Consider the following 56,347-nt stretch of genomic DNA (forward strand, 5'->3'; position numbering starts at 1 on the left):
AAGCGTTTTGTGAGTCACGACCGCGGGGTGGAACGGCCTGCACCTACTCTGCCAGCCAATCCCAGACCAGCCAGCACAATCCTCACAGCGTTTTGAGGGCTCATAACGCGCACAACTGCGACTCAGTTGGGTTTAAGGGATGTTGCGTCCACGGGCTGCGATCCATACTCCGTACCATTCGGCGCGGGTCATGGTGGCAGCAACGGAGGCGGCGTCGGCGCACGCAGTAATCCGTCCCGGATTGGTGGTGCCAACTACCGGCGAAATCCTGGCCGGGTGCTTCATCAACCAGCCCAGGAGGACGGATTCGGGAGTCGTGCCTTTCCGGTGCGCCAACTCTTGGAGCATCTCCGCAGTGGCCGACTCAGCCGGAGACAACTCCCCTGACCGAGCACCTGTGTAGCGCCCCTGGGCAAGGGCGCCGTAGGCCTGCAGCTCGATTCCCTGAGCCATGCAGTACTCAACCGTCCCGTGGGGAAAGCTGAGTTCCCGCCCGTCGGCATGGTTGACAAGCACGGTGCTTTCCAGCCAATCCCGGCGCAGCAAGCTGAGTTCCAGTTGATTGGCGACGACCGGCGTCTCCAGACGGTCCTGAAGGTAGGCGATCTGTTCCCCGGACATGTTGGACACGCCCAGCTGCCGCACCTTGCCGTCCGCCATGAGCTGCCCGACGGCGTCACCCACCTCGCGTGGGTCCATCAACGGATCGGGGCGGTGCAGGAGAAGGACGTCCACGTAGTCCGTCTGGAGCCGCTTCAGGCTCCCGTTTACCCGCTCCAGGATGGCTTCGCGGCTGAGGTCGTAGTGGGTTTCCAGCCCGCGCTCCCCCAGCCTGATCCCGCATTTGGTCTGGAGCCGGATCTGTTCACGCAGGCCTTGCGAGCGGGCGAGGATTTCTCCAAAGACGGCTTCGGACTTTCCGTTGCGGTAAATATCGGCATGATCAAAAAGTTCGATGCCGATGGCCCGGGACGTTTCGATCACGGTGGCGGCCTGGTCAATCTCCGCGGCACCGTACGACGTTCCGTCCCATGGGCCGCCGAGTCCCATACAGCCGTATATGAGGCGTCCCCGCCCGTTCGCTTCAGTCATCGCAGTAGTTTCCCACGGCCGCTACGCGCCGCGGACAACCCATGCGGTGGTGTCGGACGGCAGCTTGCCGCCTTCCAAGGGTCCGCTGCTGACGACGACGGCCCCCTCCGGAAGCTCTACGGGATCGGTTCCAAAGTTGGTCACGGTCTCCCAACCGCCGGAACGGCTGAAGCGCAGGACGTCCGGGGTGCCCGTTTCCACCCATTCCAGTTCCTCGGTGGTCTGCAACTCCCGGCGCAGGCGCAGCGCCTTCCGGTAGAGCTCGAGTGTGGAACCATCCACGCCTTCCTGCGTTGACACCGCGTAGTCCGCGAACCACTCCGGCTGTGGCAGGTGGGCTGAGCCTTCACCGAATCCGAAGGAAGGACCTTCGGGAGTCCACGGCAAGGGAACACGGCAGCCATCGCGGCCGATCTCCACGCCCCTGTTGCGGAAGAAGGAGGGATCCTGGCGTTCGGAATCGGGGATCTCTCCGACCTCGCGCAGGCCGAGTTCCTCGCCTTGGTACAGGTAGGCCGAGCCGGGCAAGGCGAGCAACAGGAGCGAGGCCGCACGGGCACGGCGCAAGCCGAGTTCGATGTCGAGTTCCCCGGCGGGAGCACCGGCCAGGAGCCATGCCTTGCCGTCCTGCCCCTTGGGCTTGGTTGCGGTGACATCCTGGGCCGCATTGGTTCCCTGGGCCACTGCGCCGCCCTTGGGCAGTCCGTAGCGGGTGGCGTGCCGGACGACATCGTGGTTGGAGAAGACCCACGTCGAGGACGCCCCCGACTCCGCGGCAGCGACCAGGTTGTCCGTGATGATCTTCTTGAAGGACGCGGCGTCAAAGTCGGACTGCAGGAGGTCGAAGTTGAAGGCCTGGCCGAGTCCCTCGGGGCTGGCGTAGCGTGCGCGGCGGGACTCGTGGACCCATGCCTCGGCCACGGCCGTACGAGGCGGGTTGTACTCGTTGAACAGCTTCCGCCATTCTGCGTAGACCTCGTGGACTTCGTCCCGATCCCAGAAGGGGTGCGAACCGTCAATGAAGCCGTCGGTCCCGTGCGCCCTGGCCAGCAGGTCGGCCTTCATGGGCATCGGTTCGGAAAGATCCTTGGCCATGCCGTGAGCGACGTCGATGCGGAAACCATCCACGCCGCGGTCGGACCAAAAACGCAGGGTCTTCAGGAAATCTTCCCGGATTTCCGGGTTCTCCCAGTTAAAGTCGGGCTGCTCCTTGGCGAAAATGTGCATGTACCACTGGCCGGGCGTTCCGTCCGGTTCCGTGATGCGTTCCCAGATAGGGCCGCCGAAAACCGAGTCCCAATCCGACGGCGGCAGCTCGCCGTTCTCGCCCCGACCATCCCGGAAGATATAGCGGCCCCGGGCAGCGGAACCCTTGGGCGAGGCAAGAGCTTCCTTGAACCATTCGTGGCGGTCCGAGGAGTGGTTGGGGACGATGTCGACTACGAGCTTGATGCCTGCAGCGTGGAGCGCCGCGGCCATCTCGTCGAAGTCCTCGAGCGTGCCAAGCTTCGGGTCCACATTGCGGTAGTCGTCGACGTCGTAGCCGCCGTCTGCGAGCGCGGACGGGTAGAACGGGCTGAGCCAGACGGCGTCGATCCCGAGGTCCTTCAGGTAAGGAACCTTCGCCGTAATGCCTTTGAGGTCACCAATGCCATCGCCGTTGGAGTCGGCGAAGCTGCGGGGATAGATCTGGTAGACGGCCGCTTGGCGCCACCAATTCGGATCGGCCATGCGTTCGGACAGTGACAGGTTTGCCGTGGTGGCGGACGTGCTCACGAAACTCCTTTGATTTAGAATCTAAATTTACTTCCCGAACCAGTATGTGATGCCGGACTCAAGAAGGTCAACAAGGCAACAGCGGCTTATGCCGGGTCCGGGCGGTGAGGGGAAGCTCAGCCCTTGACGGCGCCTTGGGTCACGCCGGCCATGACCCATCGCTGCGTAAACAGGTACGCCACAATGGCCGGTGCCATGGCCATCAAGTAAGACGCGAAGGACACGTGGTAGTTGTTGCTGAACTGGGTCTGGAACAGGTTCTGCCGGACCGGAAGTGTCTGCAACGCGGGGTCGGAGATGATCAGGGAAGGCATCATGAAGTCATTCCAGGCATAGAGGAACGCAAAGATCCCCACAGTTGCGCTCATGGGCGCCAGGAGCGGGAAGATCAACCTCCAGAAGGTTTGCCATGTGCTTGCACCATCGATCCTGGCGCTCTCCTCCAGCTCCATGGGAATCGAACGGAGGAAGGCGGTGAAGAGCAGCACGCTGAAGCTCAGCTGGAACATGGTGGCGAGCAGGATGACGCCCAGCGGGTTGTCCAGGCCCAGGCGCCCCGTGAGTTGGATCTGCGGCAGGGCGACGACGGGGAACGGAATGAACATTGCTGCGAGCAGATAGAAGAACGAATACCGGAACAGCCTGCGATCCCAGTTCCGCACAATCGCGTAGGAAGCGAATGCCGCCAGGACGATCGTGGCAACAACAGTCCCTGCCGTGACGAGCAACGACATTGCAGCGCCTACAGGGAAGTTGGTCAGCGTCCAGGCCTGGACGAAACCTTCAAGGCTGAAAGGAGCCGGAAAGGAGAAGGCGTTGCCGTCCACGGCCTGCCCCTGGGTCTTGAATGCCATGGAGATCGTGACATACAGCGGAAGCAGCACTGTTACCGTGCACAGGACCAGGATGGTGGTTCCCGACCAGTTGACCCGCTCGGCTTTTACCGTGGATTGCCGGCGACTGCTTCCAGCCGAGGCGGTTTGAGCGTGGACGTCCTCGAGGTCGAGGGTGGCTTGTTTGTTCATCAGAGTGCATTCCGTCCGCGAGTCAGCGAAAGCTGTACGAGAGAGATGAGGATGGCCACCACGAAGAAGATCGTCGCGTTGGCCATCTGGTAGGCGTAGTCGCCTCCGTTGAAGCCCGCGATAACGGTCATCGCGATACTCCTGGTTGAGGTCCCGGGGCCGCCGTTCGTCAGGCCGACGATGATGTCGTAGGCGTTGAGGAATCCTTTGAACCCGAGAATGACGTTGATCACCACATAGCCGGCCACGAGCGGGAGCGTGATCTTCAGCAGTTGCTGGAGTTTGGTCGCACCGTCGATCTCCGCCGCCTCATAGACGTCACCAGGGACAGCCACAAGTCCGGCGATGTAGATCAGGAGCGACCCCGGTACAGCCTGCCACGCAGTGACCATGACGATCGCGATCCAGGCAAGGTCGGGATTGGCCAGCAGGCTGCTCTCCAGCGCCGGAATTCCCAGTGCCGTTCCCAGCGCAGGCAGCGAGTTGGAAAACAGGAAGTTGAACACGTAGGCGATGATGATTCCCGAGACCACCATGGGAATAACGAAGATGGTCCGCAGAGCCGATTTCATCCGGATCCGCGACGTAAGACCCACGGCGAGGAGGAAGGCGATGATGTTGACGGCGATCACCGTGACCAGGGAGAACCCGAACGTGAAGAGGTAACTCTGCAAAATTGCCGGGTCACTAAAAATTGCAATGTAGTTGGTCAGGCCGACGAACTCCCAGTCACCGATGCCGATGGAGTCAGTGAAGCTGAAGAAGATGCCGATGATGCCCGGCACGGTAATCGCCAAGGTGAACAGGACAAGGCTAGGCAAGAGGAAGAGGTAGAAGATCGGTTCCACCCGACGGCTGCTGCGCGGCCGCTGGACAGTTTTTCCGGAGGTGGGTGGCGTGGTGATGATGGACATATCTGGCTCCCTGCTTCTGTGCTACTGGCGGAACGCCAGGCGCGCCCAGTCTGCGTCAAGTGTGCGGAGGGTGGATGCAGGGTCTGCGCCAAACACGAGGGCCTGCGTGTAGTTCATGATGGGGATTGTTTTCGGTACCAGCACGGACGGGCCTTGGTAGACCTGTGCGTTGTCGTAGTACTCCACCATGCCTTCGATCCTGGGATCGGGGACGCCCGCGGCATCCTTGGTGGGCGTAAAGCCCAACTGCGACTTGTTGTAGGCATCGATGACTTCAGGCCGATAGAGGTACTCCAAGAAGCCACGCGCCGCCTCCTTGTGCTTGGATGCTTCCGGTATCCAAGCAGCAAGGTCGACATTGACCCGGACGCGAAGGTCCTTGGGGTCCTCGGTCATGGGCAGCGGAAATGTTCCGAGCGCCAGGTCCGGGGCGGTCTTGGCAACCTCGCTGAATGCCCACGGCCCTTGGAGGTACATCGCAGCCTTGCCTTGGGAGAACGCGAGGTTCCCATCACCGTAGGCCCGGCTGGAAGCGTCCTTGTTGACGTAGTTCCTGGCCAGTTCCAGCATCTGCGTGACGGGCTGATCGAAGTCCTTCTGGAATGAGACCGAAGAATCCGGCCCTACTTCCGTTCCCTCACCGTCAAGTTTTTCGAAGAAGTCCAGGGTGTCCAGTTGTCCGCCTACCGAGTAGTCAAACCAGCCCTGGGCAATGGTCCAATCGTCCTTGAACGTGGCATAGAACGGGGTAATCCCGGCTGCCTTGAGCTTCTCGCACACCGCGATCAGCTCGCTCCAGGTCGTGGGCACTGTGATGTTGTGCGCGGCGAAGATCTCCTTGTTGTAGATCACCGAAGACGCCATGATCGAGTACGGCAGCGCGCTGGTCCGGTCCTGATACGTACCATATTGGTCCATGAGCGGCTGGAGGTCGTCGCGGATCTTGGAGGCAGCCTGGGTGTCGGACAAGTCGCTCAGGGCACCGCGTTGCACAAAGCGGGACGTTTCCATGTTGTAGTTCGCCAGCGCGATGTCCGGCGGATTGCCACGGACAAAGCTCGCGGACACGACGTCGACGCCGGAAGTGTCCAGCACCACCTCGGTATCGTCCTGCGAGGCGTTGTAGTCGGCAACCAGCTTCGTCATGAAGCCAATGGCCTCCCGCTTGCTGAACGTGAAGCGGATTGTCTCTTTGCCCGAATCCCCGGCACAGCCCGAGAGTAGGCCGGCAAGCAAGGCCAGCCCCAGGCCCATGGCTGCCATGCGTTTCTTGCGCGTCAGTTTCCTAGACACCGTAGTCCTTTCATCTTGCGGACCCCAGCGCCGCATTGCCTTCGCGAGGTGGCGCGCGCGACCTCACCGGAAGTTTAGATAGGAGGTAAATTTATTACCTATCGCTAGTATTATGTGAGCAGCGCCACAGGGTCAAGCTCATCTCGGGAATGCGTCGCGAGTTAAATTTATGTACTAAATTTAGAGAGGCCGCTCTATCAATTCCGATGCACGGCCCAAGAGTTGGGAGCACCACATGCTGAGCGGGACCGCGCCGTCAACACAGCTGGTACGCAGGGTCAACGCCGGCGCCATGCTAAAGGCGATGCGCGGTGCCGGCGTTGTGACAGGCACCGAACTGATGGCCTCCACCGGGCTCTCTCGTGCCACCGTGATCTCCATCTGCGACGAACTGGTCCGACTCGGATGGCTCCGCGAACTCGAGAACCAACGCGGCACCGGCGACTACGTCAAGGGCAGGCCTGCTCGACGCTTTGTCTTCGACGACAGCGCCGCCAGCGTGTTGGGAATCGATATCGGAGCCAACAAGATCACCACGATTGTTGCCGACATGGCTGGAACGTCCTTGGCCCAGGTAACGATGCCTTTCCGGACGTACAACGTCTCTGCCGCCGAACGTGCAGATGTCCTGGACCGGATCGCCGCTGACGCCGTGGAAAAGGCCGGCGTATCGCCGGACTCCGTCCTCGCAGTGTCCGTTGGAGTGGCCGCCCCCGTAAGCCGGGGCGGGGAGGTTCTCACGGTCCAGGAGTTCTGGAAGTCCTTCGATGTCCTTCGCATCGTGTCTGAGCGCCACGGTTGGCACGTGCTCCTGGAAAACGACGCCAACCTCGCTGCCCTGGCAGAACGGTGGCAGGGCAAAGCCCAGGGAGTCGACAATCTCGTAGTCATGCTCGCCGGTGACCGCCTGGGTTCCGGCATCCTCGAATCCGGGCGACTCCTGCACGGCCAGCTTGGAGGCTTCGGCGAACTGGGCTACCTGGAAAACGTCGACGGCGTGGGCGACACCTACGGCATCGCCCACTACGCTGCACTATGGGGCAGGGAAGCACTTGAAAGCGGCGCTGACACCAATCTCCGCAAGCTCTGCGGGGGCGACCCTGAAGCCCTGACTGCGGAGATGGTCTTCAAGGCAGCCGCGGACGGGGACCACTCCGCCCTCAAAGCCCTGGACCTCATGGCGCTCCGCATGGCCAGGGTGATCGGGTCGATCAGCACGTTGGTCAACCCCGAGCTGGTGGTTATCGCCGGAGGCGTGGCCTCCTCTGCCGAAGCCTTGCTCCCGGGCATTGAGCAGCATTTGCCGGACTTCACCTTCACTCCGCCGCGGCTGGCAACCTCCGCGCTTGGAGATGGCATCGTGTCACTCGGTGCGATCCGGCACGCCCTGGACTACGTCGAGGAGCACGCCCTGGACCTCTCCCCCGCTTCCTTGCCCTAACAAGCTTTCCTGCCGGAACCAGCTTCCTGCCTGCCAGGCGCCGCGTCCTAAGCGAGCCCGCCCCTACTCGGGCATTGACATGGTGCGAAGATCCAGCTGCCGTAGCACTCGGTCTGCAACTTCGGGATCCATGCCCGGTTCATTGCGGGCTTCCACGACCTCCTGGCGTGCGGCGTCCAAGGCGATCGTCTGCACGGCAATGGCCAGTTCGCGTCCGCGCTTGCGCTTTTCCTCCACGGACTCGTTCCGCAGCGAACCATCCAGCAGCTCGGCGTGGAGGCGGTGCATCTTCTCCTTGACCAGGGCCACCTTGTCCGCGGGGAGTTCCTTCATGAGTTCGTGCTCCTTGAGCGCCGCCATGGCTGCCGTTTGGGCCCGTTTGGCAAGTTCCCGCGCAGCGTGCTGTTCGTGGGAACCGTCCTCCGTGGCGTTGAGGACCCGCATCAACCATGGCAGGGTCAGTCCGGGCAAGACCAGAGTCGCAAGAAGGACCGCGCAGGCAATCACCAGGATCTCGTGGCGTGCCGGGAAGTCGCTGCCATCGGGCAGTGTCAGAGGGAGTGCCAGCGCAAGGGCAAGTGTAGCCAGGCCCCGCATGCCGCACCACGTCAGGATGAGCACTTCCTTCGGCGATGTTGGTTGCAGGAGGTTCCTGCGCCTGTGGGCTGACAGCGCCAGCAAAGCCAGCCACAGGAAGCGAACGACGAACACCAGGATGCACATCACCACGGCCATTCCGATCATGCCGAAAATAGCCATTCCTTCGTCGCGGATCACGTGGCGGATTTCCAGGCCCACCAGGCCGAAAGCCAGGCCGGTCGCCAAGAGCTCGACGACATCCCAGAAGGCGGTGCGGGTAACGCGCTCGGCGGCGTCTTGGGGCCGTGCGTGGCGCTGCAGTTCCAAGGCAGTCACGACGACGGCCACCACACCTGAGGCGTGCAGCTCTTCAGCGAGGATGTAGGCAGCAAACGGGACCACGAGGGTGACGGCACTTCGTGCCACCATGGAGGTCACCAGTTTGGTGATGACCTTGGTCAGCCAGCCCATCGCGATGCCGATGACAACGGCCAGCGCAGCACCGATCACGAACTGGACGATGACGCCGGGGCCAACCTCGCTGCCGGAGAGTGTTGCGGCTACCGCAGCCTGAAAGATGACGATGGCAGCCGCATCGTTGAAAAGTCCTTCGCTCTGAAGGACGGTGATGAGCCGGCGGGGCATGTGGACGCGTCCGGCGACGGACTCGACCGCAACGGGATCCGGAGGCGCAACCATGGCCCCGAGCGCAATGGCTGCAGGGATGCCGATGCCGGGGATCATGAGCCAGGCTGCACCGGCAACGACGGCGGTGGACACCACCACCAACGCCACGGCCATCAGGAGCAGTGTGCGCCAGCGAACCCGGAAGACGGCCCACGAGCTCTTCTGCGCAGTGGCGAAGAGCAGCGGCGGAAGGAAGATCGGCAGGATCAGTTCAGGCGAAATCTCGAACTCAGGGAAGCCCGGGATGAAGGTCAGCGCCACGGCCAGGAGCAACATGATCACCGGGTAGGGAAGGCGGAGCCGGTCCCCCAAGCCCACGGCCGCCACCGTGGCAAGCAGCAATCCGACAATGAGCGCCAGCTGATCCATAGTCCCGCTTCCCCAAATGTTGTTATCAAGCGCCGCGGGCCTTGCCGCGGAAGCTCCTACCAACATATCCCGGGGCGGGCTGTCACTCGGTTGTCAGTGCGTCAACGACGTCTACAGTCCCGTCCGTGAAAGTGATGGTCCGGTGGATGGTCTCGGGGAGTTCCAGGACGGCAGCCGTGACCAGCGCAACGTTTGCCCGCGATGTCCTGGTACCGTTGCCCGGATTGCCAGGATCCGTTTGGATGTGGCCGGTAGGCGGCTCTTCCGTGAGCGTCCCCGGTCCAAGCACAGTCCAGTCCAGAGTGGTGTTCCGCAGGTACTCGTCCGCTGCGGCTTTTGCCTCCGCGTAGGGAAAGAACGGGTGGTCCGCGGGCACTCCGTGGTCTTTCGCGGCGCCGATGTAGGACACCATGACGTACCGCTTCACGCCCGCTTCTTCCGCGGCGTCCATGGAGCGGATGGCGGCATCACGGTCCACAGCGTAGGTCCTGGCCGGATTACCCCCACCGGCACCTGCGGACCAGACCACTGCGTCGTGGCCCTTCAGCGCCTGGGCGAGTTCCGCCGTCGTCGAGTTTTCCACGTCCAGCACCTCCGCAGCGGCCCCGGTCCCCGTGACATCTGCCACATGGTCGGGATTTCGGACGAAGGACGTGACATCGTGACCTTCGCCACTGAGAATCCGGGACAGATGCAGGGCCACTTTCCCGTGGCCGCCTATGATTGCGATTCGGCTCATGCACCCATTCTGTCCCACGTGGGATGCAGTGCAGGCAGAATGACAAAAGACCCCGCAGATTGGAACCTGCGGGGTCTTGCTCTGTAGCGGTGGGGAGGCTCGATCTCCCGACCTCACGATTATGAGTCGTGCGCTCTAACCAACTGAGCTACACCGCCACGAATGAGAAAAACCTGTGTCAAGCCGGTCAAACCGCCTTGACACAGGCCCTCATCCAGAGCCCCCCACCGGAATCGATCCGGTGACCTCGTTCTTACCAAGAACGCGCTCTACCACTGAGCTAGGGGGGCAACGAGTAAATACTCTACCGGAGGTTTTCAGAAGCTACAAATCGGCGCCGCGACGGGAGAAAACGGCGTCGACACAATTTGCGAAGACGGGGAATCGTTGATCCAAGAACGTCGATTTCAGGGCAGTCGCAGCACCTGTCCGGGATGGATCAGATCAGGATTCGGAACCGTGTCCGTGTTGGCCGCGATCAAGGCAGCGAGATCCACACGGAACTGCTCAGCGATGCTTTTCATGGTGTCGCCGGCTTCCACCACCACCTGCTCCACGCGCGGCGCTACGGGACCCGGTTGGCCCGACCCGGCAGCAGCCTCTGATGCGGCATCCTGGCTTGCCTGCCGGACCTCCGGATCGTCAGGGTTCAGCCCCAGCCGTGCGGCCTCCTGCGCGGCCGCAGCGTTCGCAGCTTCCTGCTGCGCGGCTGCCTGCGCAGCAGCTGATCGGGCCGCCGCCGTATCCGTGGAAGAAACCCCGACGGCGGCAGCGTCGTCGGCTGCCTGGCGGGCGGCACTCTGGTCTGCTGTGGCCTCGTCGTCCTGTCCCATGGCTCGATGGTACGGCGGTGCGGTTAAACAACAAAGGGGTCGGCTCGAAAGCCGACCCCTCTGTAGGGATGTCTACTTAGTGGTTGTTACCACTTGCCCTTGCGGTTGAAGTCACGGTGGCCGCCTTCGCCGCCACCGCGGGGCTTGCGTGCACCGTCGCCGTGGCCGCCGAAGCGCGAGCCGCTGGACTGGCCGCGGTCGCGGTCACCATAACTGCCGGAAGTGCGCTCTGCCCGGTCGCTGTACGAGCGTCCGCCGCGATCCGCGGAAGAGCGTTCGCCGTCATTGCGACGGAACTCCTTCTTGAAGCCACCGTTGCCCTTGAAGTTTCCACCGCCACGGTTGTCGCGGTCTCCATAGCCGCCCCGGCCACCTTCGCGGTTGGGCTTGCGGCCGCTGTCCAGTTCGAGGTGGATCAGCTCGCCGCCGATGCGGGTGCGGGACAGTGCGCGCAACTGCTCGGGGCTCAGGTCCGCAGGGAGCTCCACAAGGGAGTGGTCCGAACGGATGTCAATGCCACCAATCTGCGCCGAGGAGATGCCGCCCTCGTTCGCAATGGCACCCACGATCGATCCGGGCATGACGCGCTGGCGCCGACCGACTGCGATGCGGTAGGTGGCGTTGCCCTCGGTGAGCGCACGTGACGGACCACGGGAGCCGAAGCCGTCCTTGGAGCGTTCGCGCTTCTGGAACTCGGGAGCTGCAGGCAGGTCCTTGACCAGGAGCGGTTGCCCACCCTGGGCCATCACGGCGAGGGCAGCAGCGATCTCCGCAGCCGGAACCTTGTGCTCTTCCTCGTAGGAAGCAATGAGGTCGCGGAACAGCGAGACATCCTCGGACTCGAGAGTCTCAGTAATGCGCTCGGCGAACTTGCCCAAGCGCAGCGAGTTGACGGTTTCAGCCGTGGGCAGGTGCATCTGCTCGACGGACTGGCGGGTGGCCTTCTCGATGGCGCGCAGCAGGTACTTCTCGCGCGGGGTCATGAACAGGATGGCGTCACCGCTGCGGCCCGCGCGGCCCGTACGGCCAATGCGGTGCACGTAGGACTCGGTGTCATGCGGAATGTCGTAGTTCACCACGTGGCTGATGCGTTCCACGTCAAGGCCACGGGCGGCGACGTCGGTGGCCACGAGGATGTCGATGCGGCCCTCGCGCAGGGCATCGACCGTCCGCTCGCGCTGCTGCTGCGGAATGTCACCGTTGATGGCTGCAGCCTGGAAGCCACGGGCTTTCAGTTTGTCTGCAAGGTCCTCGGTGGCCATCTTGGTGCGCACGAAGGCGATGACGCCGTCGAACTCTTCAACCTCGAGGATGCGGGTCATGGCGTCGAGCTTGTGCGGGCCCATGACCTGGAGGTACCGCTGGCGGATGTTTGAACCCGTGGAGGTCTTGGACTTCACGGAGATTTCGGCCGGGTTGTTCAAGTACTGCTTGGACATGCGGCGGATCTGGCCGGGCATGGTAGCCGAGAACAGTGCCACCTGGCGGGTTTCAGGGGTCTCTTGGAAAATCTGCTCCACGTCATCGGCGAAGCCCATGCGCAGCATCTCGTCGGCTTCGTCGAGCACCAGGTACTGGAGCTCGGAGAGGTCCAGGGAACCCTTGGCGATGTGGTCGATCACACGGCCGGGCGTTCCGACGACAACCTGCGCACCACGGCGAAGGCCGGCGAGCTGCGGGCCGTAAGCCGAGCCGCCGTACACGGGAAGGACGGTGAAGTCGTCCATGTGCTTGGCGTAGGACGTGAAGGCCTCAGCAACCTGGAGGGCAAGCTCACGCGTCGGAGCAAGGACCAGTGCCTGGGTCTTCCGGGACGGGCCATTGAGGTCGTGCAGCTCGGCGAGGCGGGACAACGCGGGAACAGCAAAGGCCGCCGTCTTACCGGTACCGGTCTGGGCGAGGCCCACGACGTCGCGGCCTTCAAGGAGCAGCGGGATGGTGGCTGCCTGGATGGGAGACGGCTTCTCGTAGCCAACGTCCTGAAGGGCAGCGAGCACCCGGCCATCAAGGCCAAGATCTGTGAAGCGAACGCCTTCTTCTTCACCTGCGTTGTCGGCAGCAGCGGCTGCGGTTTCTTCTGCGGGGGTCTCGACGGCGGCAGGTGCGGTTGCCGGGGCTTCGGCACCTTCGGTTACGGTCTCTGCTGCTTCGGCAGACTCAGCGTCCGGGGCGTCGAAGTTCTTGGCGTCGAGGTTCTCGTTAAGAGTTTCGGGCATTGGGGGGAATTCCTCATCCATAGGGCGTCGGCGCGGCCCGGTTGGGCTTGGCCGCAGTACAGGCGAGAGAAAGGCTGGGTTGCCCTGCTATCGCAGAAGTCCGGCGCTGTCGCAATCCCATGGCAGGACTTCGCGCTGCATCTCTTGGCTGCTATCCCAGCAGTCTGTACAGCGTTTTCTTTAGCCGGCGCTCCCTATGAAAATCCCCGCACACAGTTTGCGGGGCCCAACACTTACCAGTCCTGCCTCAAAAATTGGGCAGGATAAAGGGAATTCCGGAGTGGGGGATGTATCCAGTGTAGGGCACGGAGCAGCCGCATCGCGACTTTTACCCTGACGGCGGCGGTGAGAGCTTGCGCACACCTGTTTGCTGAGGTTCGTTTCAGAGGCCGTTGCGGCGCAGCACCTTCTCGAACTTATCGTGATACTCGTCCTGAAGCCGGATCTCACCATCGGCCTCTGCGTCCAGCAGCGTCTGAACGATATCCGGCGTGGGTTCGCTGAACCACTGGCCCACCGTGATGCCGTGCTTGGGTACGAACAGCCGGTGGATGTGGTCCCCCGCTGAAACAGTACCCGTCTTGATCACCCGCAAATACGTGCCTACCCGACCCTCTGCCGTGAAGCGTTTGACCCACTGCGGCTCCCCCAGCACACGCTGGAACGTGGCGCACGGAACGCGGGGAGAAGTCACTTCGACTTCCAGGTCCATCCCGATCTTCCATCGCTCACCGATGACAGCCCCCGTGGCGTCGATGCCTGCAACGCGCAGGTTTTCGCCAAAGATCCCCGGAGGCAGGTCCCGCTGCAGTTCGGCGGACCAAAAGTCGGCGTCCTCCTGCGAATACACATAGAGGGCCTGGTCCTCTCCCCCATGGTCCTTCCGGCTGGCCTGAACGTCCCCATGGACGCCAAGCTTGTGGATCTTCACGGGTCCTTCCACGGGCCTCTTGTCGATGGCCGTGACTCCCACGCTTCCTTCCGGGTCCGGCAGCAGCTGATGGACCCGGCAGACAGCAACAAGGGATGCGGTTTTCATGGATACCAGTCTACGGACGGAAGCCCGCGGCCCTAGGGATCGAAACGGTAGCCCATTCCCGCCTCCGTGTGCAGGTGCCGTGGCGCCGCCGGATCCCTTTCCAGCTTCCGCCGCAACTGGGCAATGTACACCCGCAGATACTGCGTCTCCTTGGCGTAAGCCTGCCCCCACACTTGGGTCAGGAGCTGTTGCTGGCTCACGAGCTTTCCTTTGTTCCGCACGAGCAACTCCAGGATGTTCCACTCGGTGGGGGTAAGCCGCACCTCCGCGCCGTCCTTCACGATCTTCTTCCCCGCCAGGTCCACCACAAAGTCCGACGTCGCCAACGTTGGGGCCTCCGGTTCGTTGACCAACCGGCGTGCGGCGACCCGCAGCCGCGCAAGCAGCTCATCCAAACCGAAAGGCTTGGTCACGTAGTCGTCCGCACCGGCGTCGAGCGCTTCCACTTTGTCCTCCGAGGCATGGCGGGCGGACAACACGACAACCGGCATGCTGCTCCAGCCGCGGATGCGGCGGATGATCTCCACGCCGTCCATGTCCGGCAGCCCGAGATCCAGGACCACGATGTCGACGTTGCGTTGGGCCACTGCGGCGAGGGCGTCAGCGCCGTTTCCTACTGTCAAAGCCTGGTACCCGTGTGCCTGCAGGGTGATCTGCATGGCCCGCGCAATCCGGACTTCGTCCTCGACAATGAGCACCCGCGTCATGCCCCGCCTCCCCGATGTCCCGTCCACAACGGCAACGTGACCACCATGGTCAATCCGCCCCCGGGAGTAGGTTCCGCCACGAGCGTCCCGCCCATGGCCTCCGTGAAGCCCTTCGCCACCGCGAGCCCCAAGCCGATACCTGAACCGCTCGCGGATGCAGGCGAATCGCCAAGCCGCTGGAACGGCTGGAACATCTCCAGCACCTCGGCATGGCCAACACCGCGGCCAAAGTCCACTACGCGGAGCTCGCTGGCAGGCTGATCCCGCACCGTGATGCCGGCGCCCGCGTGCGAAGTCAGGACGACATCGGAATCGGGGGCATACTTCACAGCATTTTCCACGATGTTCGCCACCACGCGTTCCAGCATCCCCGCATCGGCCTGAACGGGAGGGAGGTTGGGCTGCAGTTCGTTGCGGACGCGATCCCGGGGAATGCCACGGAGGGCATCCGGAAGCACATCGGACCACGACATCCCCGTCAGGAGCGGGTTGACGGCGTCAGCCGTAATTCGAGACATGTCCAGGAGGTTGTCAACCAAGTGGTCCAGGCGGTCGGCGTAGTTCTCGATCGTCTCCAGCAACTCCCGCTCCACGTCCGGTGGAAACTGGACATCCTCCTGCCGCAGGCTGCTGACGGCCAGCTTGATCCCGGCCAACGGCGTTCGCAGGTCATGCGAGACCGCCCGCAGGATCGATGTGCGCATCTTGTTGCCCTCCGCCAGCCGGAGGTTGTCGCGCCGGCTCTTGGCCAACTGCTGCCGCTCCCGCACCGCCACCACGAACGCACCGAACGCAGCCAGCAACCGCTGGTGTTGCGCCGACAACGCACCGCCGCGCAGCAACAGCGTGTAGTGGGGATCGACGACGGCGGCATGGTCGGCCGCGGCATGGGTCACCGGCGGGTTCGGGCCGGCGCTCGCAAGGACCCGCCAGTTGGTTGATACCCCCGGCCGGGCCGGCTCCGCGGATCCCAGCAACGTCGCCGCGTCCATCCCCAGGGTGACGCGAACCTTGTCCAGGAAAGATTCCAGGCTGCCGTCAGTGCTGAGGATCCGCAAAGCCAATTCACTCAAGGCTGTTGCCTCCGCGCCGGACCGCGCCGCTTCCTGTGCCCGGCGACTGGCCAGACCCACTGCGAGCGCCACGCCGCAGGCCACCGCCAGGAAGACCACCAGCGTGAAGAGCGTCGTGGGATCGGCGATGGAGAGGGAACCAACAGGCTCGGCAGAGAAGTAGTTCAGCAGGAGGCTTCCCAGCACGGCAGCAACCACAGCGGGCCACAAGCCGCCGATCGCTGCGATGGCAACTGCTACCGCCAACTGAAGGAGCATGGTCATCGCGAAATTACGGAAGCCCACCACTGTCACCAGGAGTTCGACGCCGGGCGGCAGCAACAGGGCCAGCACCAGGCCCGTGACCACTCGCCCACGGCCAATTCCGCGCACCACGGGAAGCCGCAACTGTACCTCGCCGACGTCGCTCGGGTTCGCTTCCGGACGTGCCATGGCTACATCCTTGCACGTCCACAAGGTGGGCAGTTCTACCCACCTTGCTGCGTCACCAGTGCCTGCACCGCGGTCTAGGACTAGGCTTGCTTTCAGCATTCTGATCCGGCTCGGCGCCGGATACTCCAACGGTCTATCCAGGGGGATACACATGGACCCGAAAGATGGCCCTGAGGGCACCGGCAACAATGCCGGCGGCCGGGGCAACAACGGCGACTCGAACGCGGGCACCAACCCGCCCAAGCCTCCGCCATGGCAAGTTCCCAAGCCTGAGCTCCATCCCGGCCTGACGCCGCCGGCAGACGGCGGCAACCAGCCCGGGCCTCAGCGTCAGGGAAAGAACGCAGGCGGACCACAGCCACAGCCCGGCGCTCCGGGACAGCCACTCCCCGTGCTGGATCCTTTTGCCAAGGAACGCGAGCGCGAAGCAGCCCACGCGGAGGCGCGCAAGAAGCGCTCCAGGCGCCGCACCGTCGTCGTGGGCCTTGGCGTTACTGCCCTGCTGGCCGGGACCATCACTGCGGTGGTGGCCAGCAACGAGGCAGAGGCCGACTACGCGCAGGTCTGCTTCAACGAGGAAACCGGCGAGCGCGTTGACGATTCGCAGTGCAACAACAGCAGTTCGGCCGGCCGCAGCTCAGCGGTCTATGCCTGGTACTTCTACTCCCGCGGGGCAAGTGTGCCCGCAGTCGGGCAGAACCGCAGCGCCTACCCGAGCTACACCAAGACCGTACCCACGGGCGCCAAGACCGCTACGGGTTACAGCACCAAGGGCGGCACCGTGAGCCGCGGCGGGTTCGGCAGCAGCTCGAAAAGCGGCGGAAGCTCGGGAGGCTAGGCGTGCGTCGATTGACCTCCGCGCCCAGGCCGGATTGGAAAAAGAAGATCGAAGAACAGGGCCTGGTATTTTCCACCACCACCATGCCCGACGGCCGGAAAATCGAATACTGGAACGAATCGGCGTACTACGAATTCACCATGGACGAGGTGGAAACCCTCGAGAAAACCGCCGAGGACATGCACGTCATGTGTTTGGAGGCCGCCAAATACCTTGCCACCGGCGCCATGGGCGATATCGGCATCGGGCACCAGGCGTTGGAACTCGCCGGCGAGTCGCTGCAGGCCGGTGACATGGACATCTACGGCCGCTTCGATTTCATCTATGACGGCAAGGGCGGGCCGGCCAAGATGCTCGAATACAACGCCGATACCCCCACCGGACTGATCGAGGCGTCCGTTGCCCAGTGGTTCTGGCTCCAGGATGTCTTCCCCGAAAAGGACCAGTGGAACGGCATCCACGAGGCACTGATCCGGCAGTGGAAGAAGCTGCAGTTCCGGACCGGGATGAGCACGTTGCACGTGGCCCATTCGGAAGCGGAGGAATCCGGCGAGGACTGGATGACCGCGGCCTACATGCGCGACGTCGCAAGCCAGGGCGGGTGGACCACCATCGGCATCAACATGTCCGATATTGGCTGGGACCCCAACCTGAACCGCTTTGTGGACCTGGACAACTTCATGATCAGCACCATGTTCAAGCTGTATCCATGGGAACTCATGATGAAGGAACCATTCGGCCACAGGCTCCTCACGCGGGCGCATAACCCGCGCTGGGTTGAACCTGCCTGGAAGATGCTGCTCTCCAACAAGGCGCTCCTGGCCGCGCTCTGGCACCTGTACCCGGGCCACGAGAACCTCTTACCGGCCTATCTCGGCGACCCCGGCCCGCTCAAGGAGTGGGTGGCCAAACCACTCCACGGCCGCGAAGGCGACAACATCCGCATCCACGCTCCCGGCATTGAAATCGAGCAGCCGGGCGGCTACGGCAGGGAAGGCTGGTGCTTCCAGCAGTACCACTCCCTCCCCGATTTCGACGGAAACCATCCCGTACTGGGCCTGTGGGTGGTCGATGGCGAGTCCGTAGGCTGCGGCATCCGTGAATCGGACGGTCCCATCACGGACTACTTCTGCCGCTTCGTGCCCAACACCATCGACGCCCCCGCACCCGAACTCCCCACTTCGACCTCACCTTATGGAGTCGCACTATGAGCACTGAAATTTCGACGCCGGGTGGTTCCCCGGGCGGCGACCGTACCGCCGTCGTACCTTCCAAAGGCCTCCACGCCGGAATCCTGGACCTTGGCGACTCCGTCATGCTGGGCCTCGCGTCCACGGCTCCGGTCTATTCGCTCGCCGCGACGCTGGGACTCATTGTTGCCGTCAACGGCAACTACACTCCCCTGATCCTTGTCCTCGGGTTCATCCCGGTCCTGTTCATCGCCTACGCGTTCCGCGAACTCAACAGCGCCCTGCCCGACTGCGGAACCACGTTCATGTGGGCGCGGAAGGCCTTCGGCCCGTGGGCGGGCTGGCTGGGTGGCTGGGGTGTGGCCCTCGCGGGAATCGTGGTGCTCGCCAACCTGGCGCAAGTGGCCGGCAAGTATCTTTGGCTGCTGATCGGTGACGGGTCGCTGGCGGAGAACACGTGGCTTGTCACGGCAACGGGTGTTTTGTTCATCGTATTCATGACGTACGTGAACCACCGCGGCATCCGGTTGGGCGAGCACGTCCAGCGAACACTGACCTACATCCAGTACATCTCCCTGGGGATCTTCGCCGTAGCGATTATCGTCCGGATTGCCGGCGGTGCCCCGGAAGGCCAGGCATTCGACTTTGAGTGGTTCAATCCGGTGGGCGCTTTCGCGGATCCGAGTGCCGTGGTCCATGGCGTCCTGCTCGCGTTGTTCATCTACTGGGGCTGGGACACCTGCCTGGCGCTTAATGAGGAGACCGAGAACCCCGCCAAGACGCCGGGCCGTGGAGCAGTCATCTCCGCGTTTGTCCTGGTGGCCATCTACGTCTCTGTGGCCTTGCTCGTCATGATGTACGCAACGATCGGAACAGAGGGCATTGGTTTGGGCAACGAGGCCAACCAGGACGACGTTTTCCTGGCAATGAAAGACGTTGTGCTGGGCCCGTGGGGCTGGCTGATTGTGGTGGCCGTTCTGGCATCCGTTCTTTCCTCGACGCAGACCACCATCCTGCCGACGGCCCGAGGAACGCTGTCCATGGGGGTCCATGGAGCCTTGCCTCCGCGATTCGGCAAGGTCCATGAGCGGTACATGACCCCGGGTTTCTCAACGCAGGTCATGGGCGCGGTCGCGGTGGTGTACTACGTGGCCATGAGCTTCCTGAGCGAGAACCTTCTCGCGGATTCCATCAGTGCCATCAGCCTGTTCATCGCGTTCTACTACGCCCTCACCGGCTTCTCCTGCGCCTGGTTCTTCCGCTCCACACTGCGCCAGTCCGCGCGAAACCTGTGGTTCCGTGGAATCCTGCCGCTGCTGGGAGCCGTCTCCCTGACTGTGGCGTTCTTCATCTCGGCAGTGGAGATGTGGGATCCGGCGTACGGGGACACGCAGATCTTCGGAATCGGCGGGGCGTTCGTGAGTGGCGTCCTTCTTCTGGCCTTGGGCGTGGTGCTGGCCATCGTGTGCCGCTTCGCACCCTCAACCCGGGGGTACTTCACCGGGGAACGCGTTGACGCGGGAGTCGTGCGCGGCGAGTAATCAGTGTGCGGGGAGTAACTAGGAAGGAGCCTGGAGTTTTCGCAGCGCCACAAGCCAGCTGACCAGAATGCCAACGGCGCAGAACACGCCCGCACTGGACGCCATGATCCACAGACCGGGCGTCTGGACGTCCAGGTTCGCAGCGCCAAGCGCCGTGCCGATGGTCTTGGGCGAGTAGAAGAACACGAGCGTTGAGACAGCCAGCACTGCACCCATCACTACCCTGTGGGCTTTGTACCGGCGGGGCGTTTCCTTGATGGACCAGGCGAAGGCCGGCAGGACCACGGCCATCCAGACCCAGTGATGGGACCACGAGACCGGACTGATCAGCAGCATGGTGAGTGCCGTCGTCGACATTGCGACGACCCTGGCGCCCTGGGCGCTGGCGGCGCGGATCAGGAAGGCAGCGAGGACCACAACGGCCAGGCTGAGGGCGAGCCATGGAACGGTCACCGAGTCGTGCGGGACACCGAAGTGCAGCAGCGCGCCTTTGATGGAGAGGTTGTCGACGTAGCCCGCGCCGCCGATCCGGGACGTATCCGGCAGGATTTGCAACCAGAACCGCAGGGACTCGGCCGGTCGCAACAACCAACCCAACAGCATTGTCCCGGCGAACCCGAGGGACATGTTGGCGAGTCCGCGCCAGTCCTTGCGCATGAGGAAATACAGGCCAAAGACGAGGGGCGTCAGCTTGATGCCGGCGGCTATTCCCACCAGGAAACCGCTGCCGCGGAACCCTCGACGCTTGGCTGCGCCACCCAGCAGATCGATGGCCATCAGGCCCATCAGGAGGATGTTGATCTGGCCGAATGCGAGGGTTTCCCGCCAGGGACCCAGGAGGAGGACCGCCAGGAACAGCGCGGCGGCGATCCAGCGGCTCTGGCCGGAGGCAAGGGCGCTTCCCAAATGGGATTTCGCGGTCCAGTACCTCACGATGGTGGCCGCAACCCAGGCGCCGATGGCCACTCCCGCCACGTTGAACAGCATGAGCGCGGCAGGCTGGGGTAAACGCGCCAAGAGGGAGAAGACCAAGGCCGCAAAGGGCGGATAGGTGAAGGGGAGTTGCGGCCCACCGGCAAAAGCGACAGTGGGGCCGTACAGATCCGACGGCAAGGATCCGGCACTGTTCAGGATGGCCCCGCCGAACCAATAAACGCTGAAGTCGAGGCCTTGCTTCCCCCAGTTGGCCAGCATGACCCAAACGGGCAACACCACCACAACCAGCGGTAGCCAACGACGTATGGTTGCCGTTCCGGAAGCGGTTTTCTGCGGTGCCCCGGCAGCAGCCTTGGCCTGTAATTCGACGTCAGGCAGTGCCATCCGTATCCCCCAATATTCGCTGTTTCGCAGTTGAGGGAAACCAGTGACCCCCCGAATACATACTACTTAAACGACTCCCGGGGAGGTCCGGCCTCCTCATCCGGCCCGTCCGCCTAGGATGCTGGCATGACCGATTCAGATGTCCTGGCGCTCGACTCCCTGCTGACTTCCGACGAACTGGACCTTCGCGAAAAGGTGCGGGACTACACGGCGCAACGGATCAGGCCGAACATCGCCCGCTGGTACGAAGACGCCGTGTTTCCCCGGGAAATTGTCCCGGAACTGGGCGAGCTTGGCGTTCTGGGCATGCACCTGGAGGGCTATGGCTGTCCGGGCCGGTCAGCGGTGGAGTATGGCCTCGCTGCCATGGAATTGGAAGCCGGCGATTCAGGAATCCGCACCTTCGTTTCCGTCCAGGGTTCCCTCGCCATGACGGCCATCCACAAGTGGGGCTCGGAGGAACAGAAGGAGCGGTGGTTGCCGCGCATGGCTGCCGGTGAGCTGATCGGCTGCTTCGCGCTGACCGAACCTACGGCCGGTTCGGACCCGTCATCGATGACCACCACGGCACGGCAGTCGGACGACGGGTGGATACTCGACGGCGCGAAGCGCTGGATCGGTTTGGCCTCGATCGCCGACGTCATGGTGGTCTGGGCCAGGACCGATGAGGGCATCCAAGGCTTCTTGGTTCCCGCTGAAACTCCGGGCGTCACGGCCACCCCCATCGAGCCGAAGCTCTCCATGCGTGCATCCATCCAATGTGATGTGACGTTCGACGACGTCAGGCTGGGTCCCGAGGCCCTCCTCCCGGGTGCCATAGGACTTCGCGGGCCGTTCTCCTGCCTCAACGAGGCCCGTTACGGCATCGCGTGGGGAGCCATGGGAGCGGCACGGGACTCCTACGAGGCCGCCCTTGGGTATGCGGGCACACGGCTTCAATTCGGCCGGCCCTTGGCGGGCTACCAATTGACCCAGGAAAAGCTCGTCAACATGCTGGTGGAGATCCAGAAAGGCACCATGCTTGCCCTGCACCTGGGCAGGCTGAAGGATGCGGGGCACTTGCAGCCCCAGCAGATCTCTTTGGGCAAGCTGAACAACGTCCGAGAGGCCATCAAGATCGCCCGCGAAGCGCGCACCATCCTTGGAGGCAACGGCGTCACCATGGACTACTCGCCGCTGCGGCACGCCAATAACCTGGAGTCCGTGCGGACGTACGAAGGAACCGATGAGGTCCACACCCTGATTCTGGGCAACCACATCACGGGCATTGCAGCTTTCCGCGGCTGATCTCCCCAACTAGGTCGCATTCGTGCGCGTTATGAGCCCTCAAAACGCGCTTAACTGCGACCTAGTTGGGTCTGCGCGCTCCCTAGCAGTAATGGCGCGCAGAACAGGCCCCATTCCTCCATCAGGCCACGGGCACGGGCTCCTTCCTGGCGGCGTCCTTCCGGATGGTGGCACTGATCACGGCGGCCACGGTGCACATGGCAGCCGCACCTAGCCAGGCGTAGTTGTAGTGGCCGGTGGCGTCGCGAATGAGTCCGGCCAGAAGCGCGGCGACGGCGGCTCCAAGCTGGTGTGCGGCAAACACCCAGCCGAACACCACGGAGCCGTCAGCCCCGAACACCGAACGGCAGATGGCGGCCGTCGGGGGTACTGTGGCCACCCAATCGAGCCCGTAAACGACGACGAAAATGATCATGCTCGGTTCCACGGACGAACCCAACAACAGCGGCAGGACCAGCAGCCCGATCCCACGGAACTGGTAGTACACGGCGAGCAGGACTTTGGGGTTGAAGCGGTCCGTCAGCCACCCCGAAGCAATGGTGCCCACGATGTCGAAAATCCCGACGACGGCCAGCAAGCCTGCCGCTGTGGTTTCCGGCATGCCATGATCGTGCGCCGACGGAATGAAGTGTGTTCCAATCAGGCCGTTGGTGGTAGCGCCACAGATCGCGAAACCAGCAGCCAGTGCCCAGAACGTGCGGACTTTGCTTGCCCTCTTCAGGACTTGGAGGGCACGCACGGCCGCGTTGGGAGAATCTGCCTTCAGTGCCCCTGCACCGGTGGGTGACGACACAACCGGGGCCTCCGCCGTCGTGGTTTTTGCAGCGGCGGAAGCGTCAGGTTCTGCCGCACCGTACGGCAAGACCCCGACGTCGGCGGGCGAGTTGCGTAGCCAGCGCAGTACCAGCGGAACCACGGCCAGCGCCCCAGCGGCGATCAGCAGGGATGCACCGCGCCAGCCCGGGTTCTCCGCGAGCGCAGCAATAAAGGGCAGGAACACCAACTGTCCTGCAGCGCTTCCAGCGGTGAGCACGCCGATCACCAAGCCCCGGCTCTTTGCGAACCAGGTGTTGGCGATGGTTGCGGCGAAGACGAGGGCCGTGGATCCCGTGCCCAAGCCAATGAGCAGTCCCCATGTGAACAGGATCTGCCAGGATTGGTTCACGAACACAGTCAGCGCCGAGCCCAAGCCGATGAGGCAGAGCGCAAACGCCGTCACAGTTCGGATGCCGAAGCGCTCCATCAGGGCTGCCGCGAACGGCGCAGTCAGTCCGAACAACACCAGGTTGATGCTGACAGCCAGTGACAACACCGTGGTGGACCAGCCGAATTCTTCCTGCAGCGGGACCATGAGTACGCCCGGGGCGGCCCGGAAGCCGGCTGCGCCAACCAGGGCGAGAAAGGCGACCGCCGCCACGATCCACGCCGGGTGGAGCCGGCGCTTTGGCTGCTTGCCTGTGGGGACCTCGGTGACGTCGGGAGCGGTCATGCGGGCATCTCCGTTTCAGAAGCGTGGAAGGTTTCGGTGGGCGCAACGGCGAGAGGGAGTGGCTGGTCGCTGCGCTTGAAGCTGTGCCAACTCGTGTTGGACGCGGTCAGGCGGGTACCGCAGTGGGTGCAGGTATCTGCCGAGGACGTGGCCTGTCCGCAGTCAGTGTGGATGACGCGCATATGGGACACCTCGTTGGGTGCGTCCAAGTGCTTCTCTGCCCAGATGATGATCGCGTTGAGGACGGGCAGGGCATCCTCGCCTTTGGGTGTGAGCACGTACTCCTGGCGGGTGCGAGTGCCGTCCTTGTATGGACGTTGTGCCAGTAGTCCTGCTTCAAGCAACCAGCCGAGCCGTTTACTGAGCACGTTGTCGGCGACTTCGAGGCGTTGCTTTATGGCGTCGAAACGGCCGTTGCCGAAAAAGATCTCACGCAGCACCAAACTCCCCCATGGGTCGCCAAGGACGTCCAGGCCCCGGGCAAGGCTGCAGGTGCGGGCGGACCAGTCAGATCGCAATGGCATGAAGTCAACGTACATGACTTTTCTAAAGAAAGCTAAGGGCGTGTTCAGAATTGTGTGATCCCGGTGACATGCCCCCTGGGTTTGCCGTAGTTTCATCACTGGTTCACCGGCGCTCCCTAGGCTGGCGGCGTCACCTCTGACCACGAAAGGCACCCCATATGTCTCCGAAAACCCCTGACATGGTTAATCGTTCAACCTTGCCTCTTGATCTAGCCAAAGGAGTTTCCCGTCGCGGCTTCCTTGGCACGGCTGCTGCTGCCACGGCGCTTGCGGCAACAGGTTCGCTGCTGCCTCCGTCCGTACAGGCAGCCATGGCAAGGCCCGTGCCGCCGGGAAGCCTGCAGTCCATCAAGCACGTCATCATCCTCATGCAGGAAAACCGGTCCTTCGACCACTACTTCGGCGCGCTCCGCGGTGTTCGCGGCTACGCTGACAAGTCCGTGACGCGGCTCCCCGGCGGCTCGTCCATGTTCGAACAGCCCCGTGCGACGGGCGAAACCGTCCTGCCGTTTTCCCTCCGCAAGGCAGCCGAACTCGCAGGCCGTCCGGGGTCGGATATCCAATACCTGGGCGATCTGGACCACTCGTTCGCCGGGACCACACGGGCCTGGAACAACGGTTGGTGCGACAAGTGGATTCCGGCCAAGAGTGCCTCCACCATGACCTTCTATGAGCGTGCGGACATTCCACTGCAGTACGAACTCGCGGACACCTTCACCATTTGCGACGCCTACCACTGCTCCGTCAACGGCTCCACCAACCCCAACCGCAACTACCTCTGGTCCGGCACCACGGGCAACGAGCCGGGCGGCACAAAGCGGGCCGTCACCAACGCCGCTTACGGCTATGACCACGGGGGCTACGACTGGACCACCTACCCGGAGCGCCTTGAACAGTCAGGGGTTTCCTGGAAGATCTACCAGGATTGGGACAACTTCACCGACAACGCCGTGGAGTACTTCCAAACCTTCAAAGCGATCGGCCGCAAGATGTTGGCCTCCGTGGAGGGCAACCTCCGGACCACCGAGGAGTTCTACGACAAATTGGCCGGCAAGACCCCTGCAGAACAGGACCGGCTCCTGGCCCAACTGGAGCAGGGCCGAGCGTCCCTCAACGAGTCGGAGAAGGCCCTCTTTGACAAAGCCATGTGGCGTGGACGCCCGAACACGCTCCTTGAGCGCCTCAGTGCGGACATCAGCGACGGCACTCTTCCCCAGGTCAGCTGGTTGGTTCCCTCAGCCGCCGACTCAGAACACCCCGGCGCCTCCACCCCGGTGGGCAGCGCGAACTTCGTCTACCGTCTCCTGGACACCGTGGCCAGCAATCCGGACACCTGGGACAGCACCGCGATCTTCCTGAACTTCGACGAGAACGACGGTTACTTCGATCACGTTCCCCCACCCGTCCAGCCGAGGCCTGCGTCCGGGGAATCGACCGACTGGACTACAGCACAACCCATTGGCCTGGGCCCCCGCGTCCCCATGACTGTCGTCTCGCCGTGGACCATCGGCGGATACGTCAGCTCCGAGGTTTTCGACCACACGTCCGTGCTCCGTTTCCTTGAGCGCTGGACAGGCATCGAGGAACCGAACATTTCCCCGTGGCGCCGTGAAGTCTGCGGTGACCTCACCGGAGTCTTCAACTTCCAGTCGCCGGGCACTCCTCCGTCCCTGGACCATCCGGGTCCCGTTCCGGCAAAGATCAGCCGTTGGCGTCCCAACCCTCCGGCCGTCCAGGTTGCTCCGATCCAGGAACCGGGAAGCCGCCCCGCGCGCCCGCTTCCCTACCGGCCCAAAGTGTCGGCGACGGTGCTGTCCGGAAAGATCACGCTGGCATTGGCCAACAGTGGCGACCGTTCCACGCACTTCACCATCTACGGCTACGCCGGCGAAGTCACGGAGCCACGCCACGTGGACGTGCTCGGCCAACAGAATGTGGAACTGCCGGTTCCTTCGGCCGTCTTCGACGTCGTCGTCACCGGCCCCAACCGGTACCAGTACGAGCTGAAAGGTTCGACGGCGGGTGCTGCTGCCGGCGTCGACGTTTCCGTTAAGGGTCGGCGCGGCAAAAAGGACGTGGAATTCGAAGTCCGCAACAACGGCACAGAAGCAGTGACGTTGCAGCTCCGGTCCCTGCAGTACGCGGACAACAAGGCATCCGTGAAGCTCAAGCCCGGCCACTCAAAGAAGATCGGTTGGGAGTCCCTGGAAGGCTGGTACGACGTCGAAGTGACTTCACCCGAGGACCCAACGTTCCGGCGACGCCTGACTGGCCGTGAAGAGGACGGGCAGGAGGGTATCTCGGGTTAGCCGGACAGCTAAGCCAGGGAATCGCGCGTGGCCTCGGGAGTGAATTCAGCGCTCCTGAGGCCCGCCCGCGATGGACGGTACGCCAGGGCCCAATAGACCAGAAGAGCCATGGCGCACACCACGCCCAGACTGGAGATCATCAGTTGCCCCTGCGTCTGCGGGTCCTTCCCCCACTCGGCGGCACCGGCCCACACGGCAAGGTTCTTGGGCGTCATGTAGAACGCGATGGTGGAACACACCACGATCACCCAGCCGGCCGTACGCATCTTCCCCGTGCGCGTGGGAACCCGGTGCATCGCAAAGGCCATGCTGGGCAGTGCTACGGCCACCCACACCCAGTGGTGGGACCAGGAAACGGGGCTGATCAGGAGCATCAGGATTGCGGTGGCAGAGACGGCGATGAAGTTCTCTTCAACATCCACGGCCCACTTGATGATGAGTGCCACCAACCCTGCCAATGCGAGCGAAAGGACCAACCACACCACATTGGTGAGCGAAGAATCGGGCATGCCGAAGTGGAGAAGCAACCCTTTCACGGAAAGGTTGTCCACGTACCCCGGTCCGCCGATGCGGCCCGTGTCCGGGAGGATTTTCGTCCAAAAGGCCAGCGACGCCTGCGGCAGGACAGCCCATGCCACAGCAATCGAACCAAAGAAACCTGCAGCCATCCACGCCAAGGCTTTGAAGTCGCGACGCACCAGGAAGTACAGGCCGAAAGCCAAAGGGGTGAGCTTTACCCCGGCCGCCAAACCAATGAGGAGTCCGGCAGGCCACCGGATCAGCCCCGCCCGCGCTTTCGTGTACAGCAGGAAGTCGACCAGGATCACGCCCATCAGGATGATGTTGATCTGGCCGAACACGAACGTGTCCCGCCAAGGTCCAAGAAGCAGTATGGCTCCTGCCCCCACCAAGGCCGTAGTCCTGAACCGATAGTCAGCAAACGCCGCACGCCAGGTCTTCAAGCCAAAGTAGTGGCGCGCCAACCAAGCGGCCACCACAGCCGCGCCCACAAGTGCGGCAAAGATAAAGACCAGGCTCCCCGCGAAGAACCCCATGGCCGCCAAGCCGGTGAAAAGCAGGGCTGCAAAAGGCGGGTACGTGAAAGGGAGGCCTTCCCGGACGGCGTACAAGTCGCCGCCTTCCAGGACCTTGCCCCCGCCGTAGTAGTACACCTCAAAGTCGTTCAACGCTGGTTCGTAATCCGTGTACAGGAACCAGACTGCGACGGCGAGGGTCAACAAGCCGGCCACAGTCAGGATCCAGCCGCGTTTGGCAGAGGGGGCCACTTGGTGTGAAGGAGAAACCACCGTGCTAACCGTTGCTGATCCTGGCAAAAGCCTGTTCAAGGTCCGCGATCAAGTCTTCTGATTCTTCGATCCCGCAGGACAGGCGCAGAAGGTTCACGGGGACAGCCAGCTCCGTACCCTTGACGGAAGCGTGCGTCATCTCGGAGGGGTAGTTCATCAGCGACTCGATGCCGCCCAAGGACTCCGCGAGCGTGAAGATGGAGGTGGCCTCGGCAACTGTGCGGGCTGCCGCCTCGCCACCTTTGAACTGCACGGACACCATACCGCCGAACTTCTTCATCTGCTTCGCCGCCAGTTGGTGGCCGGGGTGGTCCGGAAGGCCCGGATACAGTACCGCTTCCACCTCCGGACGCTGCAGCAGCCACTCAGCCACTGCCTGGCCGTTCTCGCTGTGGCGGTCCATGCGAACGCCCAAGGTTTTGAGCCCGCGGGTAGTCAAAAACGCATCCATGGGACCGGACACCGCGCCAACGGCGAACTGGATGAAGCCGATCTTTTCCGCAAGTTCAGCATCCTTCACCACGATCGCCCCGCCGACGACGTCGGAATGGCCGCCGATGTATTTGGTGGTGGAGTGAACCACGACGTCGGCCCCCAGGTCCAGCGGTGTCTGCAAGTAGGGAGAAGCGAAGGTGTTGTCCACCACCAGGAGGGCCCCGGCGTCGTGGGCTACAGCGGCGAGCGCCGCGATGTCGGTGATCTTCATCAGCGGGTTGGACGGCGTCTCCACCCACACGATCCGTGTCTTGTTCGCGGCAACGGCGCGTGCCACGGCGTCGAGGTTGGACATATCCACGGGGGTGTTGCCGATGCCCCAATCACCGAGGACACGGTCGATGAGGCGGTAGGTGCCACCGTAGGCGTCGTTGCCCAGGACGATGTGGTCCCCCGGCCGGGCGGCTGCGCGGATCAACGAGTCCTCGGCTGCCAGGCCGGAGCCGAAGGAGAACGCCGCGCTGCCACCTTCAAGGGCGGCAAGTTGTTCCTGCAGGGCGTCGCGTGTGGGGTTGCCGCCGCGGCCATACTCGTAGCCGGACCGCAAACCCCCGATGCCGTCCTGGGCGTAGGTGGAGCTGAAGTGCAGGGGCGGCACCACAGCGCCGGTCACGGGCTCGAAGGCCTGGCCCGCATGGACGGCCCGCGTGTTGAACCCGGCGTTGGTGTTGGCAGACATGGAAGCTCCTTTTTTCAATGCAGTGGTCCGGCGCTTAGTTGCTCAGGTAGGCAAGAAGGTCATGGCGGGTCAGGATGCCAACGGGCGCGCCAACGAACGTCACCATGACGGTGTCGACGTCGGACAGCAGTTCCCGCGCTGCCGAGATGGTCTCCAGTGAGCCAATGACCGGCAATCGCTCCCCCATATGTTCGGCGATCTTGTCCGTGAGCTTCGCTTCGCCGCGGAACAGTTTGCTGGTGAGGCTGCGTTCGTCCACGGCGCCAAGGACTTCGCCCATCACGACGGGTGGCTCCTGGGAGAGGACAGGGATATGGGAAACGCCGAACTCGTTCATGATGTTGATGACGTCGCGAACGGTCTCGTTGGGGTGGATATGGACCAGGTCCGGCAGCTCACCCGTCTTCGATTTGAGCACCTCGCCCACCGACGATTCTTCGCCTCCGGACAGGAACCCGTAGGAGCGCATCCATTGGTCGCTGAAGATCTTGGCCAGGTAGCCGCGGCCGGAGTCCGGAAGGATCACCACCACAACGGCTGATTCATCCAGGTCCTTGGCGGCCGTCAACGCCGCCACCACGGCCATTCCTGACGAACCACCCACCAAGAGGCCTTCCTCCCGGGCAAGGCGGCGGGTCATGGCGAAGGAATCAGCGTCGGAGACAGCGATGACATCGTCCGGCACGGACGGATCGTAGTTGGCGGGCCACATGTCCTCGCCCACGCCCTCGACGAAATACGGACGACCGGTCCCGCCTGAGTAGACAGAGCCTTCCGGGTCTGCCCCGATGACCTTGACTGGACCGCCGCCGGACTCGGGACGGTCAGCGGAGACCTGCTTGAGATAGCGACCGGTGCCGGTGATGGTACCGCCGGTTCCGGCGCCGATGACCACGTGCGTGACGCGGCCATCAGTATCGCGCCAGATTTCCGGTCCCGTGGACTCGAAGTGGCTGCCGGGCGCGGCGGGGTTGGAGAACTGGTCCGGCTTAAAGGCGCCGGGAATCTCCTTGACCAGGCGGTCCGAGACGCCGTAGTAGCTTTGAGGGCTGTCCGGGGCGACGGCGGTGGGCGTCACCACTACTTCTGCACCATAGGCCTCAAGGACGGCGCGTTTGTCCTCGCCGACCTTGTCCGGCACCACGAAAACGCATTTGTAGCCTTTTTGCTGAGCTACGAGCGCCAGCCCCACCCCGGTGTTCCCCGAGGTCGGCTCGACGATGGTCCCTCCCGGCTGGAGCCGGCCGTCCTTCTCCGCGTCTTCGATCATCTTCACGGCGATCCGGTCCTTGATGGATCCCCCGGGATTGACGTACTCCAGCTTGACCAGGACGGTGGCCTTGATCCCGTCCGTTACATGGTTGAGCTTGATGAGCGGCGTATTGCCGATGAGGTCCAACACGGACTGGGCGTACTTCATAGGTACAAAGTTACCGCCTGCCCCTGACTGTTCTTACGCGCGCACGGCCTGTCCGCGTCAGTCCCGGCTCCTAGCTACCCGCAGACGTGTCGTTTTGCCACACGCCCAGAATGTTGCCTTCCGTGTCCTTGAAGTAGGCGTACCAGCCCATGCCGGGAACGGCGTCTTTGGGCTGCACAATGGACCCGCCAGCCGATTCCACTTGGCCGAGCGCGGCGTCCACATCCTCCACGTCGATGGTAAGGATGGGAGTCTTCAGGTTGTCGGTCCGGGGAAACAGTGCTCCGTTGATCGCTCCCGGCTGGCTGGGCATACCGGTCTGTTCATCGGACGGGGTGGTGATGGCGATCGTGTAGTCCATCTCCTGCATGGGGCTCAGGTTCCAGCCGAAGGCGCTCTGGTAGAACGAGTTTGCCCGGTCCTTGTCGTCCGCAGGGATCTCGAAATGCACAACTCCAGCCATGGTTCGCGCTCCTTGTTTTTTGGATTCCGGACGCAGCCCACCCGCGCCACATCAGGGAGTCTAGACCCGCGCCCAACGCTTGCGTAAGTACTTGCCGGACTACTTTGTCGGCAGGTCGTGGGACGATAAAACCATGACCATCGCAGAAGCCCCGCCCCTGGTTGCGGCCGCGGCGGACGCCTCTGTCCGATGGCATCCCGGCGGTCCCTATCGCCTGGATCAGACCATGTTTCCCCTCATGCGCGGCAACGGCGACCCTTCCTTCGCAGCACACTCCAACGGCTTCTGGATGGCTTTCACTGCGGCTTCAGGCCCCGTCACGCTGCGCCTTTCGGCGGGCGGCGTGGGTAAGGACTCTTTTGTGGACGCGCAGGCGTGGGGCCCGGGTGCCGACGATGCCATGGCCGGCGTCCCGCGGCTGCTGGGGGCCGACGACGACTGGTCGGCTTTCGATGAACCCTCTTTCCACGCGACGCTCCCCCGTCTGGTAACTGAAACACGACGCCGGAACCTGGCGGTGCGGCTGCCTTCCACCGGGCGGGTGGTTGACTCCCTTGTGCCCACCATTTTGGAGCAAAAGGTCACCACCCTGGAGGCCCGGCGCGGCTACCGGTACTTGATGTACAGGTACGGAACCAAGGCTCCAGGAAACGTGGCTCCGCGAGGTCTGCTGGTTCCGCCCACGGCCCGGCAGTGGCTGGCCATCCCGTCGTGGGAATGGCATAGAGCGGGAGTTGGCCCGCAGCGTTCCGCCACAGTGATGCGGGCGCTGCAGTCCGCCGTCGCACTTGAAAGGCTGGGCGGGCTGAGCGCAATTCAAGCGGGCACCAAGCTGCAGACCATTCCGGGTATCGGCGTCTGGACCGCGGCGGAAGTAGTGCAACGAACCCATGGCTGCCCTGATTCAATCTCCGTGGGCGACTACCATTTGGCGTCGTACGTGGGGTACGCGCTCACCGGCCGGAAAACGGACGATGCCGGGATGCTGGAACTTCTGGAGCCGTGGCGTGGGCAGCGGCAGCGCTTGGTGCGGATGCTGTATCTGAGTGGCTTCCGCAAGCCAACGTTCGGGCCGCGCATGACGGTGCAGGACCACCGCGGTCATTGATCTTCCAGATGCGGACGGGAACTGTCCGCAGGAGCGTGGACCGGCCTGCCCCACGGGTATAGCGTGGCGCCTAGGAGCCGGCAAAGCCATACGAGCCGGCAAAGCCACCCTGGAGTGACCGTGATCCACACGCAAAAGCTCACCAAGACCTTCACCGTGAAGAAGGAAACCGTCGAGGCCGTGAAGGGCGTGGACATCGACGTTGCCCCCGGCGAGCTCGTCGCTTTCCTCGGCCCGAACGGCGCAGGAAAATCCACCACCCTGCGCATGCTGACCACCCTTCTGAAACCAACGTCGGGCACCGCAAAAGTGGCCGGCGTGGATGTCAGCCAGGACCCGGCGGGCGTCAGGGCGCGGATCGGCTACATAGGGCAGGGCAACGGCGGCGGCCACAGCTATCGCGTGATCGACGAACTCATCATGCAGGGCCGCTTCTACGGGATGAACACCTCGGACGCCAAGGCCCGTGCCGAGTCGCTCATGGCTTCCCTGGATCTCAGCGACCTCGCCAAACGCACGGTCATCAAGCTCTCGGGCGGCCAGCGCAGGCGCATGGATGTGGCCCTGGGGTTGATGCACTCTCCGCAGTTGCTGTTCCTGGACGAGCCTTCCACCGGCATGGATCCGCAGAACCGCGCCAACTTGTGGGAACACATCATGCGGATGCGTGCCGAACACGGGACCACGATCGTCCTGACTACCCATTACATGGACGAGGCCGACTCGATGTCGGAGCGGGTCATCGTGATCGATCACGGCTCCATCATTGCCGACGACACCGCTTCGCGCCTTAAAGCCAACCTCGCCGGAGACCTGCTGGCCGTGGAGGTCGCCGCCGGTTCCGCCTCGGAGGTGCGTGGGCTGCTGGGCCGGGCGGCTGCGGAAGGCGACATCGAGGAAAACGCCTACGACGGCGTGGTCCGCTTCCGGTTGAGGCTCGCGCAGGGCGCACAGTTGGCGCCCGGGCTGCTAAAGGAAATGCACGACGCCGGCGCTCCCGCCCAGTCGCTGGAGCTCAAGCCGCCAACGCTGGACGACGTTTTCCTGGAACTGACGGGTCGCAGCTTGAGGGAAGGAGCTGAGGTTTGATGGCCGGGCATACCATATCAGTGGGGTCCGCTGTTCAAAAGCCGCGGATGGGAGGCATCCTCAGCGACACCTGGTTCGTGTTCTGGCGGGAGATGCTCCTTCCGTTGCGGGACCCCTTTTCGCTGATCTTTTCCCTCATCCAGCCCTTGGTGTTCCTGGGCCTCTTTGGGCCCTTGCTCGGTTCCGCGGTGGGCGCCCCGGCCTTCGGCGGGCAGTCCACCTTGCAGTGGTTCCTCCCGGGTGTCGTGGTCATGATTGCCCTCTTCGGCACCTCGATGACCGGCTCCAACCTGCAGTACGAACTCATGACCGGGTCCTACGAAAGGATCCTGGCCACTCCGCTCTCCCGTTCCTCACTCATGATCGGCCGGGCGTTGAAGGAGTGGGCACCGCTGGTGGTGCAAGGCCTGTTGATTTCCGTGGTGTGCATCCCGTTCGGCTTTGTCTTCCACCCCTTGCACGTGCTGTTGGGCCTGGTGATTTTGGGCATTTTCGGCATTGGACTCGGTGCGTTGTCGTACGCACTGGCTCTGGTGTCGCAGAACAAGGAGTGGATTTTCTGGGGCGTGCAGCAAACATTGTTGTTCCCGCTCATGATCCTCTCCGGCATCATGCTGCCCATCGAGTCCGGCCCCGATTGGATGAAGGTGGCCAGCTGGTTCAATCCCTTGACCTACCTGGTCAACGCCGAGCGTGAACTGTTCGCGGGCACCATTGGTTCCAACACGGTGTGGGGACTCGTCGCTGCCGTGGTGACTGCCGCCGTCGGGCTTGTTGTGGGAGTCCGGACCATAGCCCGCAACACCAATTAGCTACAGCTGGAGGCGGGCCACCGCCTCCAGGCGCATGTCCACTTTGCGGACCTTGCCGGAAACCGTCATGGGGAAGCTCTCCCTGACCTCCACATAGCGGGGAATCTTGAAGTGGGCGAGCTTGCCGCGACAGTATTCAGCAATGTCCTCGGCGGTGAGCGCCGGTGTTTCCGGCTTGAGAATGATGCAGGCCATGAGTTCCTCGCCGTACTTGGGGTCCGGGACGCCGATCACCTGGACGTCCTGGATGGCCGGGTGCTGGTAGAGAAACTCCTCGATTTCGCGGGGATAGATGTTTTCCCCTCCACGAATCACCATGTCCTTGATCCGGCCTTCGATGACGAGGTAACCATCCTGGTCCATGCGGGCGAGGTCGCCGGTGTGCATCCAGCCCTCGGCGTCGATCGCTTCGGCCGTCTTGTCCGGCTGGCCCCAATAGCCTTCCATCACGGCGTAGCCCCTGGTGCAGAGTTCGCCTATGACGCCTCGCTCCACAACGTCACCCGTGCCCGGGTCGATGATCCGGCTCTCCAGGTGCGGCATGGTCCTGCCCACAGTACTGGTGCGCTGTTCCAGCGTGTCCCCCATGCGGGTCATGGTGGAGACGGGCGAGGTCTCGGTCATGCCGTAGCAGATGGCCACATCCACCATGTGCATCTCATCGATCACCCGGCGCATCACCTCGATGGGACAGAGGGAGCCGGCCATGACACCGGTCCGCAGCGTTGTGAGGTCGTACGCGTCAAAATCAGGCAGGGCGAGCTCGGCAATGAACATGGTGGGCACACCGTAGAGGGATGTCCCGCCGAAGTCCTGCACCGCCTCCAACGCGGCCGATGCACTGAAGCCGCGGCCGGGAATGATGGTGGCCGCTCCGAAACTGAGGGCGTTGAGGTTCCCGATCACCATGCCGAAGCAGTGATAGAACGGCACCGGTATCACCACGCGGTCGTGCTCCGTGTAGCCGAGCAGCCGCCCGATCGAGTGGCCGTTGTTGAGGATGTTGTGATGGGTCAGCGTGGCACCTTTGGGGAAGCCCGTTGTGCCCGAGGTGTATTGCAGGTTGATGGGATCGTGCGGGTCAAGTTCCGCCATGCGATCCGGCACCGCGGAAGGCCCGACGCCGTCCGCCAGGGTCAGGAGCCCGGCATACGTCAGTTCGTGCCCGGCCTGCGGAACACCCGGGGTGAGCCCGAGGACAGGGTCACCCGGCAGGAAAACAATCTCCTTGAGTTCCGGGCAGGTTCCCGCCGCATCCCTTGCCATCCCGACGTAATCGCTGTTCTTGTCTGAGGGTGCCGCCACTAACATCCGCATCCCGTTTTGTTTGACGACGAATTCCAGTTCATGGCTGCGGTAGGCAGGATTGACGTTGACCATGACGGCGCCGATCTTGGCGGTGGCGTACTGCAGGATGGTCCATTCGGCGCAGTTCGGGCTCCAGATTCCAACCCGCTCGCCCTTTGCGACGCCCACGGCGAGCAGCGCGCGGGCGAGGTGATCGACGTCGTCGTTCAGCTTTTCGTAACTCCAGCGGCGGGCTTCGCCTCCCGGGTTACCTGACGCTTCAATGAGTGCATCGCGCAGGGGAAATTGCGCCGCGATGCGTTCAAAATTGGCGCCAATGGTCTCTTCAAGCAGCGGGACGTCAGTGTCTCCGGCGGTGTAGGACAACATGACGGAACGCTACCAAGCCGGTTCGCGCAACAGAACCGTAACCGCTGTAAATGCGGGCGTGTCCTCCCGGTAGTGTTGAGGCCATGAGTGAACCCATTGACCTGAAGGCCACGTTCATCCCCAACGAAGGCGAATTCTTCCGTGTGAAGCTCGCTTTGGAAATCGCGATCGATGAGGTGGTCAATGAGCCCGGCTGCATCCGCTATGAACTGACGGAAGCCACCGAGGAAAAGCTCGTGCTGACCGAGCGGTGGGAGTCCGAAGAACTCCTTGAGAAGCATTCCAAGGGCATCGCCGTCCAGGACCTGAACGAGTCCCTCAGCGCCCTGCTTGCCGAGCCCGTTCAGCTGGAACGGCTCTAGCCGGCAGCAATTTGAAGCAGCATATGGCTGCAAAAGCATCGAGGCCGCCGGAGTGTTCCGGCGGCCTCGAGGTTTTCCTGCGGTTTCAGGAACCGCAGAGCAGCTTAGTTTTCTTCGGCCTGGGCGGCGCGCTGCTTGGCGACGTGGGCGTGGACCTCTTCCATGTCCAGGCCCTTCACGGCCTCGATGACCTGCTCAAGCTGCGGGCCGTTAAGGGCGCCGGGCTGCGAGAACACCAAGACCTTCTCACGGAAAGCCATGAGCGTGGGGATGGACGTGATCCCGGCTTCGGCGGCGAGCTGCTGCTCGGCCTCAGTGTCTACCTTGGCGAAGAAGACGTCGGAGTGTTTGCCCGATGCTGCCTCGTAGGTGGGGGCGAACTGGCGGCACGGAGCGCACCAGGCGGCCCAGAAATCCACCAGGACAATATCGTTGCCCTCGATGGTCGATGCGAACTGTTCTCCAGTGATGTCAACTGTAGCCATGCTTCCACCGTACGCGACCCCGTCCGCCAAGTCCCGTCCGGCAGGGGCTTGTTCGCTCCCCGCGTCAACGGGAATAACGGTGGAGTCCTGCCCGTTGCTTCACCGGCCCAGGACGTACTTCAGTGCTGATGCGTAGAGAGGTGCCACCTTGTTGTGGCCGGCCTGGTTGAGGTGCACGTCATCCAGGTAGTCGCCCGCGGCCCCGGCAATGGTTGCCGTGCCGGACATCGAGATGCGGGGCCAGCCCCTAACGGCGGCTTCCCTGGTTACGAGCCCGTCCACCCATCGCCGCTGGGCATGGTTCGCGTCATACCGGGACAGAACTCCATTGACCAGAATGGTGCTGCGTGGGTATTTGCGGCGCAGCTCGTCCCAGAGCCGGTTGGCTTGGGACAGGATTGCAGCATCGGTGGCACCGATCCTGGCGTCGTTGCCACCGAGGTTCACCACCACCAGTCCGGGGTTGCCTTGCGGCAGGAGGATCCGGTCCAGCAGCAACGCATCCGTTGCGGAACCACCTCCGACGGCGGGACTTCCGGAAACGTAGCCGATCCCGCCGATGCTGCGGACTACTTGCCGCGGGTAGCCTGCAGCCTGGGCGCCTTGTTCCGCCCAGGAGTCCAGGTCCAGTTGCGAATCACCCAGGAAGACGACCGTGGAAGCGTCCACCGCTTCGGCCGAGTAGAGCTCCTGCGTGGCCTCGTTCCAAATGGTCTCAAGCTTCTGGAAGGCGACGTGCGCTCCCCTGGCATCCGTCCACGTATCGCGCACCGGCCAGCCAAACTCGCCGGGGTTGATGGACCACACCTTGTACGTCGGGTGGCCCACGATCCGGGCTCCAGTCTCCGGACCCCATACAAGCCAGCCGTTGACGAACTGCTGCACAAGCCCGCCGGCCCGCGGAAGCTTGTCGGTGAGCGGCAAGCCCAGCTGCCCGGCAGCACCGCCCAGGGATACGTAGCGGTTGTGGACGTCGCCGTGCGTGGTGGAGTGGGCGCCGGTTCCCGCCGACCAGTAGACAGTACCCCCTTGGAACAGCTGGTAGACGAAATCCTGTTGGCGGTACTCCTCGCTGACCGGGTAGCCCAAAGCGCCGTTCTGGCCGCCGGTGGCAGTCCAATAATTGCGAATAGCTCCCGTCAGGGCATGGGCACCGGTGGAAGGCGACCACACGATAGTGCCCCGCTGATACTGCTGCGCCGAGCCCCCGTTCCTTAGCCCCAGGGTTTCGTCGGTTGTGGGGTAACCGAATTCGCCGTTCTCCATTCCCGACTGGCGCCACCGCTCACGAATTGCGCCCATGGATGGATGCGCCCCGCTGGCAGGTGACCACACCACGAAGCCGCGTTCGAAGACCTGGTACACACCGCCGTCGCGTAATCCCGTGCGCTCACCGGTGACCGGATACCCCAGGAAACCACCCTCAAAACCCGCTCGGCCCCACGCCAAGTGGACGGATCCGCTAGTCCGTTGGGCGCCCGTAGCCGGCGAGAAGGTGATCGCGCCGCGCTCGAACAGTTGCTTCGATCCACCGTTCCGAAGCCCACTGGCAGTGTCTGTTGTTGGGTAGCCGTGGTAACCGGCCGGACCACCTGCGTCCCACCAGGACGTCCGGACAGGACCGTTCACCACAACACGGGCGCCTGTCCGGGAGGACCACGCGATGTCGCCGCCCACGAAATGTTGGACGCAACCGGTAGCCGTACATTCCTCGGCGGCCGTGGGCTTCAGCAGGACGCTGCGTGCCCACGTGCTGGTGGCGTAGAGGTGGCCGATCGCTCCGGTGAGGGGCGGTGCGGCGGTCTCCAGCGGTGTTGTCAGCGGGCCCGTCAGCGCAACTGTTTGGGGGGCCAAGGCCTGGGCCGGCGAAGCGGACCCCATTAATCCCGTCGCCAGAACAAGCGAGCCAACTGCCGCGGAAATCCTGCGCCTGACCTGTGTGGCGGTCGTCATTGCGCAACTCATACTGCTACCCCATAAAAAGTCGGGCGGAAGCCCTGCCTCTGCTCCCCCATCGGAAACAGTGAGGCAAGTATCTTCGACGCCGGCACCCTGCCGCCGTGCCGACGCGGGCTTTGGTGCCACATCGTTATGTTCCCGGCATCTTGTAGGCACCCGCGCTCCCGCCTAGCCTGTGAAGCATGCGTTCAAGGGAGCTTTCTCCGTGACCGAGGCCATCGTCGTGGAGGGTTTGCGCAAGACGTTCGGCCACCGTGAAGTCCTCCATGGGCTGGACTTCGCAGTACCGCGCGGCACGGTTTTTGGTGTCATCGGGCCGAACGGGGCGGGCAAGACAACCACCATGCGCTGCCTGCTGGACATTATCCGCCCAAGCGCCGGGTCCATCTCGGTCTTGGGTGAGGATCCCCGGCGTTCCGGGACGGCCCTGCGGCGGCGCATCGGTTACCTTCCCGGCGAGCTCCACCTTGAAAACCGGGCCACGGGACGGCGCATGCTGGAGCACTTGGCAGCCATCAGCGGCCCGGTGGATCACCGCTACGTGGACCAACTGGCGGAGCGGCTGGACCTGGACCTCGACCGGCAGACCCGCAAGCTATCCAAGGGCAACAAACAGAAGCTTGGGCTTCTGCAGGCTTTCATGCACCGTCCCGAACTCCTGGTCCTTGACGAGCCCACCAGCGGCCTCGACCCCCTTGTCCAGCAGGAGTTCCACGGCCTGGTCCGCGAAGTAGTGGCGGGCGGCGCCACCGTTTTTCTCAGCTCGCACGTCCTCAGCGAGGTTCAACAGGCCGCCGACGCCGTGGCAATCCTCCGGGACGGTGACATCGTCACCATCTCAACCGTGGAAGCCCTCCGAACGGCTGCGGTCCGACAGCTCCGGTTCACCGCTTCAGGGACAAAAGCGGACGACGTCGGCGCGCTGCTTGCCCGGGTGCCGGGAGTCGCCAACGTCGAGGTGCGGGAAATCCCGGCCGACGGCCACGTCGGCGGCTCGGTGGCGGCGACCGCGACGCTTGCGGGCAACGTCCAGCCGCTGGTCCGGGAACTTGCACGGCTGACCCTGGACGACCTTGTCCTTGAAGAACCGGACCTCGAGGAGGCAGTCCTGACGCTCTACACGGGGAACGCCCCAAACACCACCGGCGCCAACCACAAGGGGAACAATGCCTAAGGTCCTTCCGCTTCTGACCAAGGCCCTCACGGATTCGTGGCGGTCCACGATCGCGTGGGGCATGGGACTGGCAGCCGCGGCCATGCTCTACCTGCCGTTGTACCCGTCCATCGGAGGCAGCGCACAAATGCAGCAGATGATCGACGCCCTCCCCCAGGAGATGACCCGGGCATTGAACTACGACCAAATTGCCACCGGCCCCGGCTACACACAGGCCACGTTGTTCGGGTTGATCGGTTTCCTCCTCATGTCCATCGCATCCGTTGGCTGGGGCGCGTCAGTAGTGGGCGGTGATGAGGAGTCCGGCTTGCTCGAACTGACTCTGGCACACAGTGTCACCCGCGTCCAGGTTGTCTTGGAGCGCGCGCTGGCACTGGTGGTACGTGTCGCAGCGTTGTCTCTTCTTGTCTTCCTTTTGGTGCTGGTACTGAACGGGCCCGCGAAACTCGATATCGACGTCGGGCATCTCGCCGGAGCCGTGGTGCTGTTCGCTGCGCTGGCACTGCTCAGCGGAACCGCTGCCCTCTGCGCGGGCGCGCTGACGGGACGGAAGGTGTACGGGATAGTGGCCGGCGCCGCGGTTGCGGTGCTCGGTTACGTTTTCAACGCGGTCGGCAGGCAGAGTCCCGACGTCGAATGGCTGCTGAATCTCTCGCCCTACCATTGGGCCTACGGAAATTCGCCCGTGGCCAACGGCGCCGACTGGGGTGCCGCAGGGGGTTTGCTCGCCATCTCTGCAGCGCTGATCGCCGGGGCCGCTCTGGCGTTGCAGCGACGGGATGTGGGCGTTTAGCTCCATACGTGCGGGGCTGCCCTTCGGGCCCCGGGCAGGGCGTTGTTTTCCCGCCACTCGTGGATCCAGCCAGGAAGTTCCAGGTCAGCCGGCGGGGCCCCGAACTCAGCAATGATCTCCTCCTGCGACACGGGCCTGCCCTTGGTGAGCAGTCGCGTGGCGATGTGGGCCCGGGCGTAGATTTCACCGTCCACCACCATCCGCTGCTCAAAATAGATGGCCTTGGTATCGAGGCCGATGATCCGGGTTTCGATGGTATAGCGTTGCCAGAGTTGCAGGGATTTGCGGAACGCAATGGTTTCGCCGGCGGCCACAGGGCTCCAACCGCGCCTGCGCATCTTCCGCCAGATCCCGCTGCGAACCATGAGGTCGAACCGGCCGAGGTCCATCAAGGAAAAGTACATTCCGTTGTTGACGTGCATCGCGATGTCGATGTCTGTGGGAAGCACCCGCAGCGGCAGCGACGACGTATCCCACGCTCCCAACGGCGAGCGTTTGGACGAGGTGAAAAGCAACATGAGGGTGCGAAGAAGCAGATGCATGCCAACATGTTACCTGCGAGTAACTTTTGCCGGAACAGGCGTGCCTGGGCGGGACGCATGCGTTAGTACATCCGGTGCTTTATGTCCAACGATTGCACAAACGTTTACCGCCGGTTCATGAAACCCGTGCACAATATCTGGAACCCGTGAACACCGGAAACAATCCAGGGAGAACGTTTTGAGCGCACTGCAAACTGCCGCACCGCACGGCGATGTCTGGCCGGACCTTGCCCGCCACCAGGTGGTTGTTCTCCAGGATGCGCGCGGAAACCGCATCGAAGGAACCATCGATGGCATGACGGATGACCGCAGCACCCTGTGGGTCCAACTCAAAGGTGGCCTGGGCCGGCAACTCGTCCACCACATGGACGGCTACTGGCTGGAAACACCGGCCGCATAGTTTTCGCGCCGTGTCGAAGGAGTTCGCGGTGGCTAGTATTCCCCTATGACTCAAGCGCGATACCGGGACCTGGTCGAGTGGCCCCTCATGGCCACGGCACTCATCTTCCTCACCGCGTACGCATGGCAGGTCATCGGCCGCGTCGATGGCGCTGCCGCCCTGCCCTTTGAAATCGTCCTCTGGATCACGTGGGGCATCTTCGCCCTGGACTACTTCGCCAATTTATGGCTTGCCGAAGACCGGGGACGATGGTTCATCTGGAACCTCCACGAACTCCTCATCGTGGTCCTTCCCTTCTTCCGTCCCCTCCGCCTGCTCAGACTGGTCACGCTCCTGTCCGTCCTGCAACGGACTGTGGGAGAAACCCTCCGGGGCCGCGTTGCCACCTACGTTGCCGGGTCCGCCGCGATGCTCGTGCTCGTCGGGGCATTGGCCGTCCTGGACGTCGAACAGAATGCCCCCGACGCCAAGATCGTGAACTTCGGCGACGCCGCGTGGTGGGCCATCACCACCATCACAACTGTTGGCTACGGGGACCTGTACCCCGTAACACCCATCGGGAGGATCGTCGCTGCGGCCCTCATGATGAGCGGCATCGCAGTTCTGGGTATCGTCACGGCGTCCATTGCCTCCTGGCTAGTGCAGCGGATCGAAGAGAACGCCGAAGGGGTCGCGGCCGCCGCGGAAGACAAGGCAATGGCGGCCGAGGAGCCGGTACGGGCCGAGTTGGCCGGTCTCGTCGAGGAGATCGCAGCCCTGCGGCGGGAAATCGCTGAACTGCGCGGGCATGCGGGCAGGCCCCGTGCAGGGCAGTAGCGCCGCTGACGGGGCACGGTTCAGCCCGGGCCGTCACCACCTTCTTTGAACACTCGCTCCCCCGTGACGCGCCGTGGTTTGCGGCGTGTCACCGGGCTTACAGACTCAAAGTGGGTCGTGGCCGCACACCCCCGACCGTGAGCTGCAGGTACGGGGTCCTCAGCGCGGGGCGACCAAAACCCTCCGGCACACGAAAAATCCCCGGAACCAGGTGGTTCCGGGGATTTCCCGTTTGGGTGGCAGATGAGGGATTCGAACCCCCGTAGGCAGTGCCAGCTGATTTACAGTCAGCCCCCTTTGGCCGCTCGGGTAATCTGCCGAACTTCAAAAGAAGATCACTTCCGGAAACCGTTTCTTTTCGATCCGGTAACCGAAGGCAGAGACAACCTTACAGAACTTCGGCCCAAGAATCTAATCGAGGGTGGATGACCCGGTTTCGCCCGGAATATCAGGCTTCTCCGAGGATCCGGCCAGCCAGTTTCGCTTCGAACTTCTCTGCCTGCTCGGCCGTGATTTGGTTAAGCTCAACCGCCCGCTGGAGGTCCGCGTGGATGCCGTCCATCCGTGAAGCCGCATCCGGAACCGGGCTCAGGACAATCGAGGCCGCTACTGCCGCTGCTGCAACGGCACTGGCGGCAGCAGCTGCGGCTGTACCTATGGAACCCGCCGCCGTGCCGATGGAACCCGCGGCCGCCGATGCGGACTTACTGACGTACTGGGCGGCCTTGCTGCTCATGCTTACCTCCGAAGGTGGGCTCTTCCAACAGGTACAACTCTGGAACGGCTGCCTCCGTTCCAACCATGCGTGTGCTGTGAGCGAACTGTGAAAGAAATCGACGGCCCCACGCGTCTGCTTCCGTACTAGGCTGGATGGCAGACAAACCGCCCTTACCGGGCCCCCAACCTAAGGAGAGTCATGGCAGGCGAATCCACATTCGACGTCGTCAGCAAGGTAGACAAGCAAGAGGTAGCCAACGCGCTTAACCAGTCCCAGAAGGAAATCGCACAGCGGTACGACTTCAAGGGTGTTGGCGCGGAGATCGACTTCAGCGGCGAAAAGATCCTTATGAAGGCCAACTCCGAGGACCGTGTGCTGGCCATCCTGGACGTCTTCCAGTCCAAGCTCATCAAGCGCGGCATTTCACTGAAGTCCCTGGACCAAGGCGAGCCCTACCCCTCCGGCAAGGAATTCCGCCTGGAGTGCACCATCAAGGAAGGTATCGCCCAGGACATCGCCAAGAAGATCAACAAGATCATCCGCGACGAAGCCCCCAAGTCCGTCAAGTCCCAGATCCAGGGCGACGAACTCCGCGTGACCTCCAAGTCCCGTGACGACCTTCAGGAGACCATGGCCATCCTCAAGAACTTCGAGGAAGCCGACCTCCAGTTCGTCAACTTCCGCAGCTAACACTGCAACAGGAACAGCCGGGGTTCGACCCCGGCTGTTCCTGTTTAAGGCGAGCGTCGGCTAAAAAGGCATCATTTAGAGCGGCCGTCCGGCCATCCGTTCCAGCCTGCTGATCCGCTCCCCCATGGGTGGGTGAGTGGAGAACAACCGCCGCATGCCACCGCCGCGGAACGGATTGGCGATCATGAGGTGGGAGGCGTTGACGAGCCTCTGGTCCTGCGGAAGCGGCAATTGGGACACGCCCGACTCGATCTTCCGCAGGGCCGATGCCAGGGCAAGGGGATCGCCTGTCAGTTCGGCACCGTCCTCGTCGGCGTCGTACTCACGTGTCCGGGAGATGGCCATTTGGATCAGCGAGGCGGCAAACGGCGCCAACAAGGCCATGGCAATCATGGCGAGCGGGTTGGCGTTGCGACGATCCCCGCCACCGAAGAACAGCAACATCTGGCCGACGGAAGTGATGACACCTGCCACGGCCGCAGCAACGGAGGACGTCAGGATGTCCCGGTTGTAGACGTGCATGAGTTCGTGGCCCAGGACGCCGCGGAGTTCGCGGGCGTTAAGGAGATGCAGGATCCCCTCGGTGCAACAGACTGCGGCGTTCTTGGGGTTGCGGCCGGTTGCGAAAGCATTGGGAGTCATGGTGGGTGAGAGATAGATCCGCGGCATGGGCTTGTTGGCGCGAACGGACAGTTCACGAACGATCTGGTAGAGCTGGGGCGCCTGCGCTTCCGTCACCGGATATGCCTGCATGGACCGGATGGCGATCTTGTCGCTGTTCCAGTAGCCGTACGCCGTGGTGGCGACACCGATCAACGCCATAATCCAGATGGGTGCTGAACTCCGTGTTCCTGCACCGATGATGGCACCCAAACCCAACAGCACCGCCCACAGCACACCAAACAGTGCCGCAGTTTTAAGTCCATTGTTGTGTTTGTGCACGGTTGCTCTTTCTCTTTCCTCAGTTTTGCAGGTTTGGTTCCTGCGGGGTTCTGTTCTGTACGGATTAACGCCGACGGCGGCCGCCATGTTCCGTTGGCTGCGCACCTGAGGCTGTGACTCGCTAAGGCCGCAGCTACGGCACGGGATGCTTGGCATCGTAGGCAACGAATCCGGGCTGCAGCCGTGAAGCCGCCCAGGCCAGCACGATACACAGGAGCCCGCCGAGAAGGAGCACCCCTCCTTCGCTGAGGAACTGCGTCACTCCGCCCGCCAGCATGTCACCAACACGGGGCCCGCCGGCAACCACCACGATGAACACGCCCTGCAAACGGCCCCGCAAGTGGTCGGGCGTGGCGGACTGGAGGATGGTGGTGCGGAAGACAGCGCTGACGGAGTCCGAAATTCCTGCGAGCGCGCAGCAGACAGCGGCGGGGATGAGCCAGAAGGTCACTCCATCGCGTCCGGAGTCCCCTGCCATCAGGACAACCAGGCCGAAGGCCGCGATGGATCCTCCCCATCCCATCACGGACCACACAACAGCACTGCCTTGGCGTCGCACCCGGCCCAACGGGCCGGAGAAGAGTCCTGCAAGGAACGCCCCTACAGCAGTGGCGGCGAGCAGGACACCGACCGTGGTTTCACCGCCGCCGATCATGACCGCTCCGATGGCCGGCATCAGGGCCCGGGGTTGGGCGGAAATCATCGCTATGAGGTCGATGATGAACGTCATCCGTACGTTGGGCCTCGTCCCCAAAAACCGGAACCCCTCCACCACGGAGCGCAGGCCCGGACGCACTGCGTCTCCCGACGGGGGCAGGGGAGGCAGTTTGACCAGGCTCCAGAGGGCGAAGGTGAAGCTGATGACATCAATGGTGTAGGTCCAGCCGAAACCGATGGTCGCCACGAGCACTCCGGCCAGGAGCGGTCCTGCGGTCATGGACAACCCGAAGGTCAGCATGCTCAAGGCGTTGGCCGCCGGAAGCAGATCTTTGCGGACCAGCAGCGGAATAATGGCACTGCGGGCAGGACCGTTGATCCCTTGGGCGCCGCTTTGGATGGCCACGAGTACGTAGAGCAGCCAAACGTTTCCCACCTCCAGCCACGCTTGCAGGGCCAGTCCCGCGGTGGTTGCCCACAGCACCAGCGAGGCAATGAGGGCAACCTTGCGGCGATCATAGGCGTCAGAGACGGAGCCTCCATACAGCCCTGCCACTACCAAGGGGACCAAGGCAAAAATGCCCAGGAGGCCAACGTAGAAGCTCTCCTGGGTCAACCGGTAGACCTCCAGGCTGACGGCTACGAGCGTGAGCTGGGTACCGATGGCGGCGACCGAGCCTCCCAGCCACAGCCGACGAAAGGCCGGACTCTCCTTCAGCGGGGTGATGTCTGCCAGTAGTTTCGCCACCTTGCAACCCTAACGACTTGCACGGACAAACCCTGCGTCGACGCCTCCCGGGACAACCATGGGGTTGGTAGGCTCACCCCCGGGGGTAAAGGAGGTGACACGGCCTTGTATCGACGATTGCTGTTCCGCTCGGACATGTGGGAGATAGCCCGTCCCCGCCATCCCCTGACCGCCGGGCACCTCCTCATCCGCTTATCGGACCCGTCCACGGAATTCGCAGAGCCCTCGGCCGCGGACTGGTTGTTGTGCCACAGCCTGGCACGGGTTGCCCTGCGCGATGTTCTTGGCGCCCATCGCGCGGCCCTGATGTTTGCGCATAACTGGCATCCGCTGGGTTCGGCCGTCGGCGAGCCCGTTGCCGAGTCCTCGACGCCCACGTTCCACCTTTTCGGGCGGTGGAAAGGAGAAAGCACGACGCCGGGACTCCAGCTTTCGCTGCCGGCCCACCGCCGCGTGGCGGAACCTGAAGCCGACCTGGACGTCGTCGATGCCCGGATCAGGGATTCGCTCCGGCTCACTGCATCAAGGGCGCCCGCGGAACCAGGCACGGAGGCGGGCTGGGCACCCCAGCCGGGTGCCGGCGTCGTGCCCTTGCCGCCGCCCGTTCCCCTCCCCCCGCCCGTTCCCCTCGTGGCGACGGTGGATCACGCGCGCCATCACAGTGTGATCGAGCCGGCCAGTGGCGCGGTTTCGATTGGGGACGTCCACCCCGGAGAGCTTGTCTCCGTGGCGGCGGCGTTGGCGACATTGTCGCTGTCGAGCGGCCTGAGCGGTTTCAGTTGCGTGGTGGTGGAGTCCGGGGAACCGGGCGCACCGCTCCGTGTGCATGCGGTAGGGCGATCGGGGGCGGAAGATTCGAATCCGATGCTGGAGCTGTTTCGTTTGCCTGAAGTTAGCCTAGCCTTATTGTGAACTCCTCATAATAAGTGTTTCAATGAATGCATGACCGATCACACACCTGACCAGGAAGCATGGGCCGCAGCCCTGCATGCCCACGGCAGGCGTGTGACCAAACAGCGGCTGGCAGTGCTTGCCGCGGTCCAGCATCACCCGCATTCCCCGGCCGAGGGCATCCTTGCCGCTGCCCGCAAAGAGCTTCCTGAACTGACGGCTCAGTCCGTTTACGTGGTGCTCAGCGACCTCACGGACCTGCAAATGCTGCGCCGCTTCGAACCCCCGCACTCCCCGGCTCTCTACGAAACCCGGGTGGGCGACAACCACCACCACGCCGTCTGCATCAGTTGCGGCCGGGTGGAGGACGTGGATTGCGCCGTGGGACATGCCCCCTGCCTCACTCCGCACTGGGATGAAAGTTCCAAGCCGATGACCATCCAGATCGCAGACGTCCTGTACCAAGGCATCTGCCAGGACTGCCAGTCCAAACAACAGCTTCCCGTACAACCTTCCGTAACTCAGAAATAAGAAAAAGGAGAATGATGACCGCGAACATCTCGACCACACAGTCGGGTGCCCCTGTCACTTCCGACGCGCACTCCAAGTCCGTCGGCGCTGACGGTGCCATCATCCTGACCGACCACTACTTGGTGGAAAAGCTCGCCCAGTTCAACCGTGAGCGGGTCCCGGAGCGTGTTGTGCACGCCAAGGGCGGCGGCGCATTCGGTACGTTCAAGACCACCTCGGACGTCTCCAAGTACACCAAGGCCGCTTTCCTGCAGCCGGGTGTCGAGACGGACATGCTGATCCGTTTCTCCTCCGTCGCAGGCGAAAACGGTTCCCCGGACACCTGGCGCGATCCCCGCGGTTTCGCAGTAAAGTTCTACACCTCCGAGGGCAACTACGACCTCGTCGGCAACAACACCCCGGTCTTCTTCATCCGCGACGGCATCAAGTTCCCGGACTTCATCCACTCCCAGAAGCGCCTCCCGGGCACCCACCTGCGTGACGCTGACATGCAGTGGGACTTCTGGACCCTCTCCCCCGAGTCCGCACACCAGGTCACCTGGCTCATGGGTGACCGTGGCCTCCCGGCCTCCTGGCGTGAAATGCAGGGCTACGGCTCGCACACCTACCAGTGGATCAACGCTGCCGGTGAGCGCTTCTGGGTCAAGTACCACTTCAAGTCCAACCAGGGCGTCAACTCCATCACCGGCGAACAGGCTGAAGCCCTGGCCGGTTCGGACGCTGACTTCTACATCCGCGACCTCCACGAGAACATCGAAGCCGGCAACTTCCCGTCCTGGGAGCTGCACGTCCAGGTCATGCCTTACGAGGACGCCAAGACGTACCGCTTCAACCCGTTCGACCTCACCAAGGTGTGGCCGCACGCGGACTACCCGCTGATCCACGTGGGCACGATGGAGCTGAACAAGAACCCGGAGAACTACTTCGCGCAGATCGAGCAGGCCACCTTCGCGCCGTCGAACTTCGTTCCGGGCATTGCCGCTTCCCCGGACAAGATGCTGCAGGCACGCATCTTCTCCTACGCCGACGCCCACCGCTACCGTGTAGGCACCAACCACGCCCAGATCCCGGTGAACCAGCCCAAGAGCCCGGTTCACAACTACAGCCAGGACGGTCAGGGGCGTTACCTCTTCAACTCCCCGTCCACTCCGGTCTACGCACCGAACACCGTTGGTGGCCCGGCTGCGGTTGAGCCGGCTTCCCCGGCAGGTGGCTGGGAGAACGACGGTGAGCTCACCCTCTCCGCACACTCCTTGCACGCCGAGGACGACGACTTCGGCCAGGCCGGCACCTTGTACCGCGAGGTTTACGACGAAGCTGCCAAGGCACGCTTCCTCGAGACCATCACCGGTGCTGTTGGCGGCGTGAAGAGCGCCGACATCAAGGAACGCGCCATCCAGTACTGGACCAACGTTGACGCCGAGCTCGGCGCCAAGCTGCGCGCCAACCTCGGCGCCGGCCAGGGTTCTTCCGACGCAGAAGCAGCCAACAAGCTCTAAGCGTCAGTAGCTGAAAGAACACCCCACCACGGATCTCCGTGGCGGGGTGTTCTTTTTGTTTTCCACAGACGCTTTTGGGGCTATGGCTGTGCCGGTGCCATGCTTCATAGGATCCTTGCATGAGCACATTCGAAGGTATTCCCCCTGCCGCTTTCCGCTTCTACGCAGACTTGGAAGAGAACAACAACCGTGAGTGGTGGTTGGAGAACAAGAGAACGTACGACGACGACGTCCGGGCGCCGCTGACGAATCTCCTTTCAGAACTGGAGCCGGAGTTCGGGCCCGCCAAGATTTTCCGGCCGAACAGGGATATCCGGTTCTCCCAAGACAAATCTCCGTACAAGACCGCCCAAGGGGCGTTCGCCGCCCGCCAGGAGGGCGTCGGGTTCTACGTCCAGATCAGTGCGGACGGCCTCCTGATCGGAGGTGGCTACCACTCGCATACACCTGCGCAGTTGGCCCGCTTCCGGGCGAGCGTGGACGCTCCCGGCAGTGGCGAAGAGCTGCAGCGAATCGTGGATGCAGTTGCCGCCGCCGGCTTCTCCATTGAGGGCGAAAAACTCAAGACCGTACCCCGGGGTTTCGACAAGGATCATCCGCGGGCGGAACTGCTCAAGCACAAGTCGTTGTCTGCCGCAGTTGACGTGGGCCGGCCTGCTTGGCTCGGTACGCCATCCGCCCGGCAGGAGATCGCTTCGCGATGGGAGGCCCTGAGGCCACTGGTTGATTGGGTTGCGGAGCATGCGGCGCCCTAAGGGCAAAGCAAAGGCGCCCGGAAACATCTGTTTCCGGGCGCCGAGGTCGTGTACCCAGCCCGAGGGCGTGGTGCAGCCTATCGGTTGATTTAGACCTTGGTGAACGTGTCCTCGTCCTCGTCACCCTTAGCCCGGGTGGTGCCGGTTCCATCCACGGCAGCCTTGGCCGATGCGAACTTCTCATTGAGCCGGGAGTGGGTTCGACCATAGGCAAAGTAAATGACCATGCCGACGATCAGCCAAATGGCGAAGAAGATCCAGGTTTCGACGGCAAGGTTGGTCATCAGGTACAGGCACAGGATCGCCGAAATGATAGGGAGAACCTTGCCGAACGGCACTCGGAAGGCCGGCTTGAGGTCCGGGCGTTTCTTACGCAGCACCAGGATGCCCAGGCTGACCATGACGAAGGCGGACAACGTCCCGATGTTGATCATTTCCTCGAGGAGGTCCACGTTCGTCAAGCCTGCTACGAGGGCCACTGCCGCACCGCAAATGATCTGCAAACGCACCGGGGTGGAACGCTTCTCACTCGTCTTGGACAGGGAGCGCGGGAGCAGGCCATCGCGGCTCATGGCCAGGACCACACGGGACAAGCCCATGAGCAGCACCATGATCACGGTGGTCAGGCCCACCAAGGACCCGAAGGCGATAACCTTGGCGGCATCGGTATTGCCTACTGCTTCAAAAGCGGTGGTCAGGGTCGGGCTCTTCTCCTCGGCCAGGGTGGTGTAGGAAACCATGCCCGTGAGTGCCAGGGACACCAGGATGTACAGCAGGGTGACCAATGCCAGGCCACCGAAGATACCGCGGGGCAGGGTCTTCTGCGGGTTCTTGACCTCCTCGGCCGAGGTGGCAACGACGTCAAAGCCGATGAAGGCAAAGAACACCAGCGCAGCGCCCGCAAAAATGCCCAGCGTTCCGTACTGGGCCGGGGCAGCACCGGTAAGGAAGCCGAAGAAGGACTGCTTCATGACGTCTGCGGCGCCGGTTGCGGCAGTCGGCTCGGACGCGGGGACGAACGGCGTGTAGTTGGAGAACTTGACGTAGCTGAAGCCAACAACAATCACGAACAGCACTACGCCGATCTTGATCAGGGTGAAGATGTTGCCAACGCGGGCGGACAGCTTCGTCCCCAGCACCAGCAGCACGGTGAAGATGGCGACGATCAGGAACGCTCCCCAGTAGAGGTCCACGCCGCCCAGGCTGATGGCCGCGGGCATGTCCACGCCCATGAGGCCGAAGACCTTACTGAGGTAGATTCCCCAGTATTTGGCAATCACAGCTGCAGCCGTGAACAGTTCAAGGATGAGGTTCCAGCCGATGATCCACGCCAGCACCTCGCCCATGGTGGCGTAGGTGAAGACGTAAGCCGATCCCGCAACCGGAATTGCTGTGGCAAATTCCGCGTAGCACATGATGGCCAGGGCACACGTGATCGCAGCAATGGCGAAGGAGATGGTGACCGCCGGCCCGGCAAAGTTTGCAGCAGCCTTGGCGCCTACTGAGAAGATCCCGGCGCCGACAGCAACGGCGACACCCATGATCATCAGGTCCCAGGTACTGAGGCTGCGCTTGAGCTTGCGGCCGGGTTCGTCGGCGTCGGCGATCGACTGCTCGATCGACTTGGTCCTGAAAATGTTCATAAATATGCCACATTCTGGATGGGGGTGGTATAGGACTCATCAAGAATAGTGTCCGGTTGATGGACAGCCATATTCATCCCAGATAGTGAGACAAACCACGAAAACCTGTTGCTGATGTGTCTGCTGTGACTGGTTGGACCTCGATCGAATGGCCCCGCAACGGCCCTCTTGACCGCTGCGGAGCCACCCGCGCGTTCGCTGGCACCCAGCAGGCTTAATACCTCCGGTTGGCGCTGTCTGACACCTACAGGTGTGGCATACGTCACTGAACCTGTCGGACATGGCTGATCCTAGGAGGCGCCCGTGTCCCAATCCATGATCGTGGAGCGGATCAGGAAGCGCTTGCCCTCGGGAGACTCCACCGAGAATCCACTGCCGCGGCCCTGCACCACATCCACCGTGAGGTGGGTGTGGGACCAGTAGCTGAACTGCTCGCGGGACATCCAGAACTCCAGGGGCTGTGGCCGGCCCGGCTGGCCGATGTCGAACCGCCCCAGGAGGACGTCTGAATCACCCGTCATGAAGTCCCCTGCGGGGTAGCACATGGGCGAAGACCCGTCGCAACACCCTCCGGATTGATGGAACATCAGCGGTCCGTGCTGATCCCAGAGTTTTCGCAACAGATCCACGGACGCCCCGGTGAGCGCCACCCGGGAATAGTCTTCCCCGGGCAGCGTCACAGAGGCCTCCAGTACATCCTGGGGCTTGGTTGCGTCCATCAGAACTTTAAGACCACGCGGCCGTCGATCTTGGCGTGCTTCATCTCGTCAAAGACCGCGTTTACCTCGGAGAGTCCGCGTGTGGAAACCGTCGGCTTGATCTTGCCCTGCGCGTAGAACTCGAGTGCTTCTTCAAGATCCTGGCGTGTGCCCACGATGGAACCCCGCACTGTGAGTCCTTTGAGCACGATCTCGAAGATCGGCGCTGGAAAGTCGCCCGGAGGAAGCCCGTTGAAGACGATGGTCCCGCCCCGCCGTGCCATGCCGATCGCCTGCCCGAACGCGGAGGGGTGCACGGCGGTCACCAGAACTCCATGGCAACCACCGGTCTCCCGCTGGATGACCTCCGCCGGGTCCTCGTTCAATGCGTTCACCGTCAATTCCGCGCCATGCTCGCGGGCCAGGGCAAGCTTGTCGTCGGCGATGTCCACGGCAACGACGCGCAAGCCCATGGCTACGGCGTACTGGACCGCGATGTGCCCAAGGCCGCCGATGCCCGAGATGGTCACCCATTGTCCAGGCTTTGTCTCCGTCATCTTCAAGCCCTTATAGACAGTCACTCCCGCGCAGAGCACCGGGGCTACTTCCACGGGGTCTGAACCCTCCGGGATGCGGGCGGCAAACCGCGTGTCCACCAGCATGTACTCGCCAAAGGACCCGTCGACGCTGTAGCCCCCGTTTTTCTGCGACTCGCACAGTGTTTCCCAGCCGGTCCGGCAATACTGGCAATCTCCGCAGGCGGACCAGAGCCAGGCATTGCCAACCAGGTCCCCGACGGCAACGTCGGTGACACCTTCACCCAGGGCGACGACTTCGCCAACACCCTCATGGCCCGGGACAAACGGCGGTGTCGGCTTGACCGGCCAGTCGCCTTCGGCGGCGTGCAGATCCGTGTGACAGACGCCCGTCGTCAGGAGACGGGCCAGCGCTTGGCCGGGACCCGGCGTCGGTCTTTCCACCTCCATCACCTTGAGGTCGGTTCCGAACTCCGTAACTACTGCTGCTTGCATGGTCGTCGACATTGACGAACTCCTTTGCTGTTTGAATGGGACGGGTTGGTACCCGGCTGCTGCCGTCGGGTTCCCCACAAAGGCAGCAGCCGGGCAAGCTCCTAGAAGAAGCCGAGCTTGTTCTCGTTGTAGCTGACCAGCAGGTTCTTGGTTTGCTGGTAGTGGTCCAGCATCATGGCGTGGTTTTCACGGCCGATGCCCGAGGACTTGTAGCCACCGAAGGCGGCACCTGCCGGGTAGGCGTGGTAGTTGTTGACCCATACGCGGCCGGCCTGGATTTCCCGGCCTGCACGGTAGGCGACATTGCCGTTGCGGGACCAGACGCCGGCACCGAGTCCGTAGAGGGTGTCGTTGGCGATGCCGATCGCGTCGTTGTAATCGCTGAAGCGGGTCACCGAGACCACCGGACCGAAGATCTCTTCCTGGAAGATCCGCATCCGGTTGTGTCCTTCAAAGATGGTCGGCTGGACGTAGTAGCCGCCAGCCAGGTCACCTGACAGTTCGGCGCGGGCACCGCCGGTGAGGACCTTGGCGCCTTCCTGCTTTCCGATGTCGATGTAGGACAGGATCTTCTCCAGCTGGTCGTTGGAAGCCTGCGCACCGATTTGGGTCTCTGTATCCAGTGGGTTGCCCTGGATGATTTTCTGCGTACGGGCCACGACGTCGGCCATGAAGGAGTCGTAGATGCCCTCCTGGACCAGGGCCCGCGACGGGCAGGTGCACACTTCGCCCTGGTTGAAAGCGAAGAGCGTGAAGCCTTCCTGGGCTTTGTCGTAGAAAGCGTCGTTCTGCGCTGCGACGTCGTCGAAGAAGATGTTGGGGCTCTTGCCGCCGAGTTCCAGGGTGACCGGGATGAGGTTGTTGGAGGCGTACTGGCTGATGAGCCGGCCAGTGGTGGTCTCGCCGGTAAACGCGATCTTCCGGATCCTGGAGCTGGACGCGAGCGGCTTACCCGCCTCCACGCCGAAGCCGTTGACCACATTCACCACGCCTGCGGGCAGCAGGTCGCCGATGAGTTCCATCAGAACGAGGATCGAGGTGGGCGTCTGCTCGGCAGGCTTCAGGACAACAGCGTTTCCGGCCGCGAGCGCCGGGGCTAGCTTCCACACGGCCATGAGGATCGGGAAGTTCCACGGAATGATCTGGCCCACCACGCCGAGGGGCTCCTTGAAGTGGTAGGCGGTGGTGTCGTCGTCGAGCTGGGAGAGGTGGCCTTCCTGGGCGCGGATGGCGGAGGCGAAGTAGCGGAAATGGTCGGCGGCCAAGGGGATGTCGGCGTTGAGTGTCTCGCGGATGGGCTTGCCGTTGTCCCAGGTCTCGGCGACGGCCAGGGTTTCGAGGTTTTCCTCGATGCGGTCTGCGATCTTGTTCAGGATGGCGGCGCGCTCGGCAGCGGAGGTCTTGCCCCACGACGGCGCAACCTTGTGCGCAGCATCGAGCGCCAGTTCGATGTCCTCGGACGTGCCGCGGGCAACCTCGCAGAAAGCCTTGCCGGTGACGGGAGTGATGTTCTCGAAGTACGCGCCCTTGACGGGTGCAACCCATTCCCCGCCGATCCAGTTCTCGTACCGGTCCTTGAAGGTGACCTTCGAACCCTCGGCACCTGGCTGTGCATAAACGGTCATTGCTAGCTCCTTTGCTGCGAATCACGGTGGCTGTCGCCGTTGATCCGAGCCTAGGAGCGCGAAGGTTGCAGCTACGTTGCAACCATGTGAGTCAGCTCACGTTTAGGCCGTCAGTTCCGTTTCAAGCCGCTCAAGGTCAGCCACGACGGCCGCCCGCTTGGGCGAGCGCGGCGGCAGGAGTTTGAGCACGGCAAGGCGGAGGTCGACGTCGTACCTCGCCTCAGGCAGCTGCGCATACTGAAGGAGCGAATCGGCGCTGCCGTCGCTGAGCAGCGCCTCGCGCAGCAGGTGCGAAACCCTCTCGCGCAACTGCACGACGCCGGGCGCCTCCGAGCGCGGCAAAACGGCGCCTTTGTAGATTTCCAGGGCAATGCGGTGGGCGCCTCTTTGAAGACAGCTCAGCACCTGGCCCGAGTCGGGCAGCAGCTCGACAGGAAGACGGTAGGGGCGGGACTCAGGAACCGCGTCCGGGCTGAGCTCGTGGATGACCTTGCGCAGCCGAACCATTTCCGCGCGCAGCGTCACGGCCGAGCCTTCACCCGGGTAGAGCTGCGCGCAGAGGTCGTCAGCGCTGAGCCCGGCCGGATGGTTGCCAAGGATCGCCAGGATCTCGCTGTGCCGCGCCGACAGGGCGACCGTACGCCCGTCGATGCTCAGCAGTGCCTGGTCACGGCCCAGGAGCTGCAGGCTGTTCCGGTACAGGGCACCCTTGTGGGCAGCGGCGCTGCTCCTGCCCCCGGAAGATGAGGTCCGGCGTCGTGGTTTTTCCCGGACAGCGGCAGCGAGCTGGAGCCGTTCGATCCTCAGCTGCGCCTGGGCGGCAGCGACCGTTGCCTCCACGAGCGAAAGCGTATGCGGCGCCACAGCTGTTTCCGTCCCGGTGATGTCCACAACCCCGAGCACGGCGCCGGAATCGGGATCGTGGAAGGGAACGGCCGTGCAACTCCACGGGTGGACCGAGCGTTTGAAGTGCTCGGCACCGGAGATCTGGATGCTTTGACCCAATGCGAGCGCCGTACCTGGTGCACTGGTTCCAACTGACGCCTCGGACCAATCCGCCCCTGCCACGAACATCATGCTTTCGGCCCGTCGCTGCATCACGGGGTCTCCGTCCACCCACAAGAGCCGCCCGACGTCGTCGCCCACCGCTACGAGCAGCCCACTGTCGTGGCTGGGCTGGACCAACAGCTTCTTGATAACGGGCATGATCGCGGCCAAGGGGTGCTGGCGTCGGTATTCCTCAAGTTCGTCCCCATCCATAGCGAGCGGCGCCTCGGGGACATCGGGATTCGCTTGGAAGCTAGCCGAACGCTGCCATGATTCCCGCACCAGGCGGCGGAGTCCCGTGACGTCTTCCGCGCCTGACAACAGGCTGTCCAGGTTCAGCGACTCATGGCTGGCGAGGGCGCGCTTCTGCAGCAGCTCCGCAGCATCGCTGCCGGGAACCGGCGGATGGACTTTCCTCATCGAACTCCCCTGGCTGGTCCGCAGTAACGCGTGGGCTGCGTCTGCGGTGGGCGGGACAGTATCCGAAAGTCTAGTTCGGCCGAGAGCGTTTGTGTACAGCGATCCCTGAACAGCGGGCTTACGGCGCCGCGCACCTTGCGTTAGCCGCGGGAGGGCTA

Annotated in this window: 51 protein-coding genes and 3 tRNA genes (1 of these 54 cut by a window edge); 19 read left to right on the forward strand and 35 right to left on the reverse strand. The window is 63.2% G+C overall.

The features are described 5' to 3' along the window. Positions 1 to 132: 132 nt before the first annotated feature. The 5 genes from AB0N65_RS13420 to AB0N65_RS13440 form a co-directional block, all read right to left on the reverse strand. The gene (locus tag AB0N65_RS13420; RefSeq protein WP_364162178.1) at positions 133 to 1,092 is read right to left on the reverse strand and encodes an aldo/keto reductase; all 960 of its coding nucleotides are present in this window, start codon (positions 1,090 to 1,092) and stop codon (positions 133 to 135) included. A 21-nt stretch (positions 1,093 to 1,113) separates the two neighbouring features. After that, positions 1,114 to 2,868, reverse strand: coding sequence for an alpha-amylase family glycosyl hydrolase (locus tag AB0N65_RS13425; RefSeq protein ID WP_364162181.1), 1,755 nt, complete (start codon positions 2,866 to 2,868; stop codon positions 1,114 to 1,116). Between the two features lie 116 nt (positions 2,869 to 2,984). After that, positions 2,985 to 3,893 carry a carbohydrate ABC transporter permease gene (locus tag AB0N65_RS13430; RefSeq protein ID WP_364162184.1) on the reverse strand — a complete coding sequence of 303 codons (909 nt, stop codon included), beginning with the start codon at positions 3,891 to 3,893 and terminating at the stop codon, positions 2,985 to 2,987. Further along, entirely contained in the window at positions 3,893 to 4,807 is a 915-nt protein-coding gene (locus tag AB0N65_RS13435; protein ID WP_364162186.1) for a sugar ABC transporter permease, read from the reverse strand. Before AB0N65_RS13435 ends, AB0N65_RS13430 begins: the two co-directional genes overlap by 1 nt. A gap of 21 nt (positions 4,808 to 4,828) precedes the next feature. Then, positions 4,829 to 6,100, reverse strand: a complete 1,272-nt coding sequence (locus AB0N65_RS13440) for an extracellular solute-binding protein (protein WP_364162189.1) — start codon at positions 6,098 to 6,100, stop codon at positions 4,829 to 4,831. A gap of 235 nt (positions 6,101 to 6,335) precedes the next feature. Between AB0N65_RS13440 and AB0N65_RS13445 the strand changes: the two genes are divergently transcribed. Continuing rightward, a complete protein-coding gene (locus tag AB0N65_RS13445; RefSeq protein WP_364162192.1) occupies positions 6,336 to 7,541 on the forward strand; it encodes an ROK family protein in 1,206 nt (401 codons plus the stop codon). 63 nt (positions 7,542 to 7,604) lie between these two features. Here the strand turns inward: AB0N65_RS13445 and AB0N65_RS13450 are convergent, their stop codons facing one another. The 9 genes from AB0N65_RS13450 to AB0N65_RS13490 form a co-directional block, all read right to left on the reverse strand. Beyond that, positions 7,605 to 9,176 carry a Na+/H+ antiporter gene (locus tag AB0N65_RS13450; protein ID WP_364162195.1) on the reverse strand — a complete coding sequence of 524 codons (1,572 nt, stop codon included), beginning with the start codon at positions 9,174 to 9,176 and terminating at the stop codon, positions 7,605 to 7,607. An 82-nt stretch (positions 9,177 to 9,258) separates the two neighbouring features. Then, the gene (locus tag AB0N65_RS13455; RefSeq protein WP_364162197.1) at positions 9,259 to 9,915 is read right to left on the reverse strand and encodes an NAD(P)-binding oxidoreductase; all 657 of its coding nucleotides are present in this window, start codon (positions 9,913 to 9,915) and stop codon (positions 9,259 to 9,261) included. Positions 9,916 to 9,999: 84 nt separating this feature from the next. After that, positions 10,000 to 10,073 (reverse strand) — tRNA-Met (locus tag AB0N65_RS13460). A 60-nt stretch (positions 10,074 to 10,133) separates the two neighbouring features. Further along, positions 10,134 to 10,205, reverse strand: a tRNA-Thr gene (locus AB0N65_RS13465). Positions 10,206 to 10,322: 117 nt separating this feature from the next. Continuing rightward, a complete protein-coding gene (locus AB0N65_RS13470; RefSeq protein WP_364162199.1) occupies positions 10,323 to 10,748 on the reverse strand; it encodes a LysM domain-containing protein in 426 nt (141 codons plus the stop codon). A gap of 86 nt (positions 10,749 to 10,834) precedes the next feature. After that, positions 10,835 to 12,964, reverse strand: a complete 2,130-nt coding sequence (locus tag AB0N65_RS13475; RefSeq protein WP_364162202.1) for a DEAD/DEAH box helicase — start codon at positions 12,962 to 12,964, stop codon at positions 10,835 to 10,837. 382 nt (positions 12,965 to 13,346) lie between these two features. Further along, on the reverse strand, positions 13,347 to 14,003 hold the full coding sequence (locus tag AB0N65_RS13480; RefSeq protein ID WP_364162204.1) for an MOSC domain-containing protein: 657 nt from the start codon (positions 14,001 to 14,003) through the stop codon (positions 13,347 to 13,349). Positions 14,004 to 14,035: 32 nt separating this feature from the next. Further along, positions 14,036 to 14,710, reverse strand: coding sequence for a response regulator (locus tag AB0N65_RS13485; protein WP_364162207.1), 675 nt, complete (start codon positions 14,708 to 14,710; stop codon positions 14,036 to 14,038). After that, the gene (locus tag AB0N65_RS13490; RefSeq protein ID WP_364162210.1) at positions 14,707 to 16,215 is read right to left on the reverse strand and encodes an ATP-binding protein; all 1,509 of its coding nucleotides are present in this window, start codon (positions 16,213 to 16,215) and stop codon (positions 14,707 to 14,709) included. The genes AB0N65_RS13485 and AB0N65_RS13490 overlap by 4 nt, the downstream gene beginning before the upstream one ends. A 151-nt stretch (positions 16,216 to 16,366) precedes the next feature. Here AB0N65_RS13490 and AB0N65_RS13495 point away from each other — a divergent pair, with 151 nt between their 5' ends. From AB0N65_RS13495 to AB0N65_RS13505, 3 genes are read left to right on the forward strand one after another with little or no spacing between them, the layout of a single operon-like run. Continuing rightward, positions 16,367 to 17,053, forward strand: a complete 687-nt coding sequence (locus AB0N65_RS13495; protein ID WP_364162213.1) for a Tat pathway signal protein — start codon at positions 16,367 to 16,369, stop codon at positions 17,051 to 17,053. A gap of 2 nt (positions 17,054 to 17,055) precedes the next feature. Further along, on the forward strand, positions 17,056 to 18,264 hold the full coding sequence (locus AB0N65_RS13500) for a glutathionylspermidine synthase family protein (RefSeq protein WP_364162216.1): 1,209 nt from the start codon (positions 17,056 to 17,058) through the stop codon (positions 18,262 to 18,264). Continuing rightward, the gene (locus tag AB0N65_RS13505) at positions 18,261 to 19,784 is read left to right on the forward strand and encodes an APC family permease (protein ID WP_364162219.1); all 1,524 of its coding nucleotides are present in this window, start codon (positions 18,261 to 18,263) and stop codon (positions 19,782 to 19,784) included. The genes AB0N65_RS13500 and AB0N65_RS13505 overlap by 4 nt, the downstream gene beginning before the upstream one ends. An 18-nt stretch (positions 19,785 to 19,802) precedes the next feature. Here AB0N65_RS13505 and AB0N65_RS13510 read toward each other — a convergent pair whose 3' ends face one another. Continuing rightward, a complete protein-coding gene (locus tag AB0N65_RS13510; RefSeq protein WP_364162222.1) occupies positions 19,803 to 21,104 on the reverse strand; it encodes a glycosyltransferase 87 family protein in 1,302 nt (433 codons plus the stop codon). 126 nt (positions 21,105 to 21,230) lie between these two features. Here AB0N65_RS13510 and AB0N65_RS13515 point away from each other — a divergent pair, with 126 nt between their 5' ends. Beyond that, on the forward strand, positions 21,231 to 22,391 hold the full coding sequence (locus AB0N65_RS13515) for an acyl-CoA dehydrogenase family protein (protein ID WP_364162225.1): 1,161 nt from the start codon (positions 21,231 to 21,233) through the stop codon (positions 22,389 to 22,391). A 121-nt stretch (positions 22,392 to 22,512) separates the two neighbouring features. Here the strand turns inward: AB0N65_RS13515 and AB0N65_RS13520 are convergent, their stop codons facing one another. Together AB0N65_RS13520 and AB0N65_RS13525 are read right to left on the reverse strand one after the other, a co-directional pair. Then, positions 22,513 to 23,880, reverse strand: a complete 1,368-nt coding sequence (locus AB0N65_RS13520) for an MFS transporter (protein ID WP_364162228.1) — start codon at positions 23,878 to 23,880, stop codon at positions 22,513 to 22,515. Then, complete coding sequence (locus tag AB0N65_RS13525) at positions 23,877 to 24,404, reverse strand: helix-turn-helix domain-containing protein (RefSeq protein ID WP_364162232.1); 528 nt, start codon at positions 24,402 to 24,404, stop codon at positions 23,877 to 23,879. Before AB0N65_RS13525 ends, AB0N65_RS13520 begins: the two co-directional genes overlap by 4 nt. A 158-nt stretch (positions 24,405 to 24,562) precedes the next feature. Here AB0N65_RS13525 and AB0N65_RS13530 point away from each other — a divergent pair, with 158 nt between their 5' ends. Beyond that, positions 24,563 to 26,713: a phosphocholine-specific phospholipase C gene (locus tag AB0N65_RS13530; protein WP_364162235.1), complete on the forward strand. Its 2,151-nt coding sequence runs from the start codon at positions 24,563 to 24,565 to the stop codon at positions 26,711 to 26,713. 8 nt (positions 26,714 to 26,721) lie between these two features. Here the strand turns inward: AB0N65_RS13530 and AB0N65_RS13535 are convergent, their stop codons facing one another. The 4 genes from AB0N65_RS13535 to AB0N65_RS13550 all read right to left on the reverse strand — a co-directional run bounded on the left by AB0N65_RS13535 (position 26,722) and on the right by AB0N65_RS13550 (position 31,077). Further along, positions 26,722 to 28,020, reverse strand: coding sequence for a glycosyltransferase 87 family protein (locus tag AB0N65_RS13535; protein WP_364162238.1), 1,299 nt, complete (start codon positions 28,018 to 28,020; stop codon positions 26,722 to 26,724). A gap of 4 nt (positions 28,021 to 28,024) precedes the next feature. Continuing rightward, on the reverse strand, positions 28,025 to 29,194 hold the full coding sequence (locus AB0N65_RS13540) for a cystathionine gamma-synthase (protein ID WP_364162241.1): 1,170 nt from the start codon (positions 29,192 to 29,194) through the stop codon (positions 28,025 to 28,027). A 34-nt stretch (positions 29,195 to 29,228) separates the two neighbouring features. Then, the gene (locus AB0N65_RS13545) at positions 29,229 to 30,614 is read right to left on the reverse strand and encodes a cystathionine beta-synthase (RefSeq protein ID WP_364162244.1); all 1,386 of its coding nucleotides are present in this window, start codon (positions 30,612 to 30,614) and stop codon (positions 29,229 to 29,231) included. A 70-nt stretch (positions 30,615 to 30,684) separates the two neighbouring features. Next, positions 30,685 to 31,077 carry a VOC family protein gene (locus tag AB0N65_RS13550; protein WP_364162247.1) on the reverse strand — a complete coding sequence of 131 codons (393 nt, stop codon included), beginning with the start codon at positions 31,075 to 31,077 and terminating at the stop codon, positions 30,685 to 30,687. A gap of 133 nt (positions 31,078 to 31,210) precedes the next feature. Here AB0N65_RS13550 and AB0N65_RS13555 point away from each other — a divergent pair, with 133 nt between their 5' ends. The 3 genes from AB0N65_RS13555 to AB0N65_RS13565 all read left to right on the forward strand — a co-directional run bounded on the left by AB0N65_RS13555 (position 31,211) and on the right by AB0N65_RS13565 (position 34,086). Continuing rightward, positions 31,211 to 32,185 carry a 3-methyladenine DNA glycosylase gene (locus AB0N65_RS13555; RefSeq protein WP_364162250.1) on the forward strand — a complete coding sequence of 325 codons (975 nt, stop codon included), beginning with the start codon at positions 31,211 to 31,213 and terminating at the stop codon, positions 32,183 to 32,185. 114 nt (positions 32,186 to 32,299) lie between these two features. Next, positions 32,300 to 33,274 (forward strand): ATP-binding cassette domain-containing protein, encoded by a 975-nt coding sequence (locus AB0N65_RS13560; RefSeq protein ID WP_364162253.1) that lies wholly within the window; start codon positions 32,300 to 32,302, stop codon positions 33,272 to 33,274. Continuing rightward, a complete protein-coding gene (locus AB0N65_RS13565; RefSeq protein WP_364162256.1) occupies positions 33,274 to 34,086 on the forward strand; it encodes an ABC transporter permease in 813 nt (270 codons plus the stop codon). Before AB0N65_RS13560 ends, AB0N65_RS13565 begins: the two co-directional genes overlap by 1 nt. On the opposite strand, the gene AB0N65_RS13570 is transcribed toward AB0N65_RS13565, so the two are convergent. Further along, a complete protein-coding gene (locus AB0N65_RS13570) occupies positions 34,087 to 35,763 on the reverse strand; it encodes an AMP-binding protein (RefSeq protein WP_364162258.1) in 1,677 nt (558 codons plus the stop codon). An 83-nt stretch (positions 35,764 to 35,846) separates the two neighbouring features. On the opposite strand from AB0N65_RS13570, the gene AB0N65_RS13575 reads away from it, so the two are divergent. Continuing rightward, complete coding sequence (locus tag AB0N65_RS13575) at positions 35,847 to 36,125, forward strand: antibiotic biosynthesis monooxygenase (protein WP_364162261.1); 279 nt, start codon at positions 35,847 to 35,849, stop codon at positions 36,123 to 36,125. Positions 36,126 to 36,229: 104 nt separating this feature from the next. On the opposite strand, the gene AB0N65_RS13580 is transcribed toward AB0N65_RS13575, so the two are convergent. Both AB0N65_RS13580 and AB0N65_RS13585 read right to left on the reverse strand, forming a co-directional pair. After that, entirely contained in the window at positions 36,230 to 36,610 is a 381-nt protein-coding gene (locus AB0N65_RS13580) for a thioredoxin family protein (protein WP_364162264.1), read from the reverse strand. Positions 36,611 to 36,709: 99 nt separating this feature from the next. Then, complete coding sequence (locus tag AB0N65_RS13585) at positions 36,710 to 38,563, reverse strand: GDSL-type esterase/lipase family protein (RefSeq protein ID WP_364162267.1); 1,854 nt, start codon at positions 38,561 to 38,563, stop codon at positions 36,710 to 36,712. Between the two features lie 211 nt (positions 38,564 to 38,774). Between AB0N65_RS13585 and AB0N65_RS13590 the strand changes: the two genes are divergently transcribed. Together AB0N65_RS13590 and AB0N65_RS13595 are read left to right on the forward strand one after the other, a co-directional pair. Further along, positions 38,775 to 39,743, forward strand: a complete 969-nt coding sequence (locus AB0N65_RS13590; protein ID WP_364162270.1) for an ABC transporter ATP-binding protein — start codon at positions 38,775 to 38,777, stop codon at positions 39,741 to 39,743. After that, a complete protein-coding gene (locus AB0N65_RS13595) occupies positions 39,736 to 40,536 on the forward strand; it encodes an ABC transporter permease subunit (RefSeq protein ID WP_364162273.1) in 801 nt (266 codons plus the stop codon). Before AB0N65_RS13590 ends, AB0N65_RS13595 begins: the two co-directional genes overlap by 8 nt. On the opposite strand, the gene AB0N65_RS13600 is transcribed toward AB0N65_RS13595, so the two are convergent. Further along, on the reverse strand, positions 40,533 to 41,078 hold the full coding sequence (locus AB0N65_RS13600; protein ID WP_364162276.1) for an acyl-CoA thioesterase: 546 nt from the start codon (positions 41,076 to 41,078) through the stop codon (positions 40,533 to 40,535). The genes AB0N65_RS13595 and AB0N65_RS13600 overlap by 4 nt on opposite strands. A gap of 178 nt (positions 41,079 to 41,256) precedes the next feature. On the opposite strand from AB0N65_RS13600, the gene AB0N65_RS13605 reads away from it, so the two are divergent. Both AB0N65_RS13605 and AB0N65_RS13610 read left to right on the forward strand, forming a co-directional pair. Further along, on the forward strand, positions 41,257 to 41,478 hold the full coding sequence (locus tag AB0N65_RS13605; RefSeq protein ID WP_364162279.1) for a hypothetical protein: 222 nt from the start codon (positions 41,257 to 41,259) through the stop codon (positions 41,476 to 41,478). A 45-nt stretch (positions 41,479 to 41,523) separates the two neighbouring features. Beyond that, positions 41,524 to 42,294, forward strand: coding sequence for an ion channel (locus AB0N65_RS13610; RefSeq protein WP_364162281.1), 771 nt, complete (start codon positions 41,524 to 41,526; stop codon positions 42,292 to 42,294). A 237-nt stretch (positions 42,295 to 42,531) separates the two neighbouring features. Here AB0N65_RS13610 and AB0N65_RS13615 read toward each other — a convergent pair. Both AB0N65_RS13615 and AB0N65_RS13620 read right to left on the reverse strand, forming a co-directional pair. Further along, positions 42,532 to 42,613 (reverse strand) — tRNA-Tyr (locus AB0N65_RS13615). Positions 42,614 to 42,742: 129 nt separating this feature from the next. Then, the gene (locus tag AB0N65_RS13620) at positions 42,743 to 43,030 is read right to left on the reverse strand and encodes a hypothetical protein (RefSeq protein ID WP_364162284.1); all 288 of its coding nucleotides are present in this window, start codon (positions 43,028 to 43,030) and stop codon (positions 42,743 to 42,745) included. Between the two features lie 180 nt (positions 43,031 to 43,210). Between AB0N65_RS13620 and AB0N65_RS13625 the strand changes: the two genes are divergently transcribed. Further along, positions 43,211 to 43,702: a YajQ family cyclic di-GMP-binding protein gene (locus AB0N65_RS13625; RefSeq protein WP_364162287.1), complete on the forward strand. Its 492-nt coding sequence runs from the start codon at positions 43,211 to 43,213 to the stop codon at positions 43,700 to 43,702. Positions 43,703 to 43,777: 75 nt separating this feature from the next. Here AB0N65_RS13625 and htpX read toward each other — a convergent pair whose 3' ends face one another. Continuing rightward, on the reverse strand, positions 43,778 to 44,644 hold the full coding sequence (htpX, locus tag AB0N65_RS13630; protein ID WP_364162290.1) for a zinc metalloprotease HtpX: 867 nt from the start codon (positions 44,642 to 44,644) through the stop codon (positions 43,778 to 43,780). Between the two features lie 133 nt (positions 44,645 to 44,777). Beyond that, positions 44,778 to 46,049, reverse strand: a complete 1,272-nt coding sequence (locus tag AB0N65_RS13635; RefSeq protein ID WP_364162293.1) for an MFS transporter — start codon at positions 46,047 to 46,049, stop codon at positions 44,778 to 44,780. Between the two features lie 105 nt (positions 46,050 to 46,154). On the opposite strand from AB0N65_RS13635, the gene AB0N65_RS13640 reads away from it, so the two are divergent. The 4 genes from AB0N65_RS13640 to AB0N65_RS13655 all read left to right on the forward strand — a co-directional run bounded on the left by AB0N65_RS13640 (position 46,155) and on the right by AB0N65_RS13655 (position 49,725). Further along, positions 46,155 to 46,961, forward strand: a complete 807-nt coding sequence (locus tag AB0N65_RS13640; protein ID WP_364162296.1) for a hypothetical protein — start codon at positions 46,155 to 46,157, stop codon at positions 46,959 to 46,961. 30 nt (positions 46,962 to 46,991) lie between these two features. After that, the gene (locus tag AB0N65_RS13645) at positions 46,992 to 47,471 is read left to right on the forward strand and encodes a Fur family transcriptional regulator (protein WP_364162299.1); all 480 of its coding nucleotides are present in this window, start codon (positions 46,992 to 46,994) and stop codon (positions 47,469 to 47,471) included. 14 nt (positions 47,472 to 47,485) lie between these two features. Further along, positions 47,486 to 48,970, forward strand: a complete 1,485-nt coding sequence (locus AB0N65_RS13650) for a catalase (protein WP_364162483.1) — start codon at positions 47,486 to 47,488, stop codon at positions 48,968 to 48,970. 119 nt (positions 48,971 to 49,089) lie between these two features. Beyond that, the gene (locus AB0N65_RS13655) at positions 49,090 to 49,725 is read left to right on the forward strand and encodes a DUF2461 domain-containing protein (protein WP_364162302.1); all 636 of its coding nucleotides are present in this window, start codon (positions 49,090 to 49,092) and stop codon (positions 49,723 to 49,725) included. 89 nt (positions 49,726 to 49,814) lie between these two features. Here AB0N65_RS13655 and AB0N65_RS13660 read toward each other — a convergent pair whose 3' ends face one another. The 6 genes from AB0N65_RS13660 to AB0N65_RS13685 all read right to left on the reverse strand — a co-directional run. After that, complete coding sequence (locus AB0N65_RS13660; RefSeq protein ID WP_364162305.1) at positions 49,815 to 51,368, reverse strand: amino acid permease; 1,554 nt, start codon at positions 51,366 to 51,368, stop codon at positions 49,815 to 49,817. Positions 51,369 to 51,658: 290 nt separating this feature from the next. Beyond that, positions 51,659 to 52,087, reverse strand: a complete 429-nt coding sequence (locus tag AB0N65_RS13665) for a DUF779 domain-containing protein (RefSeq protein WP_364162308.1) — start codon at positions 52,085 to 52,087, stop codon at positions 51,659 to 51,661. Next, positions 52,087 to 53,109 carry an alcohol dehydrogenase AdhP gene (gene adhP, locus AB0N65_RS13670; RefSeq protein WP_364162311.1) on the reverse strand — a complete coding sequence of 341 codons (1,023 nt, stop codon included), beginning with the start codon at positions 53,107 to 53,109 and terminating at the stop codon, positions 52,087 to 52,089. Before adhP ends, AB0N65_RS13665 begins: the two co-directional genes overlap by 1 nt. Before the next feature lie 89 nt (positions 53,110 to 53,198). Continuing rightward, entirely contained in the window at positions 53,199 to 54,722 is a 1,524-nt protein-coding gene (locus AB0N65_RS13675) for an aldehyde dehydrogenase family protein (RefSeq protein ID WP_364162314.1), read from the reverse strand. A gap of 102 nt (positions 54,723 to 54,824) precedes the next feature. Then, complete coding sequence (locus tag AB0N65_RS13680) at positions 54,825 to 56,189, reverse strand: GAF domain-containing protein (RefSeq protein WP_364162317.1); 1,365 nt, start codon at positions 56,187 to 56,189, stop codon at positions 54,825 to 54,827. Between the two features lie 155 nt (positions 56,190 to 56,344). Continuing rightward, a protein-coding gene (locus AB0N65_RS13685) for an FAD-dependent oxidoreductase (RefSeq protein ID WP_364162320.1) crosses the window boundary here: on the reverse strand, positions 56,345 to 56,347 show its 3' portion. The gene runs 1,473 nt beyond the window's last position; only the last 3 of its 1,476 coding nucleotides appear in the window; its start codon lies beyond the right edge, outside the window; its stop codon occupies positions 56,345 to 56,347.

Source organism: Paenarthrobacter sp. NPDC089322, assembly GCF_040684895.1.
Taxonomy (GTDB): Bacteria; Actinomycetota; Actinomycetes; order Actinomycetales; family Micrococcaceae; genus Arthrobacter.

Excerpts from the sequence above, each read along its gene's own strand:
- AB0N65_RS13550 (WP_364162247.1), bottom strand. The coding sequence starts at position 31,077 with ATGGCTGGAGTTGTGCATTTCGAGATCCCTGCGGACGACAAGGACCGG.
- AB0N65_RS13490 (WP_364162210.1), bottom strand. The coding sequence starts at position 16,215 with ATGGCACGTCCGGAAGCGAACCCGAGCGACGTCGGCGAGGTACAGTTG.
- AB0N65_RS13435 (WP_364162186.1), bottom strand. The coding sequence starts at position 4,807 with ATGTCCATCATCACCACGCCACCCACCTCCGGAAAAACTGTCCAGCGG.
- AB0N65_RS13475 (WP_364162202.1), bottom strand. The coding sequence starts at position 12,964 with ATGCCCGAAACTCTTAACGAGAACCTCGACGCCAAGAACTTCGACGCC.
- AB0N65_RS13565 (WP_364162256.1), top strand. The coding sequence starts at position 33,274 with ATGGCCGGGCATACCATATCAGTGGGGTCCGCTGTTCAAAAGCCGCGG.
- AB0N65_RS13470 (WP_364162199.1), bottom strand. The coding sequence starts at position 10,748 with ATGGGACAGGACGACGAGGCCACAGCAGACCAGAGTGCCGCCCGCCAG.
- AB0N65_RS13495 (WP_364162213.1), top strand. The coding sequence starts at position 16,367 with ATGGACCCGAAAGATGGCCCTGAGGGCACCGGCAACAATGCCGGCGGC.
- AB0N65_RS13665 (WP_364162308.1), bottom strand. The coding sequence starts at position 52,087 with ATGGACGCAACCAAGCCCCAGGATGTACTGGAGGCCTCTGTGACGCTG.
- AB0N65_RS13510 (WP_364162222.1), bottom strand. The coding sequence starts at position 21,104 with ATGGCACTGCCTGACGTCGAATTACAGGCCAAGGCTGCTGCCGGGGCA.
- AB0N65_RS13450 (WP_364162195.1), bottom strand. The coding sequence starts at position 9,176 with ATGGATCAGCTGGCGCTCATTGTCGGATTGCTGCTTGCCACGGTGGCG.
- AB0N65_RS13545 (WP_364162244.1), bottom strand. The coding sequence starts at position 30,614 with ATGAAGTACGCCCAGTCCGTGTTGGACCTCATCGGCAATACGCCGCTC.
- AB0N65_RS13585 (WP_364162267.1), bottom strand. The coding sequence starts at position 38,563 with ATGACGACCGCCACACAGGTCAGGCGCAGGATTTCCGCGGCAGTTGGC.
- AB0N65_RS13515 (WP_364162225.1), top strand. The coding sequence starts at position 21,231 with ATGACCGATTCAGATGTCCTGGCGCTCGACTCCCTGCTGACTTCCGAC.
- AB0N65_RS13540 (WP_364162241.1), bottom strand. The coding sequence starts at position 29,194 with ATGTCTGCCAACACCAACGCCGGGTTCAACACGCGGGCCGTCCATGCG.
- AB0N65_RS13620 (WP_364162284.1), bottom strand. The coding sequence starts at position 43,030 with ATGAGCAGCAAGGCCGCCCAGTACGTCAGTAAGTCCGCATCGGCGGCC.
- AB0N65_RS13580 (WP_364162264.1), bottom strand. The coding sequence starts at position 36,610 with ATGGCTACAGTTGACATCACTGGAGAACAGTTCGCATCGACCATCGAG.
- AB0N65_RS13420 (WP_364162178.1), bottom strand. The coding sequence starts at position 1,092 with ATGACTGAAGCGAACGGGCGGGGACGCCTCATATACGGCTGTATGGGA.
- AB0N65_RS13455 (WP_364162197.1), bottom strand. The coding sequence starts at position 9,915 with ATGAGCCGAATCGCAATCATAGGCGGCCACGGGAAAGTGGCCCTGCAT.
- AB0N65_RS13530 (WP_364162235.1), top strand. The coding sequence starts at position 24,563 with ATGTCTCCGAAAACCCCTGACATGGTTAATCGTTCAACCTTGCCTCTT.
- AB0N65_RS13650 (WP_364162483.1), top strand. The coding sequence starts at position 47,486 with ATGACCGCGAACATCTCGACCACACAGTCGGGTGCCCCTGTCACTTCC.
- AB0N65_RS13655 (WP_364162302.1), top strand. The coding sequence starts at position 49,090 with ATGAGCACATTCGAAGGTATTCCCCCTGCCGCTTTCCGCTTCTACGCA.
- AB0N65_RS13525 (WP_364162232.1), bottom strand. The coding sequence starts at position 24,404 with ATGCCATTGCGATCTGACTGGTCCGCCCGCACCTGCAGCCTTGCCCGG.
- AB0N65_RS13445 (WP_364162192.1), top strand. The coding sequence starts at position 6,336 with ATGCTGAGCGGGACCGCGCCGTCAACACAGCTGGTACGCAGGGTCAAC.
- AB0N65_RS13600 (WP_364162276.1), bottom strand. The coding sequence starts at position 41,078 with ATGCATCTGCTTCTTCGCACCCTCATGTTGCTTTTCACCTCGTCCAAA.
- AB0N65_RS13660 (WP_364162305.1), bottom strand. The coding sequence starts at position 51,368 with ATGAACATTTTCAGGACCAAGTCGATCGAGCAGTCGATCGCCGACGCC.
- AB0N65_RS13645 (WP_364162299.1), top strand. The coding sequence starts at position 46,992 with ATGACCGATCACACACCTGACCAGGAAGCATGGGCCGCAGCCCTGCAT.
- AB0N65_RS13520 (WP_364162228.1), bottom strand. The coding sequence starts at position 23,880 with ATGACCGCTCCCGACGTCACCGAGGTCCCCACAGGCAAGCAGCCAAAG.
- AB0N65_RS13610 (WP_364162281.1), top strand. The coding sequence starts at position 41,524 with ATGACTCAAGCGCGATACCGGGACCTGGTCGAGTGGCCCCTCATGGCC.
- AB0N65_RS13570 (WP_364162258.1), bottom strand. The coding sequence starts at position 35,763 with ATGTTGTCCTACACCGCCGGAGACACTGACGTCCCGCTGCTTGAAGAG.
- AB0N65_RS13680 (WP_364162317.1), bottom strand. The coding sequence starts at position 56,189 with ATGAGGAAAGTCCATCCGCCGGTTCCCGGCAGCGATGCTGCGGAGCTG.
- adhP (WP_364162311.1), bottom strand. The coding sequence starts at position 53,109 with ATGTCGACGACCATGCAAGCAGCAGTAGTTACGGAGTTCGGAACCGAC.
- AB0N65_RS13625 (WP_364162287.1), top strand. The coding sequence starts at position 43,211 with ATGGCAGGCGAATCCACATTCGACGTCGTCAGCAAGGTAGACAAGCAA.
- AB0N65_RS13505 (WP_364162219.1), top strand. The coding sequence starts at position 18,261 with ATGAGCACTGAAATTTCGACGCCGGGTGGTTCCCCGGGCGGCGACCGT.
- AB0N65_RS13480 (WP_364162204.1), bottom strand. The coding sequence starts at position 14,003 with ATGAAAACCGCATCCCTTGTTGCTGTCTGCCGGGTCCATCAGCTGCTG.
- AB0N65_RS13675 (WP_364162314.1), bottom strand. The coding sequence starts at position 54,722 with ATGACCGTTTATGCACAGCCAGGTGCCGAGGGTTCGAAGGTCACCTTC.
- AB0N65_RS13575 (WP_364162261.1), top strand. The coding sequence starts at position 35,847 with ATGAGTGAACCCATTGACCTGAAGGCCACGTTCATCCCCAACGAAGGC.
- AB0N65_RS13430 (WP_364162184.1), bottom strand. The coding sequence starts at position 3,893 with ATGAACAAACAAGCCACCCTCGACCTCGAGGACGTCCACGCTCAAACC.
- AB0N65_RS13555 (WP_364162250.1), top strand. The coding sequence starts at position 31,211 with ATGACCATCGCAGAAGCCCCGCCCCTGGTTGCGGCCGCGGCGGACGCC.
- AB0N65_RS13595 (WP_364162273.1), top strand. The coding sequence starts at position 39,736 with ATGCCTAAGGTCCTTCCGCTTCTGACCAAGGCCCTCACGGATTCGTGG.
- AB0N65_RS13485 (WP_364162207.1), bottom strand. The coding sequence starts at position 14,710 with ATGACGCGGGTGCTCATTGTCGAGGACGAAGTCCGGATTGCGCGGGCC.